Annotated in this window: 54 protein-coding genes and 3 pseudogenes (1 of these 57 running past the window's edge); 36 read left to right on the top strand and 21 right to left on the bottom strand. The window is 59.5% G+C overall.

All coding sequences use genetic code 11. The features are described 5' to 3' along the window. Both E3W21_RS28355 and E3W21_RS28345 read right to left on the bottom strand, forming a co-directional pair. A protein-coding gene (locus E3W21_RS28355) for an aldehyde dehydrogenase (RefSeq protein ID WP_134422914.1) crosses the window boundary here: on the bottom strand, positions 1 to 1,308 show its 5' portion. The gene continues 183 nt to the left of window position 1, outside the view; only the first 1,308 of its 1,491 coding nucleotides appear in the window; its start codon is at positions 1,306 to 1,308; its stop codon lies off the left edge, out of view. Between the two features lie 210 nt (positions 1,309 to 1,518). Beyond that, a complete protein-coding gene (locus tag E3W21_RS28345) occupies positions 1,519 to 2,895 on the bottom strand; it encodes a glutamine synthetase family protein (protein ID WP_056745147.1) in 1,377 nt (458 codons plus the stop codon). 280 nt (positions 2,896 to 3,175) lie between these two features. On the opposite strand from E3W21_RS28345, the gene E3W21_RS28340 reads away from it, so the two are divergent. The 5 genes from E3W21_RS28340 to E3W21_RS28315 all read left to right on the top strand — a co-directional run bounded on the left by E3W21_RS28340 (position 3,176) and on the right by E3W21_RS28315 (position 8,603). Continuing rightward, positions 3,176 to 3,937, top strand: a complete 762-nt coding sequence (locus tag E3W21_RS28340; protein WP_134422912.1) for a gamma-glutamyl-gamma-aminobutyrate hydrolase family protein — start codon at positions 3,176 to 3,178, stop codon at positions 3,935 to 3,937. Positions 3,938 to 4,307: 370 nt separating this feature from the next. After that, positions 4,308 to 5,450, top strand: a complete 1,143-nt coding sequence (locus tag E3W21_RS28330) for an ABC transporter ATP-binding protein (protein ID WP_056745152.1) — start codon at positions 4,308 to 4,310, stop codon at positions 5,448 to 5,450. 29 nt (positions 5,451 to 5,479) lie between these two features. After that, complete coding sequence (locus tag E3W21_RS28325; RefSeq protein ID WP_166793878.1) at positions 5,480 to 6,361, top strand: ABC transporter permease subunit; 882 nt, start codon at positions 5,480 to 5,482, stop codon at positions 6,359 to 6,361. After that, entirely contained in the window at positions 6,358 to 7,242 is an 885-nt protein-coding gene (locus tag E3W21_RS28320) for an ABC transporter permease subunit (RefSeq protein ID WP_134422908.1), read from the top strand. Before E3W21_RS28325 ends, E3W21_RS28320 begins: the two co-directional genes overlap by 4 nt. Before the next feature lie 263 nt (positions 7,243 to 7,505). Next, positions 7,506 to 8,603: a polyamine ABC transporter substrate-binding protein gene (locus E3W21_RS28315; protein ID WP_134422906.1), complete on the top strand. Its 1,098-nt coding sequence runs from the start codon at positions 7,506 to 7,508 to the stop codon at positions 8,601 to 8,603. Between the two features lie 255 nt (positions 8,604 to 8,858). Here E3W21_RS28315 and thpR read toward each other — a convergent pair whose 3' ends face one another. Continuing rightward, positions 8,859 to 9,398, bottom strand: a complete 540-nt coding sequence (thpR, locus tag E3W21_RS28310) for an RNA 2',3'-cyclic phosphodiesterase (protein WP_134422904.1) — start codon at positions 9,396 to 9,398, stop codon at positions 8,859 to 8,861. Positions 9,399 to 9,458: 60 nt separating this feature from the next. On the opposite strand from thpR, the gene E3W21_RS28305 reads away from it, so the two are divergent. Then, entirely contained in the window at positions 9,459 to 9,653 is a 195-nt protein-coding gene (locus tag E3W21_RS28305; RefSeq protein WP_129444967.1) for a hypothetical protein, read from the top strand. A gap of 14 nt (positions 9,654 to 9,667) precedes the next feature. Here the strand turns inward: E3W21_RS28305 and E3W21_RS28300 are convergent, their stop codons facing one another. Continuing rightward, on the bottom strand, positions 9,668 to 10,021 hold the full coding sequence (locus E3W21_RS28300; RefSeq protein ID WP_134422902.1) for a DUF1428 domain-containing protein: 354 nt from the start codon (positions 10,019 to 10,021) through the stop codon (positions 9,668 to 9,670). 16 nt (positions 10,022 to 10,037) lie between these two features. Then, a complete protein-coding gene (locus E3W21_RS28295; RefSeq protein ID WP_134422900.1) occupies positions 10,038 to 11,105 on the bottom strand; it encodes a hypothetical protein in 1,068 nt (355 codons plus the stop codon). A gap of 436 nt (positions 11,106 to 11,541) precedes the next feature. Here E3W21_RS28295 and E3W21_RS28290 point away from each other — a divergent pair, with 436 nt between their 5' ends. Then, on the top strand, positions 11,542 to 11,802 hold the full coding sequence (locus tag E3W21_RS28290) for a hypothetical protein (RefSeq protein WP_046049286.1): 261 nt from the start codon (positions 11,542 to 11,544) through the stop codon (positions 11,800 to 11,802). Here the strand turns inward: E3W21_RS28290 and E3W21_RS28285 are convergent. From E3W21_RS28285 to E3W21_RS28260, 6 genes are all read right to left on the bottom strand, one after another. Beyond that, positions 11,774 to 12,721, bottom strand: a complete 948-nt coding sequence (locus E3W21_RS28285) for an NAD-dependent epimerase/dehydratase family protein (RefSeq protein WP_129444970.1) — start codon at positions 12,719 to 12,721, stop codon at positions 11,774 to 11,776. The genes E3W21_RS28290 and E3W21_RS28285 overlap by 29 nt on opposite strands. Positions 12,722 to 12,724: 3 nt before the next feature. Next, the gene (locus E3W21_RS28280; protein WP_134422898.1) at positions 12,725 to 13,840 is read right to left on the bottom strand and encodes an HlyD family secretion protein; all 1,116 of its coding nucleotides are present in this window, start codon (positions 13,838 to 13,840) and stop codon (positions 12,725 to 12,727) included. A gap of 6 nt (positions 13,841 to 13,846) precedes the next feature. Beyond that, complete coding sequence (locus E3W21_RS28275) at positions 13,847 to 14,695, bottom strand: hypothetical protein (RefSeq protein WP_129444972.1); 849 nt, start codon at positions 14,693 to 14,695, stop codon at positions 13,847 to 13,849. Between the two features lie 2 nt (positions 14,696 to 14,697). Next, a complete protein-coding gene (locus tag E3W21_RS28270) occupies positions 14,698 to 16,026 on the bottom strand; it encodes a glycosyltransferase (RefSeq protein WP_129444973.1) in 1,329 nt (442 codons plus the stop codon). 5 nt (positions 16,027 to 16,031) lie between these two features. Then, a complete protein-coding gene (locus tag E3W21_RS28265; RefSeq protein WP_134422896.1) occupies positions 16,032 to 17,420 on the bottom strand; it encodes a diguanylate cyclase domain-containing protein in 1,389 nt (462 codons plus the stop codon). Between the two features lie 483 nt (positions 17,421 to 17,903). Continuing rightward, a complete protein-coding gene (locus E3W21_RS28260) occupies positions 17,904 to 18,794 on the bottom strand; it encodes a LysR family transcriptional regulator (RefSeq protein WP_134422894.1) in 891 nt (296 codons plus the stop codon). Between the two features lie 134 nt (positions 18,795 to 18,928). Between E3W21_RS28260 and E3W21_RS28255 the strand changes: the two genes are divergently transcribed. Further along, entirely contained in the window at positions 18,929 to 20,356 is a 1,428-nt protein-coding gene (locus tag E3W21_RS28255; RefSeq protein ID WP_134422892.1) for an MFS transporter, read from the top strand. Positions 20,357 to 20,372: 16 nt separating this feature from the next. Here E3W21_RS28255 and E3W21_RS28250 read toward each other — a convergent pair whose 3' ends face one another. The 4 genes from E3W21_RS28250 to E3W21_RS28235 all read right to left on the bottom strand — a co-directional run bounded on the left by E3W21_RS28250 (position 20,373) and on the right by E3W21_RS28235 (position 24,041). Continuing rightward, positions 20,373 to 20,813 (bottom strand): cupin domain-containing protein, encoded by a 441-nt coding sequence (locus E3W21_RS28250; protein WP_129444977.1) that lies wholly within the window; start codon positions 20,811 to 20,813, stop codon positions 20,373 to 20,375. 571 nt (positions 20,814 to 21,384) lie between these two features. Then, a complete protein-coding gene (locus E3W21_RS28245; protein ID WP_134422890.1) occupies positions 21,385 to 22,788 on the bottom strand; it encodes an MFS transporter in 1,404 nt (467 codons plus the stop codon). 533 nt (positions 22,789 to 23,321) lie between these two features. Beyond that, a complete protein-coding gene (locus E3W21_RS28240) occupies positions 23,322 to 23,762 on the bottom strand; it encodes a DUF1801 domain-containing protein (RefSeq protein WP_218570156.1) in 441 nt (146 codons plus the stop codon). A 42-nt stretch (positions 23,763 to 23,804) separates the two neighbouring features. Then, the gene (locus tag E3W21_RS28235; RefSeq protein ID WP_129444980.1) at positions 23,805 to 24,041 is read right to left on the bottom strand and encodes a hypothetical protein; all 237 of its coding nucleotides are present in this window, start codon (positions 24,039 to 24,041) and stop codon (positions 23,805 to 23,807) included. 172 nt (positions 24,042 to 24,213) lie between these two features. On the opposite strand from E3W21_RS28235, the gene E3W21_RS28230 reads away from it, so the two are divergent. Beyond that, entirely contained in the window at positions 24,214 to 25,977 is a 1,764-nt protein-coding gene (locus E3W21_RS28230) for an L-lactate permease (protein WP_134422888.1), read from the top strand. Between the two features lie 30 nt (positions 25,978 to 26,007). Here E3W21_RS28230 and glcC read toward each other — a convergent pair whose 3' ends face one another. Further along, positions 26,008 to 26,775 carry a transcriptional regulator GlcC gene (glcC, locus tag E3W21_RS28225; protein ID WP_123368913.1) on the bottom strand — a complete coding sequence of 256 codons (768 nt, stop codon included), beginning with the start codon at positions 26,773 to 26,775 and terminating at the stop codon, positions 26,008 to 26,010. A 234-nt stretch (positions 26,776 to 27,009) separates the two neighbouring features. On the opposite strand from glcC, the gene glcD reads away from it, so the two are divergent. The 4 genes from glcD to E3W21_RS28205 are packed head-to-tail and all read left to right on the top strand — an operon-like array spanning position 27,010 to position 31,222. Next, positions 27,010 to 28,509 carry a glycolate oxidase subunit GlcD gene (gene glcD, locus E3W21_RS28220; RefSeq protein WP_134422886.1) on the top strand — a complete coding sequence of 500 codons (1,500 nt, stop codon included), beginning with the start codon at positions 27,010 to 27,012 and terminating at the stop codon, positions 28,507 to 28,509. Then, positions 28,509 to 29,579, top strand: coding sequence for a glycolate oxidase subunit GlcE (gene glcE / locus E3W21_RS28215; protein ID WP_134422884.1), 1,071 nt, complete (start codon positions 28,509 to 28,511; stop codon positions 29,577 to 29,579). The genes glcD and glcE overlap by 1 nt, the downstream gene beginning before the upstream one ends. Positions 29,580 to 29,582: 3 nt before the next feature. Further along, entirely contained in the window at positions 29,583 to 30,800 is a 1,218-nt protein-coding gene (glcF, locus tag E3W21_RS28210) for a glycolate oxidase subunit GlcF (RefSeq protein WP_134422882.1), read from the top strand. Positions 30,801 to 30,820: 20 nt separating this feature from the next. Continuing rightward, positions 30,821 to 31,222: a heme-binding protein gene (locus tag E3W21_RS28205; protein ID WP_129444986.1), complete on the top strand. Its 402-nt coding sequence runs from the start codon at positions 30,821 to 30,823 to the stop codon at positions 31,220 to 31,222. A 65-nt stretch (positions 31,223 to 31,287) separates the two neighbouring features. Here E3W21_RS28205 and E3W21_RS28200 read toward each other — a convergent pair whose 3' ends face one another. Continuing rightward, positions 31,288 to 32,811 carry an MFS transporter gene (locus E3W21_RS28200; protein ID WP_256661684.1) on the bottom strand — a complete coding sequence of 508 codons (1,524 nt, stop codon included), beginning with the start codon at positions 32,809 to 32,811 and terminating at the stop codon, positions 31,288 to 31,290. A gap of 408 nt (positions 32,812 to 33,219) precedes the next feature. Between E3W21_RS28200 and yghX the strand changes: the two genes are divergently transcribed. Beyond that, entirely contained in the window at positions 33,220 to 34,107 is an 888-nt protein-coding gene (yghX, locus tag E3W21_RS28195; protein ID WP_134422880.1) for a YghX family hydrolase, read from the top strand. 100 nt (positions 34,108 to 34,207) lie between these two features. Here the strand turns inward: yghX and E3W21_RS28190 are convergent, their stop codons facing one another. Beyond that, on the bottom strand, positions 34,208 to 34,525 hold the full coding sequence (locus E3W21_RS28190; protein ID WP_008157167.1) for a carboxymuconolactone decarboxylase family protein: 318 nt from the start codon (positions 34,523 to 34,525) through the stop codon (positions 34,208 to 34,210). A 212-nt stretch (positions 34,526 to 34,737) separates the two neighbouring features. Here E3W21_RS28190 and E3W21_RS28185 point away from each other — a divergent pair, with 212 nt between their 5' ends. The 4 genes from E3W21_RS28185 (at position 34,738) to E3W21_RS28170 (ending at position 40,397) form a co-directional block, all read left to right on the top strand. Further along, on the top strand, positions 34,738 to 36,111 hold the full coding sequence (locus E3W21_RS28185) for a glutamine synthetase family protein (RefSeq protein WP_134422878.1): 1,374 nt from the start codon (positions 34,738 to 34,740) through the stop codon (positions 36,109 to 36,111). 10 nt (positions 36,112 to 36,121) lie between these two features. Then, a complete protein-coding gene (locus E3W21_RS28180) occupies positions 36,122 to 37,513 on the top strand; it encodes an aldehyde dehydrogenase family protein (RefSeq protein ID WP_134422876.1) in 1,392 nt (463 codons plus the stop codon). Between the two features lie 3 nt (positions 37,514 to 37,516). Beyond that, positions 37,517 to 38,677: an iron-containing alcohol dehydrogenase gene (locus E3W21_RS28175; RefSeq protein WP_134422874.1), complete on the top strand. Its 1,161-nt coding sequence runs from the start codon at positions 37,517 to 37,519 to the stop codon at positions 38,675 to 38,677. Positions 38,678 to 38,831: 154 nt separating this feature from the next. Continuing rightward, positions 38,832 to 40,397, top strand: coding sequence for an amino acid permease (locus tag E3W21_RS28170; RefSeq protein ID WP_134422872.1), 1,566 nt, complete (start codon positions 38,832 to 38,834; stop codon positions 40,395 to 40,397). A 62-nt stretch (positions 40,398 to 40,459) separates the two neighbouring features. On the opposite strand, the gene E3W21_RS28165 is transcribed toward E3W21_RS28170, so the two are convergent. After that, a complete protein-coding gene (locus E3W21_RS28165; RefSeq protein WP_134422870.1) occupies positions 40,460 to 40,819 on the bottom strand; it encodes a DUF6124 family protein in 360 nt (119 codons plus the stop codon). A gap of 10 nt (positions 40,820 to 40,829) precedes the next feature. Here E3W21_RS28165 and E3W21_RS28160 point away from each other — a divergent pair. The 4 genes and pseudogenes from E3W21_RS28160 to E3W21_RS32050 form a co-directional block, all read left to right on the top strand. Next, positions 40,830 to 41,108: pseudogene (locus E3W21_RS28160) on the top strand (methylmalonyl-CoA epimerase); the annotation flags it as partial. A gap of 85 nt (positions 41,109 to 41,193) precedes the next feature. Further along, the gene (locus E3W21_RS28155; RefSeq protein WP_129445197.1) at positions 41,194 to 41,355 is read left to right on the top strand and encodes a DUF2986 domain-containing protein; all 162 of its coding nucleotides are present in this window, start codon (positions 41,194 to 41,196) and stop codon (positions 41,353 to 41,355) included. Between the two features lie 124 nt (positions 41,356 to 41,479). Further along, positions 41,480 to 41,836 carry a DUF6463 family protein gene (locus E3W21_RS28150; RefSeq protein WP_129444995.1) on the top strand — a complete coding sequence of 119 codons (357 nt, stop codon included), beginning with the start codon at positions 41,480 to 41,482 and terminating at the stop codon, positions 41,834 to 41,836. A gap of 11 nt (positions 41,837 to 41,847) precedes the next feature. Continuing rightward, positions 41,848 to 42,195 (top strand): annotated as a pseudogene (locus E3W21_RS32050) (hypothetical protein); the annotation flags it as partial. Between the two features lie 219 nt (positions 42,196 to 42,414). Here the strand turns inward: E3W21_RS32050 and E3W21_RS28140 are convergent. Continuing rightward, positions 42,415 to 42,969: a TetR/AcrR family transcriptional regulator gene (locus E3W21_RS28140; protein ID WP_134422868.1), complete on the bottom strand. Its 555-nt coding sequence runs from the start codon at positions 42,967 to 42,969 to the stop codon at positions 42,415 to 42,417. A 126-nt stretch (positions 42,970 to 43,095) separates the two neighbouring features. Between E3W21_RS28140 and E3W21_RS28135 the strand changes: the two genes are divergently transcribed. Beyond that, positions 43,096 to 43,716 carry a DJ-1/PfpI family protein gene (locus E3W21_RS28135; RefSeq protein WP_134422866.1) on the top strand — a complete coding sequence of 207 codons (621 nt, stop codon included), beginning with the start codon at positions 43,096 to 43,098 and terminating at the stop codon, positions 43,714 to 43,716. A 416-nt stretch (positions 43,717 to 44,132) separates the two neighbouring features. Further along, the gene (locus E3W21_RS28130) at positions 44,133 to 44,663 is read left to right on the top strand and encodes a DUF2867 domain-containing protein (protein ID WP_129444998.1); all 531 of its coding nucleotides are present in this window, start codon (positions 44,133 to 44,135) and stop codon (positions 44,661 to 44,663) included. On the opposite strand, the pseudogene E3W21_RS28125 reads toward E3W21_RS28130, so the two are convergent. Then, positions 44,650 to 44,814, bottom strand: a pseudogene (locus E3W21_RS28125) (transposase domain-containing protein); the annotation flags it as partial. The gene E3W21_RS28130 and the pseudogene E3W21_RS28125 overlap by 14 nt on opposite strands. 163 nt (positions 44,815 to 44,977) lie before the next feature. Here E3W21_RS28125 and E3W21_RS28120 point away from each other — a divergent pair. From E3W21_RS28120 to E3W21_RS28065, 12 genes are all read left to right on the top strand, one after another. After that, a complete protein-coding gene (locus E3W21_RS28120; protein ID WP_256661683.1) occupies positions 44,978 to 46,345 on the top strand; it encodes a M15 family metallopeptidase in 1,368 nt (455 codons plus the stop codon). Between the two features lie 108 nt (positions 46,346 to 46,453). Then, a complete protein-coding gene (locus E3W21_RS28115; protein ID WP_174553771.1) occupies positions 46,454 to 47,125 on the top strand; it encodes a GntR family transcriptional regulator in 672 nt (223 codons plus the stop codon). A 114-nt stretch (positions 47,126 to 47,239) separates the two neighbouring features. Next, the gene (locus E3W21_RS28110) at positions 47,240 to 48,172 is read left to right on the top strand and encodes a 4-hydroxyproline epimerase (RefSeq protein ID WP_134422864.1); all 933 of its coding nucleotides are present in this window, start codon (positions 47,240 to 47,242) and stop codon (positions 48,170 to 48,172) included. Beyond that, the gene (locus tag E3W21_RS28105) at positions 48,169 to 49,284 is read left to right on the top strand and encodes an FAD-binding oxidoreductase (protein ID WP_134422862.1); all 1,116 of its coding nucleotides are present in this window, start codon (positions 48,169 to 48,171) and stop codon (positions 49,282 to 49,284) included. Before E3W21_RS28110 ends, E3W21_RS28105 begins: the two co-directional genes overlap by 4 nt. Then, positions 49,277 to 49,513: a (2Fe-2S)-binding protein gene (locus E3W21_RS28100; RefSeq protein ID WP_033056575.1), complete on the top strand. Its 237-nt coding sequence runs from the start codon at positions 49,277 to 49,279 to the stop codon at positions 49,511 to 49,513. The genes E3W21_RS28105 and E3W21_RS28100 overlap by 8 nt, the downstream gene beginning before the upstream one ends. Next, positions 49,510 to 50,766: an FAD/NAD(P)-binding oxidoreductase gene (locus E3W21_RS28095; protein WP_134422860.1), complete on the top strand. Its 1,257-nt coding sequence runs from the start codon at positions 49,510 to 49,512 to the stop codon at positions 50,764 to 50,766. Before E3W21_RS28100 ends, E3W21_RS28095 begins: the two co-directional genes overlap by 4 nt. Before the next feature lie 74 nt (positions 50,767 to 50,840). Next, positions 50,841 to 51,590, top strand: coding sequence for an AraC family transcriptional regulator (locus E3W21_RS28090; RefSeq protein WP_074877194.1), 750 nt, complete (start codon positions 50,841 to 50,843; stop codon positions 51,588 to 51,590). A gap of 250 nt (positions 51,591 to 51,840) precedes the next feature. Beyond that, on the top strand, positions 51,841 to 52,659 hold the full coding sequence (locus E3W21_RS28085; protein ID WP_134422858.1) for a transporter substrate-binding domain-containing protein: 819 nt from the start codon (positions 51,841 to 51,843) through the stop codon (positions 52,657 to 52,659). Positions 52,660 to 52,669: 10 nt separating this feature from the next. Further along, complete coding sequence (locus E3W21_RS28080; protein ID WP_134422856.1) at positions 52,670 to 54,448, top strand: aconitase X; 1,779 nt, start codon at positions 52,670 to 52,672, stop codon at positions 54,446 to 54,448. After that, entirely contained in the window at positions 54,441 to 55,106 is a 666-nt protein-coding gene (locus E3W21_RS28075) for an amino acid ABC transporter permease (protein ID WP_008157202.1), read from the top strand. The genes E3W21_RS28080 and E3W21_RS28075 overlap by 8 nt, the downstream gene beginning before the upstream one ends. A 10-nt stretch (positions 55,107 to 55,116) precedes the next feature. Next, positions 55,117 to 55,767 carry an amino acid ABC transporter permease gene (locus tag E3W21_RS28070; protein ID WP_008157201.1) on the top strand — a complete coding sequence of 217 codons (651 nt, stop codon included), beginning with the start codon at positions 55,117 to 55,119 and terminating at the stop codon, positions 55,765 to 55,767. Beyond that, positions 55,760 to 56,399, top strand: a 640-nt coding sequence (locus tag E3W21_RS28065; protein ID WP_134423018.1) for an amino acid ABC transporter ATP-binding protein, incomplete at its 3' end; no start/stop codon positions are given. The genes E3W21_RS28070 and E3W21_RS28065, both read left to right, overlap by 8 nt.

Below are 56,399 nucleotides of genomic sequence, written 5' to 3'. Positions count from 1 at the left end.
GTTGCTGGTCCACACGCCTGCCGCCAGGCCGAAGATGCTGTCGTTGGCGATGGCCAGCGCTTCTTCCTCGGTGTCGAAGGTGATCAGCGACAGCACCGGGCCGAAGATTTCTTCGCGGGCGATGGTCATGGCGTTGGTCACGCCGTCGAAGATCGCCGGTTCCACGTACAGGCCACCGGTGGCTTCGAGGGTGCGACTGCCGCCCGCGATCAGTTGCGCGCCCTGGTCTTTACCGACCTGGATGTAGCGCAGCACGTTGTCCAGTTGACGCTGATCGACGACTGCGCCGACGGTGGTTTCTGGATCGAGGGCGTGCCCCGGTTTCCAGGCTTGCAGCGCTTCCACCAGCAGCGGAATGAACTGCTCGCGAATCGAACGCTCCACCAGCAAGCGCGAACCGGCGGTGCAGACTTCGCCCTGGTTGAAGGCAATCGCCCCCGCCGCCGCTTGTGCTGCCGCGCGCAGATCCGGCGCGTCGGCGAACACCACGTTCGGGCTCTTTCCCCCTGCTTCGAGCCAGACGCGTTTCATGTTGCTTTGCCCGGCGTAGATCAGCAGTTGCTTGGCAATCGCGGTCGAGCCGGTGAAGGCCAGCACGTCGACGTCCATGTGCAACGCCAGCGCCTTGCCGACGGTGTGGCCGTAGCCCGGCAGGACGTTAAACACGCCTTTCGGGATGCCCGCTTCCAGCGCCAGTTGGGCGATGCGAATCGCGGTCAGTGGCGACTTTTCCGAAGGCTTGAGGATGAACGAGTTGCCGGCCGCGAGGGCTGGGGCGAACTTCCAGCTGGCCATGATCAACGGGAAGTTCCACGGCACGATGGCGGCGACCACACCGGCAGGTTCGCGGGTGATGAGGCCGAGTTGGTCGTGGGGCGTGGCGGCGACTTCGTCGTAGATCTTGTCGATGGCCTCGGCGCTCCAGCGAATCGCGTTGGCGGTCGCTGGAATGTCGATGTTCATGGAATCGTTGATCGGCTTGCCCATGTCGAGGGTTTCGAGCAGGGCGAGTTCTTCCTGATTGGCCAGGATCAGGTCGGCGAAGCGAATTAAAATGCGCTTGCGTTCTGCGGGTGCCAACCGCGCCCAGATGCCGGACTCGAAGGTGCGGCGTGCAACGGCGACCGCCGCATTGGCGTCGGCTTCGTCGGTGCTGGCGACGTTGGCCAGGAAGCGACCGTCGACCGGGCTCATGCATTCAAAGGTGTCGCCGCTGAGTGCCGGGCAGTATTGGCCGTCGATGAATGCGCGGCCTTCGAGTGTTAAGGACTGGAAGCGTTGCTCCCAGTCGCTGCGAGTGTTTGTCATGGTTGTGACTCGACGCAGAGGAATAAGTGATCGTCAGGCTGATGCCCGTCAGTTGAAACTTGCAATGCAATCCCCTGTGGGAGCGGGCTTGCTCGCGAAGGCGGTGTGTCAGGCGACATCAGTGTTGACTGATCCACCGCTTTCGCGAGCAAGCCCGCTCCTACATTTGATTGTTGGTGTCTGCAGAGAATGCGTACACCACTTGGCTCATCAAACCGTGTGCAAGTACCAGTTGTACTCAAGGTCCGAAATGGAGTTCTCGAACTCAGCCAGCTCGCTTTCCTTGCACGCCACGAACACGTCGATGTACATCGGGTCGATGTAACGGGCCATGACTTCGCTGTCGTCCAGTTCGCGCAGTGCATCGCGCAGGTTGTTCGGCAGGCTCTGCTCGTTCTGCTCGTAGCTGTTGCCTTCAACCGGGGCGCCCGGTTCGATCTCGTTGGTCAGGCCGTGGTGAATACCGGCCAGTACCGACGCCATCAGCAAGTACGGGTTAGCGTCGGCGCCGGCTACACGATGCTCGATGCGCACGGAGTCCGGCGAACCGGTCGGCACACGTACCGCAACGGTACGGTTGTCGATGCCCCAGCTCGGCGAGTTCGGCACGTAGAACTGCGCGCCGAAACGACGGTACGAGTTGACGTTCGGGCAGAGGAACGCCATCTGCGCCGGCAGGGTCTCGAGCACACCGCCGATCGCGTGACGCAGTGCGGCGTTCTGCTCGGGATCCTCGCTGGCAAAGATGTTGTTGCCTTCTTTGTCGAGAATCGAAATGTGCACGTGCAAACCGTTGCCCGCCTGGCCCGGATACGGCTTGGCCATAAACGTGGTGTCCATCTCGTGGTCGTAGGCGATGTTCTTCACCAGACGCTTGAGCAACACCGCGTAGTCGCAGGCCTTGATCGGGTCATTGACGTGATGCAGGTTCACTTCGAACTGCGCCGGGGCGCTTTCCTTGACGATGGCGTCAGCAGGGATGCCCTGCTCTTTCGCGCCTTCGAGGATGTCTTGCAGGCAATCGACGTATTCGTCCAGATCGTCGATCAAATACACCTGAGTCGACATCGGACGTTTGCCCGACACCGGCGAGCGTGGCGATTGCGGACGACCGTTCACGTTGTCCTGGTCGATCAGATAGAACTCGAGTTCGAACGCGGCGCAGATGGTCAGGCCCATTGCATCGAACTTGCTCACGACCTGACGCAGCACTTCGCGAGGGTCAGCGAAGAACGGCTGGCCTTCGAGTTCGTGCATGGTCATTAACAGTTGCGCGGTCGGGCGCTTCTGCCAAGGCTCGATGCTGAGCGTATCCGGGATGGGGAAGCAGATTCGGTCTGAGTCACCGATGTCCAGACCCAGGCCGGTGCTTTCCACCGTAGAACCGTTGATGTCCAGGGCAAACAGCGACGCCGGGAGGTTAATGCCTTTTTCGTAAACCTTATGAAGACTGGTGCGTTCGATGCGCTTGCCGCGCACCACACCGTTCATATCCGCAATCAGAAGGTCGACGTACAAAACCTCAGGATATTTCTTAAGGAATGCGTTTGCTTCGTTGAGTTGAACGGTACGCAGAGGGACCGACATGATGCACCTATTAGCTGTTAATTATTATGTTCACTACCTTGTTGCGAGCCCAGTCAACCCGAACGGCAAAGTGAAGTCAATAGCGAACACCTGGCCTCTCAGCCTTTATTTTTGGGCCTTTCTTGGGCACGAGAGTGCCAGATCAGTCCTGCGCACCGTGTAAATCCTGAAGATCGGACGTGCGGCGTTTAGAATTTTTTACATGAGAGTTGTTAATTAAAATCAACAAGGCTAAGCTCCGGAAAAGCTCGTTCAAGTGTGAAACTTCGAGGTGATAAAAATGGCATTCAAGCCATTGATCGGCGTTACAGCGTGCGTCAAACAGATTGGCCTGCACCCCTACCATGTCAGCGGCGACAAGTACTTGCGTGCTGTCAGCGTCGCGGCTTCGGGGCTGCCGGTCGTCATTCCTTCCTTAGGCGATCTGACCGAAATCGATGCCCTGCTCGCGCAGCTCGACGGTCTGCTGCTGACCGGCTCACCCTCGAATGTGGAACCTTTCCACTATCAAGGCCCCGACAGCGCCCCCGGCACGGATCACGATCCGCAACGGGACGCCACCACCCTCCCCTTATTGCGTGCGGCCATTGCGGCGGGCGTTCCGGTGCTCGGCATCTGCCGGGGCTTTCAGGAAATGAACGTGGCGTTCGGTGGCAGCCTGCATCAGAAGGTCCACGAACTCCCCGGCATGCTGGATCACCGGGAAGCGAATCATCCGGACCTGGCGGTGCAATACGCACCGGCGCATGCGGTCAACGTGCAACCGGGCGGTGTGTTCGAGGCGCTGGATTTGCCGCAAGTGTTCCAGGTCAATTCGATTCACAGTCAGGGCATCGACCGACTGGCTCCCGGACTGCGCGCCGAAGCAATTGCGCCGGACGACTTGATCGAGGCGATTTCGGTTGAACACAGCCCGACCTTCGCCGTCGGTGTGCAGTGGCACCCGGAATGGCAGGTTCTGTCGAACCCTCCTTATTTGAGTATTTTCCAGGCGTTTGGCGACGCGTGCCGGCGACGGGCGGTGTTACGTAACAAGCGCTGACTTAACACTCGATTAATCAATTTACTGCCCCCGTGAGGCTGGCGGGTGTGCCTTTGCGCATCCGTGACTCGCGAAAACAACACACTGCAATAACAACAAGTACTACCAGGCAGCCAGGACGGCGGCGCCGAATAAGCCCAGGCCGGGCGATGCCAGTGAGCCAAACGCAATTCCAGGGTGGGAGCGGGCTTGCTCGCGAAGAGGGAGTGTCAGTCGACATTGATGCTGCCTGATACACCGCTTTCGCGAGCAAGCCCGCTCCCACAGGGGATCACCGTTGAATTGACTGGCGTCGTACAGTTCGGGCTTGTAATCAACTATTAAGTCAGGCCGCGTTGGCCCGACGACTGAAACCTGTTGGGAGTTTCACATGGCAAACGCCTCCAGCATCTACAGGAAGGCTCTTGAAGGTCACCAGTCACCGAAAAAGGTGCTGGTGAAAATCGACCGCGTCACCAAGAAATTCGACGAAACCACCGCGGTGGACGATGTCTCGCTTGAGATCCATCAAGGGGAAATCTTCGCCCTGCTCGGCGGTTCCGGCTCCGGAAAATCGACCCTGCTGCGCATGCTCGCAGGCTTCGAGCGCCCGACCGAAGGACGGATTTTGCTCGACGGTGTCGACATCACCGACATGCCGCCGTACGAACGGCCGATCAATATGATGTTCCAGTCCTACGCGCTGTTCCCGCACATGACGGTGGCGCAGAACATCGCCTTCGGCTTGAAGCAGGATCGTCTGTCCGCCAGCGAAATCGACGCCCGCGTCGAAGAGATGCTGCGCCTGGTGCACATGACCCAGTACGCCAAACGCAAACCCCATCAGTTGTCTGGTGGTCAGCGTCAGCGTGTGGCGCTCGCTCGCTCCCTGGCAAAACGTCCGAAGCTGTTGCTGCTCGACGAACCGATGGGCGCGCTGGATAAAAAGCTGCGTTCGCAGATGCAACTGGAGTTGGTGGAGATCATCGAGCGGGTCGGCGTGACCTGCGTGATGGTGACCCACGACCAGGAAGAGGCCATGACCATGGCCCAGCGCATCGCGATCATGCACCTCGGCTGGATCGCGCAGATCGGTAGCCCGGTGGACATTTATGAGGCGCCGGTCAGCCGCATGGTCTGCGAGTTCATCGGCAACGTGAACGCCTTCGACGGCACGGTTGTGGAAGACCTTGAAGGTCACGCGATCATTCACAGCCCGGACCTGGAGCAGAAGATTTACGTCGGTCACGGCGTCAGTACCTCGGTGCAGGACAAGTCGATCACCTATGCCATCCGCCCGGAAAAACTGCTGGTCAGCACCACCAAACCCGATACCCGTTACAACTGGTCCAGCGGCAAGGTGCATGACATCGCCTACCTCGGCGGCCACTCGGTGTTTTACGTGGAGCTGCCTGGCGGCAAGGTTGTGCAGTCGTTCATGGCCAACGCCGAACGCCGTGGTTCACGTCCGACCTGGGACGATAAAGTCTACGTGTGGTGGGAAGACGACAGCGGCGTGGTACTGCGCTCATGAAAACACTCAATCAGCAGTTTATGTGGCTGATGCCGAGTGGTCGAAAGCTCGTCATCGGGATTCCGTTCCTGTGGCTGTTCCTGTTCTTCATGCTGCCGTTCTTCCTGGTGATGAAGATCAGCTTCTCGGAAGCGGCCCTGGCCATTCCTCCTTACTCAGAAATCTACACCTTCGCCGAGCAGAAATTTCAGCTGCTGCTGAACATCGGCAACTACTCGCTGCTGACCGAAGATGAGTTGTACATCTCGGCCTACTTCGGCTCGTTGAAGGTCGCGTTTTTAAGCACGCTGATGTGCCTGGTGATCGGTTTCCCGATGGCCTACGCGATCACCAAAGCGAGCAAGGAAACGCAAAACGTTCTGCTGCTGTTGATCATGATGCCGACCTGGACCGCGATCCTGATCCGCGTTTATGCGTGGATGGGCATCCTCAGCAACAATGGTTTGCTCAACGCGTTCCTGATGTGGACCGGGCTGACCGACCACCCGATCGAGATCCTCAACACCAACACGGCCGTGTATATCGGCGTGGTTTACGCCTACTTGCCGTTCATGGTGTTGCCGCTGTACGCCAACCTGGTCAAGCACGATCAAAGCCTGCTGGAAGCCGCTTCGGACCTGGGTTCGAGCAACTTCAACAACTTCTGGAAAATCACCGTGCCGCTGGCCAAGAACGGCATCATTGCCGGTTGCATGCTGGTGTTCATTCCGGTGGTCGGTGAGTTCGTGATTCCGGAGCTGTTGGGTGGCCCGGAGACCCTGATGATCGGTCGCGTGCTGTGGCAAGAGTTCTTCAATAACCGCGACTGGCCGGTGGCGTCTGCTCTGGCAGTGGTGATGCTGTTGATCCTGATTGTGCCGATTCTGCTGTTCAACCGCAGCCAGGCCAAAGAGATGGAGGCACGGGGATGAAACGCTTCGGATTTGCAAAGTTCATGCTGATTTTCGGCCTGTCGTTTATCTACCTGCCGATGTTGATTCTGGTGATCTACTCGTTCAACGCCTCGAAACTGGTAACCGTATGGGGCGGCTGGTCGTTCAAGTGGTACGCGGGCCTGCTCGATAACTCGCAACTGATGGGCTCGGTGGTGCGCTCGTTGGAAATCGCCTGCTACACCGCGATTGCTGCGGTGGCGCTGGGGACGTTGGCGGCGTTTGTGCTGACTCGCGTCACTCGCTTCAAAGGCCGCACGCTGTTCGGTGGTTTGGTGACGGCGCCGTTGGTGATGCCGGAAGTGATCACCGGTCTGTCGCTGTTGCTGCTGTTCGTGGCCATGGCACAACTGATTGGCTGGCCGCAGGAACGTGGCATCGTCACCATCTGGATCGCGCACACCACGTTCTGTGCGGCGTATGTGGCGGTGGTGGTCTCGGCGCGTTTGCGTGAGCTGGACCTGTCCATCGAAGAAGCGGCCATGGACCTCGGGGCGAAGCCGTTCAAGGTGTTTTTCCTGATCACCATTCCGATGATCGCGCCGTCACTGGCGGCCGGCGGCATGATGTCATTTGCCCTGTCGCTGGATGACCTGGTACTGGCGAGCTTCGTGTCCGGCCCGGGTTCCACCACCCTGCCGATGGAAGTGTTCTCGGCGGTGCGTCTGGGCGTGAAGCCTGAGATCAACGCCGTGGCCAGCTTGATTCTGTTGGCCGTATCGATCGTGACCTTCATGGTCTGGTTCTTCAGCCGCCGCGCCGAAGCGACCCGTAAACGTGCGATCCAGGAAGCCATGGACCAGACCGCCAGCGAGTCCTGGCAGCAACCTAAAAAGCAAATGGTAGAAGCGACGGCCTAGGCTGTTGAGTTAACTGTGGCGAGGGAGATTCTGTGGCGAGGGGATTTATCGAAACGTCGCACCGCCCCGTTGGGTCGCGAAGCGACCCCAAAACCTGCAACCAAGGTGTATCAGGCACACCGCGTGTGATGGTTTTACGACTGCTTCGCAGCCGAACGGGGATAAATCCCCTCACTACAGGTAAATCCCCTTACTACAGGGTTGTGTGTTCACTGCATTTTTGCTGTGTGATTTTGAATAAAAAGAGAAATGGAGTTGTACCGATGAAAATGTTTGGCAGGACTCTGCTGACACTGTCCTTATTGGGCGCAATGGCCACCGGCGCCCAGGCCAATGACAAGGTACTGCGCGTCTACAACTGGTCGGATTACATCGCCCCGGATACCGTCAAGAAGTTCGAAGACGAGACCGGCATCCGCGTGACCTACGATGTGTTCGACAGCAATGAAACCCTTGAGGCACGGCTGCTCGCCGGTAAATCCGGCTACGACATCGTCGTGCCGTCCAACAGTTTCCTGGCCAAGCAGATCAAGGCTGGCGTCTATCAGGAACTGGATAAGTCGAAGCTGCCGAACTGGAAAAACCTCAACCCGGTCCTGCTGAAAAATGCTTCCGCCAGCGACCCGGATAACGGCCACGCCTTCCCGTACATGTGGGGCTCCATCGGCATCGGCTTCAACCCGGACAAGGTCAAGGAAGTGCTCGGCAGCAACGCGCCGACCAACTCCTGGAACTTGCTGTTCAAACCGGAAAACGCCGCCAAGCTGAAAGCCTGCGGCATCAGTTTCCTTGATTCGCCGACCGAGATGCTCCCGGCCGCCCTGCACTATCTGGGTTACCCGGTGAACTCGCAGAACAAGGAGCAGATTGCCGAAGCTGAAGCGCTGTTCATGAAGATTCGTCCTTCGGTGGCGTACTTCCATTCCTCGAAATACATCTCGGACCTGGCCAACGGCAACATCTGCGTGGCGGTCGGTTACTCCGGTGATGTACTGCAAGCCAAGGCGCGCGCCCAAGAAGCTGGCGATAAGGTGAAGGTCGATTACAGCATTCCCAAGGAAGGCGCGGGCAGTTTCTACGACATGGTCGCTATCCCCCGGGACGCGACAAACGTGGAAAACGCCTACCTGTTCATGAATTTCCTGATGCGCCCGGACATCATCGCCGAGATCACCAACAACATCGGCTACAGCAACGCCAACGCGGCGGCCACGCCTTTGGTGGATGAAGCGATTCGGGATGATCCGGGGTCGTATCCGTCGCAGGCTGTGATGGCGACGCTGTATGCCATTCCGGATATGCCGATTGGCGTTCAGCGGGTGATGACCCGCGGCTGGACGCGGGTGAAGCTCGGTAAATAACCACGAAAATCCGCTTCTGTAGGAGCTGTCGAGTGCAACGAGGCTGCGATCTTTTGATCTTGTTTTTTCCGGATCAAGATCCAAAGATCGCAGCCTCGTTGCACTCGACAGCTCCTACAGGGGGTTGTGGACACCCTGAATTCTGTTTTCCGTTCACGCAGCGCCTTACCACCGCTGCACTCCTATCTGTAGAACGGCCTCACCTGGCTTCCTCGGTTAAGGTGAATTTGGGCGCCCTGCTCGGGCGCCTTTTTTTTATGATGGAACGAGCGGCCATTCGGCCAGCGCTCGGTAGCGGCCCTTATGGGATTCGAACAAGTTGAAGTGATCGGCCCGCAGATAGAACTCGGGCGGCGTTGCGGACTCAGGCACCGGCACTCGGTAATCACGCATCAGCGTCAGATGCGGCCGAAACTCCTTCGGCGAATCCTCAAACCCCAACGGCAGCATTGCCTGCTCAAGCGCATACACCAGCCGCAGCAACTCCGGTGATGCCTGCTCCGGAGCGAGCACCAACACCCCTGCCCTGCGCCAGACATCCAGCCGATCAAGCGCAACCCTCAAAGGCACACCCGGCGTTCGAATATTGGCAGCGGCTGTGCAGATATCGGCGATTTTCGCCACCTCGACAGCGCCCAAAAACATCAACGTCAGATGAAAGTTTTCCACCGGCACCGGGCGTCCGCTCCTGAGCTCAAGTGCGCTGCGCCATTGGGCAATGGCCCGACGTTGCTCGGGTGTGCAGTTCAGGGCAAAAAACAGTCGTTTTAACGGTTCATGGGATTCGTCGCTCATATCTGGCACCTCCTGACATCCAAGTTATAGTTCATGCAAACGATTCAACTGGAGGGGGCCATGCGCGAGATCATCAGCAAGGAACCATGGTGGGCCGTGCCACCGAAACCTGGTCAGGATGAGTCCGAGCTGGAATGGGGCTGGCTGGTTCATTACAACGAAGGTGAGCCGCGCTTCGAGTTCGTCAAAGAGCGGCCGACGGACAGCGAGATTCGTAATCGCAAGAGTTGCAGGATCACCCCGACACCGGAGTGATCCTGTCGTTGGTTTCAGGCTTTTACGATCATTTCGAACCCGCCAAAGATCAGCCTCTGACCATCGAACGGCATCGGGTTGACGTCCTGCTGCATGCGCTGATCGGTCATGAGTTTTTCCATGCCTGCATCGCGGGTGACCTTGTCTGGCCAGATGATCCAGGAAAACACCACGGTTTCGTCTTCCTTGAGTTTTACTGCCATGGGAAACGAGGTCACTTTGCCGTCAGGGACATCGTCACCCCAGCATTCGGCGACGCTGAGGGCGCCGCTTTCCTTGAAAATGACAGCGGCGGTTTCGGCGTGTTTCTTGAATTTTTCGCGGTTGGCGGTGGGTACGGCTGCAATGAAGCCATCAACGTAAGACATGGTCGTTCTCCTTGGGTTATGGGGCGATCTGCTGGTTAGTCGATTCCGCCGGCCCCCAATCGACAGATCCGCTGCCCGAACTGACCGACGGTACTTCGGCGTTCCCCGCCAGATTGCCCTCGATCTGCGCCGCCATGTACAACGTACCGGCCATCACGCCGGTGGTCGGGTTTTGCACCAGTTTCAGCCAGGCCTTGTCGAACGTGTTACCCAGACTGCTGCGAATCAGTGCCTCGCTGTCAGGCCGATCATTGGCCTGGATAATCGCGCGGATCCCCGCCACACCCACAGAAATCAAGCCCCCGGCCAATTTGCCCGCTGCAGCGGCCACAGCACTGACCGCACCTCGCGGGACCATTTCGGCTTCCATCCGTTTACTGGCGCGCTTGGCCACCGGCGCCATGGCGGTGTCTGTCGAAGCCACCCCCTTGTCACCGCCCGCCTTGTGGATCTTCTCGATCAGCGCCGCGTAGGCCGGCAAGGTATTCAGCGGCTGGGTATGCACCACTTGATACAGCGAAGCATCCCGGGCCGGCGGCGGCCCGAGAGCGATCGCCGGGATTTTCTGGATTCGGCCATTGAGCTGGGCCATCGGCACGCCGTGACGCTGGGAGATTTTCTGCAGTTCTTCCTGAAGAATGTCCACGTAGAACGCCGTTGCCAGGCCAAGAATGGCATCGGGATCGATCTCCACTGCGACCGGCGCCAGCACACGCTCTTGGTATTGCTCCAGCAGATAGGCCGCCAGGCGCTTGGCCGAGGCATCCTGCTCGCCCTTGGCGCTGAGGGTGTACCAGCTGACTTTCATCGACAGCCATTCCTGGGTCCAGTAACTGCTGAACCAGGGAATGAAGTTCTCTTCGGTCAGTTGATAGACCCGCGTTCGCCAGTAATCCATGGCACCGCGCGCGTAGATTCTGGTCTGCTCGGTGGCCGATTGCGACGCCGAAACAATCTCCTGGTCCACCATCTGCCAGGTGCTTTGGGAAATGATCACCGGCACCACTTCCACCGGGGCACGCTCAGTCGTGACGCATCCCGCCAACACCACCAACACGGCGACGATCAGCGAACGCAGGTTCAAGATCGCGGTTCCTACAGACTTGCCCGAACGGGATGTCCGGTGTTCAAAGGTCTATTAATTTGAGTATAGGTGTCGGTGTTTGTTCGCTTGGGGTTGAGGGTGTTCTTAAGGGCCTCTTCGCGAGCAAGCCCGCTCCCACATTTGATCTTCAGTGGACACAGTATTTGTGAGCGCCGCGGGCCAAATGTGGGAGCGGGCTTGCTCGCGAAGGGGCCGGATCAGACGGCGAAGATCTCACCATCACTTATGTCGATATTCACCATCGCCACGAATGCCTTCCGCGTAAAAACCGTCAGCGTAGGATCAGCCTTAACCCAACGCAAAACCCCGCATCGGAGGGGCGAATCATGATTATCCATCTCCTGACCTGCCTGGCCCTGATGGCCGTCACACTGAGCGTTTTTTCCTGGTACGTCCTGTCCGAGGAGCACACGTCATGATTCACTCCGTGACCCTGGCGGTAAGCTTTGCGGTGTTCGGCAATAACTACTATTCCCAGTCCTTCGTTTCGCGCAAAACGTTCGAACTGGTGTTCGACAAAAACTTCGAGGCGTTGCTGATGCCGTCCGCCGCCAATCACTTCAACAATGAAGTGATTGGGCTAAATGATCAGTTCCGATTCTTGAGCGATGTGCTGGAGGAGCACCTGCTTGCGACTGAGCTCGCCGCTACCGCCCCCCGGAATCAATACTTCTGAGCAGCTGCCCTAGGCCCTCGGCAAAACAGGTCGGTGATTTCAAGGAAAAACGCTCAAGCAGGCGACTGTTGTCCGCTCGCGAATGTTTGATATCCCCGGAACGTGGCGCGTCGTAATTCAATGTCAGGGACCGTCCCAAAAGCTCGCTTAACGTCGCCGCCAATTCGTTAACGCTAGTGGATCGGTTAAACCCGACATTGACCGGTTCGATAATCGGCTCTGACTCACCGACCGCCTGTACCAGGACCTTTACGAGGTCATCGACGTATACAAAATCCCTTGTTTGCTCCCCATCACCGTAAACCGTGATGGGGAGTTTTTTTTGCGCCCTCTCGCTGAAAATGCTGATGACACCGGAATAAGGCGATGAAGGGTCCTGACGGGGTCCGTAAATATTGAAAAACCGCAGAATGACCGGTTCGAGACCGTGTTGGCGTCGGTAGAAATCGAGGAAATGTTCGCTGGCCAGCTTGTCGGCGGCATACGGGGTCAGCGGATTCTTGGGCGTGTCCTCGGTAATTGCCATGCCCTCGCCATTGTTGCCATAGATCGCCGCACTGGACGCGTAAACCACCCGTCTAACGCCAGCCTCGCGCATGGCTTCGCAGATATTCAGCGTACCGATGAAGTTGCTTTGGTGAGTCGCGATCGGGTCATCGACCGACGCCTGCACCGAGGCCACCGCCGCCAGATGCACCACCGCGCTGCAGTCTTTCATCGCCCGCTCCACCGTCGGCGCGTCGGCGACATCCCCCACCACCAGGGTCAAATGGCAGCGATCAATCGGCAGGTTCGACAGTTTCCCACTGGAAAGATCGTCCAGAACCCGAACGCTATAACCGCTTTCAAGCAGTGCTTCGACCAGGTGCGAACCGATAAAACCGGCACCGCCCGTCACAAGAATTCGATCAGCAGTCATGATTTATTTACTCCCCGGCGCAGTGGTGGGTGTTCGATCCATTGCAATGAAGTCGCCTAATTGCTCGATGAATTCACGGCTGTTACTGAGCATTTGTTGCCAGTCGGTCGGAAAACGAACATTCAACGGCAGTTGATCGATTCTCCAGCGCGGCGACAGGGGGCGATCAAACCGGGCGGCGACCTGCAAACCCATTTCGCTGGCAGCGAACGGCCCACGCAACACCGTCGGCGTGCGACCGGCGCTGTCGACGGCCTGAACAACATGGGCCGCCAACCACTCGCCATCGGGCATGCGCACGCGCAGCGGCTGGCCAATCGCGGCGTAGCTGATGTTCAGCGGTTCCAGATAAATCCACAGCAGGGGCTCTTCCAGCCGCTCAAGGCGCATCAACAACGTTCCGGCGCCGACGTTTTCGCCGGGCGTGACCAACACCTCCGCAATTCGACCGCTCTGGGTAGCCTTGACCGACAACGCGGCGAGTCGCGTTTTCAACCACTGTTGCTCGGCGGTCTGTTGAATAATTTCGCGCTCAACGCTCAGCGGCGACTGACGAGCCAGTTGTTCGCGGCGCTCGAACGCCAACAGGTCGGCTTTAAAAGCGTCGAGTTCGGACTGGGCGGCCAGCACTTCTCCACGAGAGACTGCGCCTGATACAACGAGGTCCTCAAGCACCTGCACGCGCTCCTCCGTCCTGCTCACTCGGGTTCTGAGCAACTGACGCTCCCTGGTGTCCAGTTTGGTGTTGTTGGTGGGCACCGTTTTGGTCGGCATCGCGGCGAGCTGCAATAGCCGCGCACGCCATTCGGGATTGTCGAGACTGACCAACGGCTGATCGATCTGGACCTGCTCCCCGGCCATGACGAACAGCTGATCGACCCGACCGGCATCCCGTGCGCGTACCTCAAGAATCGGCAGGCGCAATTGCGCCGGCGCGTCGATCATCACCAGGCCGTAAGTCAGCCGCGCTCCCAGCCAGATCAAGGGACTCGCGACCAGGAACAGGATCAAATACCAACGCACGCGAAACGCCATGCGTTTGCCCGGTGCGTACAGCACCGTCAAACCCTGTTCCTGGGTGGGGTTCAGTTCTTTGCGACTGTCGAATCGAATCTTCATGACGGCTCACCGTTTTGGAAAGTCTCGCCAGGCTTGCCAGTCAATGCCGGCAATTCCCCGTGGTTGCAGCTGTTCGCGCCAGACATTGGTCTGGTGCTGCAACTGCTCAGTCGACGCGCCGGCCCAGGATTCTGTGGAATCCAGTTGCGGCTCCGTGCTTTGCGCCAGGCGAAACTGCAGATCAGGCCAACGTTGGGCGATCTGCTCTGCCATTCGTGCGCTGTTTTTCGGGTTGCGGGTATAGATCATCAGGCTGACCTGACGCACGCCCGCCTCGGGAAGCGCGCACGGCAGACAGGTTTTTCCGGGTTTTGCCTCTGCAAACCAACGATGATGGCTGGAGATTTCTACCGGCCATGGGCTGGCTGCGGAGGCTGCGCGCAAGGTATCGAGCAAGTCCTTCAAGCGCTGATCCGGGACCGGCACGCCCAGTTGTTCGAGTTCCAGGTCCAGGTGCAGGCTGGTGAATGAAAGCCCCTTCAGCTTCGCCAGTAAATCGGTGAGCTGATGGCGTTCCTGCGGCTCGATCCAGGCCGGATCGCCGAGCAACAGACTGACTTGCACCCCCTTGCCGGCCGCGTCCTGCAGCAATTGTTCCAACCGTTGGCGCGTCTTGGCAAAGTCTTTCAACTGGGCGGACTTGAGGCCAAGGTAGATCTTGTCCATCCCGGCTTTACGCAGTTGCTCGAGCTCCGCCTTGCGCTGATCGGGATCGAGCAACGCTTCGCTGTCCCAGACATAACTGGCCTGGGACCATTGGCTCGACGGCGCCACCGCCGCCTGAGCCGGCAGAGTTTGTGCGGCCAGTATCATCGGCGGCAACGACAACGTCAGAAGCAGAAGTATCGATCGCATAATCAAAACCTCGTGGCTCGTTTAAGCACCCACCACGGCGCCATCGAGCTTTCTTCGTGGCCCCGGCGAAAGATCTCGTTGAGCATGGCCACTGCGCTCCAGCACCGCAGGAGTAGCATGAACAGCGGGAAGAAAGGCACCAACAACCCCAGGACCATGTCCTTTGCAGGTCGGTCGGACACCATCAACAACATGGCGGCGAATAACATCGCGGTGATCGTCAGGTACAGCGCATAGATCAGTACAAACAGAAACAACAGCGTCTTGCCCGGCAGAACAAACAGCGCCAGCAACGTGTAGCTGAAGATGAGAAACGGCAGCACCAGCTGAAAAAAGAAGCCGCTGAGCAGGATCATCAGAAAGGTCGGCCAGCCCAACAAGCTGGGGTTGATGTTGTGGTTGTGTTTTCTGATGTACAGAAAAAACAGGTCGCCATCCCAGCGCAAGCGCTGCATCAGAAACTGACTGAGCGTCGACGGTGCATCGGTGTGTCCAATCGCTTCCGGCTCAAAGGGAATCCTCAAGTCGTGTCGCTTGAAGTAACTTTTGATGCGCAACGTCAGGTCCAGATCCTCCGCGGTGTGCGTGTTCCAGCCTCCGATTTTCACCAGAAAGCTGCGGCGGAATGCCCCGAAGGCCCCCGAAACGTTATTGACCAGGTTCCATTCGGCCAGACCGATTTTCGACATGTGGATGGATAACAGGTATTCCAGCGCCTGCATCGCGGTCACCCACGAAGCCCACACATTGCGCACTCGCAGGCTACCCGCGACCGCTGGCACCGACGGGTCCTCGAAATGGCGCACGATGGAGCTGACCATGTTGTTGTCGAAGGACGTGTCACCATCGAGCGCCATCACGATTTCACCGCTGGCAAGCGACAGGCCGGCGTTCAATGACGACACCCGCCCGCCCCTCTGCCATTTGGCGATCGGGCGCAAATGGCGTCTGGGGTACAACTGCGGATCCACGTTGAAACTGCGCACGGCGCTGAGCGTCGGCTGGTTCATCGTGGCCCCGTCCACCACCGGAATCATCTCGATGTGGCCGGGGTACGTCTGCTCGCACAGGCTTAACAGCGTGGTCTGAACGTCCATCCCTTCGCTGTAGCAGGTAATGATGCAAGAGACCTTGGGCCGATAGACACTGATCTTCGGTACACGGGTACGCCGACGTGCGAACCAGCGCAATACCCCCAGCATCACCATGATCATCAGGGGCAACTCAAAGATCAGAAACAAAGGGAAAAGCATGAAAAACACCCGGCTCAAACCATCCGGCCCCATGAGCCCGCCGAGTGCGCTGAGGAGTTGCTCCAGGAAAGGACTCATGGCGGTCACGCCAACTCACTGGCCAGACGGGCCAGTAGTAGTTCGCCATCTTCCTGTTCGAGCAGATCCTGGGGCGCCGTGATGCTGACGACACGCAAGGAAATGTCGCTGACCTCCGGTGCTGAAAACAACTCGGCGACCCGGCTCAAGCGTTGTTTGACGGTTTCCAGGCCCTTGTCATCGGTATGCGGAAGCATGATCCAGAAGTACTCTTCGGTACTTCGAGAGCAGCGGTCCGTGTCCCTGACGGTTTCTTTCAAACGCTCGGCCACGCTATCGATGAAGGCATGACCGTGATGTTCACCCAGGCGAGTCAACGTACCGGCCAGGTTGACGAAGCGCAGACCGAGCAGTGAGAAGGCAGGCGTCTGGTAGCGGCGTACGACCTGCATCTGCCAGGTCAGCAGGTCATAGAAATCCTTGCCGCCTAACAGATTGAGTCGACCGAAGTGATGGACCGTTTGATCGCTGAACTCCTGGCGGCAGCGGAAACGGCCGGCCTCGGCCAGGCGAAAATCCCTGACCTCGCGTACTCGCAACTTGTCAGGCGTGTGTGACAGGCCGCAGTCCAGGCAGCGCGCCTGCACGTCGGCATCGACAAAAAACGCCTGACATGAGCGACAACGATAGTTTTCCATAGGACGGTCGTAATCACTGCCGATATGGCGCAACCGGTTCAAGCAGTTGGGGCACAACAACACCCCGTCTTTGAGAAAGTTTTCCTGTGGCCCCACATGCCCACAGGTAAAGCAGTGCAATGAAGGCTGCCGTGAAATGTCCAGGGCCTGGCATTCGGCACACACATCAATGTAATTGAGCCGGCCCGAGCCACACTCCGAACACAGGCGAACGCGATCGACCAGGACCCCCTCTTGCAGCCAGTCCTGCTGCACCATCAAGCTGAGCCAGACAAACGAGTTGACCTGCTCGTTATCAGCCAGGGCGTCCAGCAGTGGGTAGCGATAATGCTGAGGCACCTCTGGGTCTCGCAGGGCATAAATGTGCGCGTTGTCGCGCAACCACAACCACGAAAGCACCCGACTTTCGAAACGCTCAGGGGCAGAACCCTGATTGAACAACCTGTAGCGTTCTTGCCACACGCCCCAGAGGGTTCTTATTTCGCTGGAATCGACAGGGCACGCACCATCACCCAAGGCTTCACACCAGCCGTTCTGATCACGGCAACAGTAAATGAGGCTGTAGCGATAAGGGGGAATCGAGCGCAACTTTCGAAGCACCCGCCCTGCGTAAGCGGCTGGCAGGTCCAGCAGCACGACATCGAAGGCGGGGGCAGCCAACAAGCTGGCTATATCGGCAAAGTGTTCAAGCTCTGGACTATTCAAGCTTGGAGCTCTAATACCCAGTATTGCAATTCGTGGAGTTGGAGTCGGCATGACGCACGGCCTCTGCAGACAGACAAGTACGATGAAGACGAGTTAGAAACACTAGCACCGCAACAGAAAAACGTCAGTATTATTATGAAGTTATTTTTTGATATATAGACCGTCAATATTTCGCCATCATCCTTAATTGGATCCCGCCTTGCTCACCGCGTTTCAGCGCAATAAAGCGCCTGATCATCGTAAAAAATAATTACTTATATTTCATCATGTTATACGCACTAAGTAACTCAAGAGTTACAACCACACTCACTACTAGTTAATGGCCACCATTGATAGCGTCGCGCCATTTAATGGCATCAGCAGTTAATTCCCATTTGCGACAAAGGCTTTCAGCTACCGCCTATATATTAATAAGTTCAAAGTATTTTTATACCAAAATTACTCACTTATAGAACCAGAATAGTCATGCAATAGTTACACGAGTGAAACACCCCCTGTTTCAATAATTAACATTAGATCAAATCTGACAATTTTTTACTCAAAACAAACCTCTCGAAGGCAACCCCGCAACCAGCGATGCACAGGGTCGGCATCCAGCCGCGGATGCCAGAGCATGGCGACGGTGAACGCCGGAAGAGACAACGGCAGTGCAAAGCTGTGCATGTCGGCGCGCAGGCTAGCGGTGTGGCGTTCGGGAACGCTGGCGATCAGGTCAGTGGCTCGGGCGAGCGCCAGCGCAGTGGAGAAGCCTGCAACGATTGTTGCTATGTGCCGCTCCAGTTCCAGGAGCTCAAGGGCTTCATCAATGGGTCCCTTGTCGAGCCCCCGCCGAGAGACGCTGATGTGGTTGCCTGCCGCATAACGCGCGGGGGTTATCTCGCCTTCGCTCAGCGGATGCCCCATTCGCACGACGCCAATAAAACGATCCCGAAACAAGCCCTGGGTACGCAACTCCGGGCCAGCGGCTGTCCCCACCACACCCGTTTCCAGATCGACCGTGCCGTCGCGCAGTGACGCGCTGTCTTTGTCGGGTTTGTGCATGAAGCGCAGCCGCACGCCAGGGGCTTGCTCGGCGACGCGGGCAATCAGGTCCGCGCCGAAATTCTCGACAAAACCTTCACTGGTGCGCAGCGTGAACGTGCGGCTCAGCAGTTTGAGGTCGGGTTGCTCGGCAGGCCGAAGGACCGCTTCGGCGTCCTGCACCAGCTGACTGACCCGCTCGCGAAGTTCGAGCGCTCGCGGGGTGGGCACCAGTCCCCGCCCGGCCCTTACCAACAGCGGATCGCCGGTGGTTTCACGCAATCGAGCCAGTGCCCGGCTCATCGCCGACGGGCTCAGTCGCAAGCGTTTGGCGGCGCGCACCACGCTGCCTTCGGCGAGCAACACATCAAGGGTGATCAGCAAGTTGAAATCAGGAGTGGACATGCGGTGCCCCGTGGCAGAGTGATATGGCGTTAAACGCACGTATCAAGTGCAAACGGTGCGCCTTCCGCCATGTTAGGCCGGGGCGTAGATTTCTGATAGCTCCGCTTCGGGAGTGGCCAGAGAAGAGGAACAGCATGAAATCACTCAGTGCAATCGCAGAGCGTGCGCAACAGACACCGTCGGTTCGGTGGGCGCTGGCCAGTCTTTCGTTGTCGATGCTGCTGTCCTCGCTCGGCACCAGCATCGCCAATGTGGGTTTGCCGACCTTGGCCCAGGTGTTCAACGCCTCCTTCCAGCACGTGCAGTGGATCGTCCTCGCCTACCTTCTGGCCGTTACCACCCTTATTGTCAGTGTCGGTCGGCTCGGTGACATCACTGGCCGTCGGCGGCTGCTCTTGGCCGGTATCGGTTTGTTCACCCTGGCGTCGGCCCTGTGCGGCTTTGCGCCCACGCTCTGGCTGCTGATTGGCGCCCGGGCGCTGCAGGGCATCGGTGCGGCAATCATGATGGCGCTGACCATGGCCTTTGTCGGCGAGACGGTGACGAAGGCAAAAACCGGCAGCGCCATGGGCTTGCTCGGGACGATGTCGGCGATTGGCACCGCGATGGGGCCGTCGCTCGGCGGCCTGCTGATTGGCGGGTTTGGCTGGCAGGCGATCTTCCTCATCACCGTACCGCTGGGCTTACTAACGCTGGTGCTCGCGCATCGCTACTTGCCTGCCGATCGCCAGAAGCTCAAGACCGATCGCGCCGGCTTCGACCCGCTGGGCACACTGCTGCTGGCGTTGACGCTCGCCGCTTATGCGCTGGCCATGACCCTTGGGCGAGGCAGTTTCGGTCCGTTCAACATCGCCTTGCTGTTGGCGGCGGGTGTCGGCGTTGGCCTCTTCGTGTTCGCCGAAGCTCGAGTCACCTCACCGTTGATTCGATTGGCGATGTTCCGCGATCCCGTGCTCAGTGGCAGCCTCGCCATGAGCCTGCTGGTCGCGACAGTGATGATGGCGACGCTCGTGGTCGGGCCCTTCTATCTCGCGCATGGGCTGGGGCTCGATGCGGTTCTGGTTGGACTGGTTTTGTCAGTCGGGCCGTTTGTCGCGGCACTGACGGGTGTGCCCGCCGGCCGTATTGCCGACCGCTTTGGCGCCCAACGCATGACCCTCGTCGGCCTCGCGGCAATGGCGACTGGATGCCTCACGCTGTCGGTATTGCCGGAGACGTTCGGCATCGGCGGCTACCTCTTGCCGATGGTCGTGATAACCCTCGGCTATGCCCTGTTCCAGACAGCCAACAACACGGCGGTCATGGCAGATGTTCAGCCGGACCAGCGAGGCGTCATCTCCGGCATGCTCAACCTGTCACGCAATCTGGGGCTCATCACGGGGGCGTCCGCCTTGGGCGCGGTGTTCGCGCTCGCATCGGCCTCGGTCGACATTGCAACGGCGCGACCCGAAGCGGTTGCCAGCGGTATGCGGATCACCTTCGCCGTGGCGCTGGTGCTGATCGCTGTCGCACTGGCCATCGCGCTGGGAAGCCGCGCGTTGGCAGTGCGTCGTGACCGCTGATAACCCGATACCTCGTTTACTTTTCCAGCACGACCAGTGGCGTGTCTTTCTTCACAATGTACGTCGCCAGCTCAGACGCCTTGCTCGCGCCGACGTTCTTCGCGACGTGCGCAGTGCCTGCAGGGATGTACAAGGAATCGCCAGCCTTGAGCGTTACAGGGGGCTGACCTTCGAGTTGATATTCAAACGTGCCCTCAATCACGTGGGCCACTTCCACCCCGGGATGCGAATGTTTGGGGGACACCACACCCGGCTCGAAATCAACGCGGACCTGAATCACCTCACGCCCGGCGACGTCGAGGTCCTGGCGCAGCAGATCGGTGCGGTGAAGGCCCGCCTGCCAGCTTTTTACTGGCGGCGCCTCTTGTGCTTGAGAGAGGCCCGCGAAGGCAGTGAGTGCCGCAGCAACGGCGACGCCGAGCATGCCAGCAAAAATACGGTGGTTGAAACGGGACATGGCATTTCTCCAATCTGTGCGCGGGAATGCGCGCGGAGCTTGCCGCGGATGCGGTGGCTCTATTTGGAGGCCGCCGTGTATCGCGCAAGTGTCGCCAAGGCCCTGGTTTTGTATGCGAAGGTAGCTGCAGGTGCGCGGGATACGTTCCGATACAAACGAATCCCGCGGACACGAAAAAGCCCGCACAAGGCGGACTTTGTAAATCGAGTAGGTGGCCGGCGCTGGTCTCCGGCTTACAAGGTTTATCAGGCCTCCCACAGAACAGTTTTGTGCTGTCCTGCTTCACACGGCATAAGGGCTGGATCTCAGCGCGGAGATCTTTCTAACCGTGTACCCTTCGGAACGCGCCCCACGTTTCCTCGCCATCCGCTTGCGCATCAGTCTGCGTCTTCACCTACAACTTCAAGAATAGTACAAACTCCAAAGCGCAAGGCGGGCTTTTTAGAACGATTTTGTCCTGTCGCAGGCGTGGCAGGATGGAAAAATGCTATCGCCAGTCACCTGGGGTACGCGCCGACAAAAATAGTCGTCGTGTACCCCGCTTTTCGGCTCACTGGGTCGTGCCAGCCGTTTACAGATCGGTGATTTCCTTATGACGTGGCACCAGCGCCTTCATCACGCTCCACGCCACCAGGTAGGCCACCGCACAGATGGCAAACATGATCATGTAGCCGGTATGGATATCGCCGATCAGTTTGTAATGGTCGATCACCCAACCGCCAGTCTTGGTCATCACTACCCCGCCCAAACCGCCGGCCAAACCACCAATGCCGACCACCGACGCGATGGACTTTTGCGGGAACATGTCAGACACGGTGGTGAAGATGTTGCACGACCACGCCTGATGCGCCGATGCGCCCACGCCGATCAGCAGCACCGGCACCCAGAAACTGATGTAACCGAATGGCTGCGCCAGCAACACCAGCAGCGGGAAGAAGGCGATCACCAGCATGGCTTTCATACGACCGTCATACGGCGCGTCGCCGCGTGACATGAAATAGCTCGGGAACCAGCCGCCGCCGATACTGCCGACCATGGTCATGCTGTACAGCACGGCCAGCGGCAACACGATGGCCTGGCCCTTCATGCCGTATTGCGCCGACAGATAGGTCGGAAGCCAGAACAGGAAGAACCACCACACGCCGTCGGTCATGAACTTGCCGAAGGCAAAGGCCCAGGTCTGGCGGTAAGTCAGCAACTTGAACCACGATACTTTTTTGGCCGCAGCACCCGAGTCTGTGCCGGTGAGTGCTTGCGCGCCCTGATCGCTGCGGATATAGGCCAGCTCTTGCACCGACAGGCGTTTTTGCTGCTCCGGTTTTTCGTACAGTGCAATCCACACCGCCACCCAAACGAAGCCCAACGCACCGATCACGATGAACGCCGCTTCCCAGCCCCATATACCGGCGATCAGCGGCACGCAGATCGGTGCCAGGACCGCGCCCACATTGGCGCCGGAGTTGAAGATACCGGTGGCGAAGGAACGCTCCTTCTTCGGGAAATATTCGGCAGTGGCCTTGATCGCGATCGGGAAGTTACCCGCTTCGCCGATCGCCAGTACGGCGCGCGACAGCATGAAACCTGCGATCGAAACCGGGATGACGGCAAGGCCCAAGGCGCTGCTGATGCCGGCAATACCCTCGCCCATCGGCACCGCAAAGGCGTGCATGATCGCGCCGGTCGACCAGATGCCGATCGCTACCACATAGGCGGTCTTGGTGCCGATCTTGTCAACGAAGCGGCCGGCGAACAGCATGGAAATCGCGTACACAAATTGAAAGACGGAGGCGATGTTCGCGTAGTCGGTGTTACTCCAGCCAAATTGCGTCGACAGATCCGGCGCCAACAGACTCAGTACCTGACGGTCCAGGTAATTGACGGTGGTAGCAAAAAACAACAGCGCGCAGATCGTCCAGCGGTACTTGCCGACAGCCTGGCCGATTCGTTGCGGATTGATGGGCTCGTTCAGATTCATGGCATCACTTTATTGTTGGATTATGGTGATGATCTCTCGGTTTCAAGCGAGATCAATTGTGTCGTAGAGCATCGGCAAAACGCGATGAATCCGCGCCACAGCCCGGTTTCAGCTCATTAGCGTGGGCACTGCTCGGACACTGAAATCATAAGAAGCGGTATTCAGAGAGGCGCGCGGGAGGATTGAATTCATGATGGGGCCGACACTCGTTTTTATTTTTAGTGTTTAACAGCCGATGATCGTCTGTCGTCGTACAACCATGCCTTTTATATCGAGTTCACTACTAGGCTGTCAATCTGAAAAATAGCCGTTCGTCTCGACAAAGACCGCCCGTTAACATTGCGATTTCGTACGCGTGCTGCTGGTTGTGGGGCCGTTAGCCTTTTGACGTTTCGGGTGTTAAACACAGGGTATGGGTGATTTGATGATTGAGCCGCGTTGTACGACAACGCGCTTCACACGCCATGACGAGAGACCTCAATTGCGGTCATCTCGTCAGCGTGCTTTTCGACTGGCAGATCGGCGAAGACGAATCAGGATTTCACAGGCGGTTTGGTGCGAGCGGCCGCGCGTGCCGAGGCGTTGAGCGCCACAGCGGCGAGAATGAGCGCCTTCAATGCGCTCTCATCAAGCTTGTCCCCCTCATGCAAATCAATGGCACGTCGGGTGTTGCCTTCAAGACTGGCATTGAAAAGCCCTGAAGGGTCTTCCAGCGAGGCGCCCTTGGCAAACGTCAGCTTCACGACCTGCTTGTAGGTCTCACCGGTGCAGATGATTCCGGCGTGCGACCACACTGGAACCCCCCGCCACTTCCATTCCTCGACCACGTCGGGGTCGACCTGCTGGATGAGCGTTCGGACCCGAGCGAGCGTCTCGCCCCGCCAATCTCCCAGGTCTTTGATTCTCGCGTCTATCAGCTGAGAGGCCGAAGGTCCTCCCTCTTCTTCCTTAGCACCGACCTGCTCTTTCTTCATGGTGGTTGTCGCCTTTTTCATGAGGGTGTCCAAAGCGTGGCCTTACAGGGTTCTTTGACCGTTTCCGACGTCCCTTGCGTTTTTGATTCCCCAGTCAAAGGCGTCTTCCATATCCAGCAGATGCGGGGATGGCTTGTTGTCTTCCTCTATGACCGTGCCGTCCGGCCGGTAAACGCCGATGAACATCTTCAGCGAGCCGTCCCTCAATATCTCGGCTTTGACCTCGATCTTGCATCCGTTCGACAGCGTTTCCTTGTGGTGCATATGGCGTTCAGTCATGGCTGCATTTCTCCCGTCGTTGAAGTCCGAGTAGCGCATTTACCCATTGGCCATGTTAGCTCAGTGCGGCCCACTGAAAGGCCTGCCAGGACAGCGGCGTAATGCCACCTATACTAGAAGCCACCGTCCCCACGGGGTCTGCACTCCCAACAATAAAAAGCAGAGGTGGAACATGGTCTGGCAGCAAGTCTACGATCCGTTCGGCAATCCGATACTTTCAACCATCATGGCAGCAGTGCCGGTCGTGGTGATGCTGGCAGCCCTGGCGTTTTTCCATATCAAGGCGCATCTGGCCGCATTGCTGGCCCTGACCTCCGCGCTGGTGATCGCGATCTTCGCGTTCGGCATGCCGGCGAACATGGCCGGCTCGGCCGCACTTTACGGCGCCGCCAACGGCTTGCTGCCCATTGGCTGGATTGTGCTCAACATCATTTTCCTGCATCGGCTGACCACCGAGAACGGCTCGTTCAAAGTGCTGCAGGATTCCCTGGCGCGCATCACCGACGATCGACGCCTGCAATTGCTGCTGATTGCCTTCTGCTTCGGTGCTTTCTTCGAAGGAGCCGCAGGCTTCGGTACGCCGGTGGCGGTGACCGGGGCGATTCTGATCGGGTTGGGCTTCTCGCCACTGGCCGCGTCTGGCCTGGCGTTGATCGCCAACACCGCGCCCGTGGCGTTCGGTGCGCTGGGCACGCCGATCATCACCCTGGCCAAGGTGACCGGGCTGGATGAAATGGAGCTGTCGATGATGGTTGGCCGGCAACTGCCGTTCTTCTCGGTGATCGTGCCGTTCTGGTTGATCTGGGCCTTCGCCGGCTGGCGCAAGATGCTGGAAATCTGGCCGCCGATTCTGGTGGCCGGGGTCAGTTTCGCCGTGCCGCAGTTCCTGGTGTCCAACTACCACGGACCGATGCTGGTGGACGTGATCGCCGCGCTGATTTCCATGGCCTGCCTGACCGGTTTCCTCAGGGTCTGGAAACCGGCCACCGTGCATACCTCCGCCGCGCTGTCCGGGCGCGTCGACAACTCCAAAATAGCCGAAGAGCATGACGAAAAACCCGTCGCCAGCGCGGCCTTTGCCAGCGATGCCAAGCCTGCTGTGATGCGCGCGTGGATGCCGTGGATCATCCTCACCGTGTTCGTGTTCGCCTGGGGAACCCAGGGCTTCAAAAACATGTTCGATACCCGCCCGGCGATTGATCCGGCCACCCACTCGGCCAAGCTCGACCCTCAAGGCAAACCGATGCGCGAAGCGAACCCGATCTTCGCTCCGATCGTGACTTTCACCACGATCCACCAGCAGATCGAGAAGGTCCCGCCCGTGGTGCCCGCACCTAAAACCGAGGACGCAGTCTACAAGTTCACCTGGTTCACCAGCACCGGTAGCGGCATCCTGCTGTCGGCGATCCTCGGCGGGTTGCTGATGGGTTATTCCATTCCGCAACTGATCCACCAGTACCTGCGAACGCTGTGGGTGGTGCGCTATTCACTGATCACCATTACCGCCATGCTCGCCCTCGGTTTCCTCACTCGTTATTCGGGTCTGGACGCGACCATGGGCCTGGCCTTCGCCGCGACGGGCATTTTCTACCCCATGTTCGGCACCCTGCTCGGCTGGCTCGGCGTGGCGTTGACCGGCTCGGATACGGCGTCAAACGTGCTGTTCGGCGGCTTGCAACGGGTTACTGCCGAGCAATTGGGCCTCAGCCCGGTGTTGATGGCGGCCGCCAACAGTTCCGGCGGGGTCATGGGCAAGATGGTCGACGCCCAGTCGATCGTGGTGGCCTCGACCGCCACGCGCTGGTACGGGCATGAAGGGGAAATCCTGCGTTATGTGTTTTTCCACTCGATCATCCTGGCCATCCTGGTCGGTGGCTTGGTGACGTTGCAGGCGTATGTGGCGCCGTTCAGCCATATGGTGGTGGGCGGGCATTGATTGACGTAGCCCGGGCTCACCGCCCGGGCATTACGCCCACCCCTCAAGTCGCAGCGTGGCCCGAACCAAACGTTGTTCCTCGCTTTCGATTTCCTTGAGGTTCTCGCAGATGCTCTGGATGTGCGCGATGGCCGCCTTGCGTGCCTGCTCCGGCATACGGCCGGTGACGGCGTTGTAGAGCCGCGCATGTTGACGGTCGATCTGACGTTTTTGCGGCTCGCGGTGGTAGAGGTTATTGACCGAGGCAAACACCGTGTTGAGCAGTAAGTCCGTCAGCGAGCGCAAGGTCTGAACCAGCACCGGGTTGTGCGAAGCCTCGCAAATCGCCAGGTGAAACGCATGATCGAGCCGGGCGTGTTCGGACGCCTCCAGCGAACGGCTATGGGCATTGAGCAACGCCTCGTAGCTGCGGGTGATGAGGACAAAGTCGGCGTCGGTTCCGCGCAACGCCGCCAGACGTGCGGACTCGCCTTCGAGCAGACTGCGAACCTCGAACAAATCGTAGAGCGTGCGGGGTTGTGAGCTGAACAAGTGCATCAACGGTGACGCGGCACCGTGACCCGAAAGGTCGGCTACAAATGAACCTTTACCCTGCTCTGTCTTGATAATCCCGCGAGCACGCAACAGCTTCAGGCCCTCGCGAAGTGCCGTGCGGGAAACGCCGAGTTTTTCGGTCAGACGACGCTCCGACGGCAATAGCTGCCCAGTCTTGAGTACCCCGTCCACGATCAGCCGTTCTATGCGTTCACAGACCACGTCTGCGACTTGTGGATTACGGCTCGTTTCTGCCCTTTCCATCGACTCTCCAACTGGTATGACCAGTCTCACTGCCAAAACTACAAATGTTCAAACTCAAACATAAGCTTATGTTTTAAAAACGTTTTTTTTAACTAATAAAAAGCCATCGAATAAAAAACTGGTTCGACCAGCCAAACAACACATAGACAGTAGAACGCCTCAGGCCAATGATGCAAGTCAGTGGTAAACGGACACAGACCTCCTATAAAAACAACTGAGGGTCGTCAACCGACTATGAACATTCTTTACGATGAACGCGTCGACGGCGTCCTGCCTGATGTCGACAGAGCTGCCTTGCTGCAAGCCCTGCACACACAGTGGCCGGATCTGGAAGTCCTGCATCAACAGGAAGAGCTCAAACCGTACGAATGCGACGGACTTTCTGCTTACCGCACCACGCCCATGCTGGTGGTGCTGCCGCGCCACATCGACGAGGTGCAAGGCGTGCTTCGACTCTGCCATGAGCGGCAGGTCGCGGTGGTCGCCCGCGGCGCCGGCACCGGTTTGTCTGGCGGTGCATTGCCGCTGGAAAAAGGCGTGCTGCTGGTGATGGCGCGTTTCAACTCTATACTGCACATCGACCCCGCCGCCCGCACCGCTCGGGTTCAGCCGGGGGTGCGCAACCTGGCGATTTCCCAGGCTGCAGCGCCGTTTGGCTTGTACTACGCGCCGGACCCTTCCTCGCAGATCGCGTGTTCAATCGGCGGTAATGTGGCGGAAAACGCCGGTGGCGTGCATTGCCTGAAGTACGGGCTGACCGTGCACAACCTGCTCAAGGTCGACATCCTCACCGTCGATGGCGAACACCTAAGCTTGGGTTCTCAGGCGCTCGACTCTCCGGGCTTCGATCTGCTGGCGTTGTTCACCGGTTCCGAAGGCATGCTCGGTGTCATCACCGAGGTCACGGTCAAACTGCTGCCCAAACCCCAGACCGCCAGAGTGCTGCTGGCGGCGTTCGATTCCGTCGAAAAGGCGGGCCGCGCGGTGGGTGACATTATTGCCGCCGGCATCATCCCGGGCGGTCTGGAGATGATGGACAACCTGGCCATTCGCGCCGCCGAAGACTTCATCCACGCTGGTTATCCGGTCGACGCCGAAGCCATTCTGCTGTGCGAGCTCGATGGCGTTGAAGCCGACGTTCACGATGACTGCGACCGCGTGCGCCAAGTGCTGGAACAGGCCGGCGCCACCGAAGTGCGCCAGGCCCGCGATGAAGCCGAACGCGTACGTTTTTGGGCCGGGCGCAAGAATGCCTTTCCGGCGGTGGGCCGTCTTTCACCGGACTATTACTGCATGGACGGGACGATCCCGCGCCGCGAGCTGCCCGGTGTGCTGCACGCGATTGCCGCGTTGTCGGCCGAGTACGACCTGCGGGTGGCCAACGTTTTCCACGCCGGTGACGGCAACATGCACCCGCTGATTCTGTTCGATGCCAACCAACCGGGTGAGCTCGATCGCGCCGAAGCCCTGGGCGGCAAGATCCTCGAATTGTGCGTGAAGGTCGGTGGCAGCATTACCGGTGAACACGGCGTGGGCCGGGAGAAAATCAATCAGATGTGTGCGCAGTTCAATAGCGATGAGTTGACCGTGTTCCATGCCGTCAAAGCCGCTTTCGATCCGAGTGGCTTGCTCAACCCCGGCAAGAACATTCCCACCCTGCACCGCTGCGCCGAGTTCGGCGCCATGCACGTTCACATGGGTCAGCTGCCCTTCCCTGAACTGGAGCGTTTCTGATGCGCAGCGAACACGATATCGACGACAGCGCCTCGCTGCTGGAACAGGTCAACCAGGCGCTGCAAAACGCTACGCCGTTGCGCATTCAAGGCTCCAACAGCAAGGCGTTTCTTGGGCGCATTGTGGCGGGCGAAGTGCTCGACACGCGCAGCCACCGAGGCATCGTCAGCTACGACCCGACGGAGCTGGTGATCACCGCCCGCTGCGGCACCCCGTTGGCAGAACTGGCTGAAGTGTTGGACGCGGCGCAGCAGATGTTGCCCTGCGAACCGCCCTCCTTCGGCGACGGCGCGACGGTCGGCGGCATGATCGCCAGCGGGCTGTCGGGACCACGGCGTCCCTGGTCCGGATCCGTCAGGGACTTCGTCCTCGGCACACGCGTTATCACCGGTCATGGCAAGCATTTACGCTTCGGTGGCGAAGTCATGAAAAACGTCGCCGGCTACGATCTGTCGCGCTTGATGGCCGGCAGCTACGGCTCGCTCGGCGTGGTCACCGAAGTCTCGCTCAAGGTCCTGCCCAAGCCGCGTCAAACCTTAAGCATCAGCCTGGACATGGACATGGACAGCGATCGCGCCTTGCTGCGCCTCGCCGAATGGGGGCAACAGCCGCTGCCGATCAGCGCTGCGTGCCACGATGGGCAGCGCCTGCACCTGCGGCTTGAGGGTGGCGAAGGTTCGGTGGCGGCGGCTCATGACCGACTCGGCGGCGAGTTGCTGGACGCTTCGTATTGGGATGATCTCAACGAACATCGATTGAGCTTCTTCGATGAGGACCAGGCACTTTGGCGCCTGTCCGTCCCTCACAACACGCCTCGGCTTTCCCTGCCTGGCCGTCAGTTGCTCGATTGGGGTGGTGCACAGCGCTGGCTCAAATCTGACGCAGAGGCAGCGTTCATTCGCTCGATCGTGGAAGAAGTCGGCGGGCATGTGACCTGCTACAGCCATGGCCTGATCGACAGCCCGTTCCAACCGTTGCCTGACGCATTGATGCGCTACCACCGGAACTTGAAGCAACAACTCGATCCCCGGGGCATCTTCAACCCCGGGCGCCTGTACGCGGAGCTTTGACCCATGCAGACCACCTTGAGCGAACAGGCCCGCCAACTGCCCCGCGCCGAAGAAGCCGAAAGCATCCTGCGTACGTGCGTGCACTGCGGTTTCTGCAATGCCACCTGCCCGACCTATCAATTGCTGGGCGATGAACTGGATGGACCGCGGGGCCGCATCTACCTGATCAAGCAGGTTCTGGAGGGCAACGAAGTCACGCAGAAGACCCAACAGCACCTGGATCGCTGCCTGTCTTGTCGTAATTGCGAAACCACTTGCCCTTCCGGTGTCGACTACCACAACTTGCTGGACATCGGCCGGGCGGTGGTCGATGCGGCGGTGCCGCGCCCACTCGGTCAGCGCTTGTTACGCGAAGGACTGCGCAGCGTCGTACCCAATCCGGCGCTGTTCAAAGGGCTGGTCAGCAGTGGCCAGGTGTTCAGGGCGCTGCTGCCCAACACCTTGCAGATAAAGTTGCCTCGCCGCGTCTATCCGGCCAAGCCGCGCCCGGTCACTCGCCACGCCCGGCAGGTGCTGATGCTCGAAGGCTGCGTGCAACCGAGCCTGTCGCCCAATACCAACGCGGCCGCCGCGCGAGTACTGGATCGCCTGGGGATCAGCGTCACCGCGACCCGCGAGGCCGGTTGCTGCGGCGCCGTGGATTATCACCTCGACGCTCAGGCGGCCGGTCTGGATCGCGCCCGCCGCAATATCGATGCGTGGTGGCCGAGCATTGAAAACGGTGCCGAGGCCATCGTGCAAACCGCCAGCGGTTGCGGTGCCTTCATCAAAGATTATGGTCACCTGCTCAGCACCGACCCGGCCTATGCCGAGAAGGCGAAAAAGGTCAGTGCGCTGGCCAAGGATCTGGTCGAAGTGCTGCGCGACGAGCCGCTGGAAAAGCTCGGTATCCACAGTGCCCAACGCCTGGCCTTTCATTGCCCCTGCACCTTGCAGCACGCGCAGAAACTGGGTGGTGCGGTGGAAGCGATTCTGATGAGTCTGGGCTTCAACCTCACGCCTGTTGCCGACAGTCACCTGTGTTGCGGCTCGGCGGGCACCTATTCGCTGACCCAACCCGAACTGTCCCGGCAACTGCGCGACAACAAGCTCAATGCGCTGGAAAGCGGACATCCCGAAGTCATTGTCACGGCCAATATCGGCTGTCAGTCCCACCTCGACGGTGCGGGCCGAACCCCTGTCAGGCACTGGATCGAACTGGTCGAAGCCGCCTTGCCCTAACCGAGTACTGGAGAATCCCCATGAAAAGCAAAGCCGTATTGAGCCAGACCGAAGTCAGCCAAATCCTTGCATCTGCACGCACCGAAGCGCAGAACAACCAATGGGCCGTGACCATCGTGATTGTCGATGACGGCGGCCATCCACTGGCCCTCGAACGCCTCGATGGTTGCGCTCCGATTGGCGCCTACATCGCCACCGAAAAGGCCCGCACCTCAGCCCTCGGTCGGCGCGAATCCAAAGGTTATGAAGAGATGGTCAATGGCGGACGCCACGCCTTTTTGTCCGCGCCATTGCTGACATCCCTTGAGGGCGGCGTGCCGATCATCGTCGACGGTCAGGTGATCGGCGCGGTCGGGGTGTCCGGTGTCAAAGCCGAGCAGGACGCGCAGGTGGCCAAGGCCGGGGCGCAATGCCTGAACTGAATTGATTTGAGCTGAGCACTGAAACAGTCGGGCCATGTGGCAAACGGCCCGACGTTCGTTTTCGATCACTGCCCTTCAGCAAGCTTCGTCTTCGGTATCCGCAGAGCGCGCCAGGCAATTAAAATCGCCATGAGTGCCAAGCCGAACATCACCCACGAAACCAGATTAATTCCACCCTCGAAGGCACTTCCCGCCTGCGTCATCAGCGCTTGTGCTTGATCTTGCGACAACTGCACCGCTACATGATTAGCACCCGATAGCGTCTCACTCGCCAGCATCGTCTGCACCTCGCTCAAAAAGCCCGGCAGCTGCAATGCACCGCGATAGTAGGCAGTGACGAGACCACCGAGCACCGTCGTCCCCAAAACCACACCCACTTCATAGGCCGTTTCACTAATGGCCGACGCCGCACCCGCCTTTTCCGGCGGTGCAGCCGACAAAATCACATCGTTGGATACCGTCGCGATCGCGCCCACGCCAATGTTCAGCAAGGCAAAAGCCACCACCAGAACGATCAGACTGCTACCAATGCTGGCGACCAACAAAAACGCCGCCCCAGCAAACGCCATCAGAATCGGTACCAGCACATGCACCTGTACTCGCCTCGCTACAGGCACGACTGCCATTCCCACTACGATCGCCATGATCTGACCAGGTACTAACGCAAAGCTGGCATTCAACGGTGACATCTGAAGAACGATCTGTAAGAACTGAGTGGTGAAGAACACAAAGCCGACGAGGAATGCGAGGCTCATCAGATTGATGAGTACGGAGCCGCTAAAGGTGCCACTTCGGAACAAACTCAGATCCATCAGCGGCACAGGCAGACGTAACTGCCGATGCACAAACATCCACCCAGCAACCATGCCGATTACAAATGCTGTCAGCGCCATCCAGTCGAGACCATTACTGGCGCTGTGTTTAACGCCGTAAACGATGGCACTGAGGGCAACCATCGATTGCAGGATACTTAGCGGATCCAATGGCCCTGAACAGTCTTTCTCGGACTCGGGCAACAACACTGGTCCCAATACCAACAACGGCACCAATACGGGTATCGCCAATAGGAAAATCGCCCCCCAGCTGAAAAACTCCAGCAAAACCCCACCGACCAATGGGCCGAGCGCCGATCCTACCGTCAGAGTTGTTGCCCAGATCGCGACAGCTACTCTGCGCTCCTCTCGGTCCAGAAACACCGAACGTATCAATGCCAAAGTAGAAGGCATCAACATCGCACCGAAAATCCCCATGCAGGCTCGCCCGGCAATCAGTTGCATGGCCGTTTGGGAATAGGCGGTCAGCACCGACACAATGACAAAACCCAAAGACCCGGCCAGTAACAACTTTCGATGACCGATTCGATCCCCCAGACTTCCCATCGACACCAGTAATCCCGCCAATACCAGCGAATAGGCATCGATCATCCATAACTGCTGACTAGCACTCGGACTCAGGGCCTCGGCAATCTTTGGTAACGCGAATCCAAGCACCGTATTGTCTACGGTCACCAGTAGTACTGGCAGCATCAGCACGCTTAGGGCTGACCATCGTTTTGCTCTGTGTTGCGCTGTCTCATTCATTAACACCATTGATCCAAGCTCCTTATTACCTCAAAAAATCACGGGACATTTTTCAATGCTTCCGTGAAACGAACCCTGCGCACTTCCATGGCGAGGGTGTAAGAATGCAACTTGCAACGTAAGAAAAATTAACTTTTCTCGCGGGAAAGCAGAACACTTCTATAATTTCGTTACATAACAACTCAATCGACGATTTGTTTCATATTGTTTGATGGCACTGATGGGCTGAAAGCCCTTTTCCGTCTGCCCCACCCCAAAAGCAAGCGCCCCAAACAATCCCTGGCGTTTGCTTGAGTCACCCTCTTCGCGTTTTCACCCCGTCTGCGAGGCCTCTTTTTTGAACGGCTACGCTCGATAGGTACCGCTCACACTGTCCAACCGACAGAGCAATCGACCCGCCCAAGAGGAAGCGCACAGATGACCCGTCTCACTGCGAAAGACTTTGCCCCGGAACTGCTCGAACTGTACGACTACTACGCCCACGGCAAGATCAACCGGCGAGAGTTTCTGGATCGAGCGGCGTTGTTCACCTTGGGCGGTTTGACCGCCAGCGCCCTCCTCGCCGCCCTGAGTCCGAATTATGCACTCGCCGAGCAGGTTGAGTTTACCGACCCGGACATTGTTGCCGAATACATCACCTACCCCTCACCCAAAGGCAACGGGCAGGTCCGTGGCTATCTGGTGCGCCCGGCGAAAGCCACCGGCAAGGTGTCGGCGGTGGTGGTCGTGCATGAAAATCGCGGGCTCAACCCTTACATCGAAGATGTCGCGCGGCGTGTGGCCAAGGCGGGATTCATCGCCCTCGCCCCTGATGGCCTGACGTCGGTAGGCGGTTATCCCGGCAACGATGACAAAGGCCGGGAGCTGCAGGCGACCGTCGACCCGGAAAAGCTCATGAATGACTTTTTCGCCGCCATCGAGTGGCTGATGAAGCATGACGCGACCACCGGAAAAGTCGGCATCACCGGGTTCTGTTACGGCGGTGGCGTCGTCAATGCCGCGGCCGTGGCTTATCCGGAACTGGGGGCTGCCGTGTCCTTTTATGGCCGCCAGCCAGAAGCCAACGATGTCGCCCGAATCAAGGCGCCGGTGATGCTTCACTACGGTGAACTGGATACGCGCATCAACGAAGGCTGGCCCGCCTATGAGAAGGCACTGAAAGCCGCGGGCAAGACGTATGAAGCCTACATCTACCCCGGCGCCAACCATGGTTTTCATAACGACTCCACGCCTCGATACGATGACGCCGCGGCCAGGCTGGCCTGGGACCGGACGCTCGGATGGTTTCGGCGGTATCTGGCTTAGTGGTGAAGCTGAAGTCTGCTTTGACACTGTTGCCAGATTCCGCATGAATGGAGGGTTTCGAACAGCTGACGAGTCAGTTGCTCAAACGCGGCTCAATAGGTCATGTCTCAATCACATCATCCGCCCAGCTGATGGCCGCAACGACGGTGGGAAAACCGATCGTGCTGGTCAGTGAGATCAGCGTGTGACGGATCTGTTCTGGTGTAGCGCCCGCCTCCAGTGCCCGTCGGGTATGACTGTGCACCGCGCCCTCAGAGCGGATGGCCGCCGCGGCACCGAGCTGGATCAGCTGGACAACGATCTCTTCCAGTGGGCCGGTATGACGCACCGCCGTACCCAAGGCCTCCACGGCAGCCAAGTAATCCGGGTACTGCTGTTCGAGACGTTGGTAGGTGTTGTGCGCTTTCTTCTTTGTCATGTTTGTTTCCTCGCGTTGGAGGGCGATTAGTTCTCGCCTTTGCGCCCGAGTCATCAGGCTGCGATTTCCGAAACTTGCACACTGCAGCAGTAGGCTACGCTTACAGCAGCTCATTGCACACGATGCTCGCGTCTGCAGGTTTTGGTTTGTTCTGGAGAGCGTCTGCAACAGCTATTTCAGACAGGCCCAAACAATTCACGCAGGACTACGTGATGACCGAGCCCCTCCTCAGTTTTGATCAACTCAAGCGTGCCGCCGCCTCCGGCGAGATCGATACCGTTCTTGTTTGCATGGTCGACATGCAAGGCCGACTGGTCGGCAAACGATTCCAGGTCGAGTTTTTCATCGACAGCGGTCATGAAGAAACCCATTGCTGCAATTACCTGCTGGCCGACGACATCGACATGGAGCCGGTGCCGGGTTACGCCGCGGCCAGCTGGAGCAAAGGCTATGGCGACTTCGTGCTCAAACCCGACATGGCCACATTGCGAAAGGTGCCCTGGCTGGAGTGCACGGCGCTGGTGCTCTGCGATGTGCTCGATCATCACCATCGGCGCGACCTGCCGCACAGCCCGCGGGCGATTCTGAAAAAGCAGGTCGAGCGACTGCGCGAGCGCGGCTACACCGGCATGTTCGCTTCGGAACTGGAGTTCTATCTGTTCGACGAGAGCTACGAGGCCATCCACGAGCGCAACTACCACAAGCCGAAGACGGCCGGTCACTACATCGAGGACTACAACATCCTGCAGACCACCCGCGAAGAGCCGGTGCTGCGGGCGATTCGCAAGCATCTGCAGGCATCCGGCATCCCCGTGGAAAATTCCAAGGGTGAATGGGGGCCGGGCCAGGAAGAAATCAACATCCGTTATGCCGATGCGCTGACCATGGCCGACCACCACGTCATCATCAAGCACGCCTGCAAAGAGATCGCGCAACTACAGGGCAAGGCGATCACGTTCATGGCCAAGTGGCGCTACGACGCCGCCGGCTCCAGCAGCCACATTCACAATTCGCTGTGGGACAAGAACGGTAAAAAGCCGCTGTTCTTTGACGCCAAGGCTGAGTTCGGCATGTCGAAACTGATGCGTTCCTGGGTGGCCGGGCAGCTCAAATACGCCAACGACATCACCTGTTTTCTCGCGCCCTACATCAATTCGTATAAGCGCTTTCAGGCCGGCACTTTTGCACCGACCCGGGCGGTGTGGAGTCGGGACAATCGCACTGCGGGCTTTCGTTTGTGCGCAGAAGGCAGCAAAGCCATACGCATCGAATGTCGCATCGGCGGCGCCGACCTCAACCCATATCTGGCCTTCGCCGCCTTGATCGCGGCGGGACTGGCCGGCATCGACGAGAAGCTCAGCCTCGCGCCGCCTTTCGAGGGCGATGCCTACGTCGACGAACACTTGCCTGAAGTATCGAAGACTCTGCGTGAAGCTTGCGCCGCACTCCAGGGCTCGACCATGTTGCGCGAGGCGTTCGGCGATGAAGTGATCGACCACTACGTGCACACCGCCGAATGGGAGCAGAAAGAGTACGACCGGCGGATCACCGACTGGGAACTGCAGCGCGGGTTTGAGCGCTATTGAGACCGCCATCATGACTTCAACGATTCAACTCATCTCACCGGTCGATGGCCGGGTCTATGCCGAACGCCGCTGCGCCGATGCGGCGCAAATCGACCAGGCGCTGGCGGCTGCCGAAGCTGCCCAGGCGCAATGGAAACGCCGGCCACTGAGCGAACGCGCCGCCTTTTGCAGCGCCGCGGTGGACGCAATGTTGGCCATGAAGGCTGACATCGTGCCGGAACTGGCCTGGCAGATGGGCCGACCGGTGCGCTTTGGCGCTGGCGAACTGCGCGGTTTCGAAGAGCGTGCCCGCCATATGATCGCCATTGCGCCTGACGTCCTGGCAGCGCTTGAGCCCACGCCCGTCGCCGGTTTTCGACGCTGTATCAAACGCGAGCCGCTGGGTACGGTGCTGGTTGTCGCCCCCTGGAATTACCCCTACCTGACGGCGGTCAATACGATTATCCCGGCGCTGATGGCCGGCAACAGCGTCATCCTCAAACACGCGTCGCAAACGCTGCTGGTGGGCGAACGGTTCGCCGAGGCCTTTCGCCGCGCCCATCTGCCCGAAGGGCTATTCCAGAACCTGCTGCTCAGTCATGTTTATACCGGAGCGATCATTGCCTCTGGACGCGTGCAGCAAGTGAACTTCACCGGCTCGGTCGAAGCCGGCAAGACCATGGAACACGCGGCCGTCGGAAGGTTCCTCGGCGTGGGCCTCGAGCTCGGTGGCAAAGACCCGGCCTACGTACGGGCAGACGCCAACCTCGAACACGCGGTGGAAAACCTGGTGGACGGCAGCTTCTTCAACTCCGGGCAAAGCTGTTGCGCGGTCGAGCGTATTTATGTCGATGAAAAAATATACCCGGCGTTTGTCGAACGCTTCGTCGCGCTGACTCGCCAATACGTGCTGGGCAACCCGCTGGACGAAGCCACCACACTGGGTCCGCTGGTCACACCGAACGCCGCTGATTTCGTTCGTGGGCAGATCGCCGATGCACTGACCCAAGGCGCTCGGGCACTGATCAATCCAAAAGATTTTCCTGCCGACGCGCCGGGCAGCGCCTACCTCGCGCCGCAAGTATTAGTCGACGTCACCCATCAAATGTCGGTGATGCGCGAGGAAAGCTTTGGTCCCGTGGTCGGCATCATGCCGGTGGCCAACGACGACGAAGCCATCGCCTTGATGAACGACAGTGAGTTCGGGCTCAGCGCCTCCATCTGGACGCAAGACCTTGCCGCCGCAGAACGCTTGGGCAACGAGATCGACACCGGCACCGTGTTCATGAACCGCTGCGATTACCTGGACCCGGCCCTGGCCTGGACCGGGGTGAAGAACAGCGGGCGCGGCGTCACGCTGTCGCGCCTGGGTTATGAAAATCTGACCCGCGCGAAATCCTTCCATTTGCGCCACGAGATCTGAGCCATGAGCCTGACCGCGAACTGGAACTACCCCACAAGCATCCGCTTCGGTGTCGGCCGCATCGCCGAGCTTGCCGAGATCTGCCGCAGCCAAGGAATCCAGCGACCATTGCTGGTCACCGACAGTGGCCTGGCGCGTGCCCCGATCACCTCGGCAGCAGTGGACGCCTTGCGCGCCGCCGGCCTTGGCGTCGCGCTGTTTTGCGACCTTAAACCCAATCCGGTCGAGGCCAACCTGGCGGGCGGGCTCGACGCCTGGCGCGCCGGTAAACACGATGGCGTGGTCGCCTTCGGCGGCGGCAGCGGCCTGGACATGGGCAAGCTCATCGCCTTCATGAGCGGCCAGACCCGCCCGGTGTGGGATTTCGAAGACATTGGCGACTACTGGACCCGCGCCGACGAAGGCAGCATCGCCCCGATCATTGCGGTGCCGACCACGGCGGGTACAGGCTCCGAGGTGGGCCGTGCCGCGGTGATCATCGATGAGCGTACGCACACCAAACGCATCATCTTCCACCCGAAGATGATGCCGCGCGTGGTCATCAGCGACCCGGCCCTCACCGTCGGCATGCCGGCCAAGGTTACCGCTGGCACCGGCATGGATGCGTTTGCGCATTGTCTGGAATCGTATTGCGCCCCCGGTTTTCATCCCATGGCCGAAGGGATTGCGGTGGAAGGCATGCGCCTGGTCGCCAATGCCCTGGTGCGAGCCGTACACACACCCTCGGACCTGGAGGCGCGAGCGGAAATGCTCGCGGCGGCCGCGATGGGCGCTACCGCTTTCCAGAAAGGCCTGGGAGGGATGCACGCCCTCTCACATCCGGTGGGCGCCCTGTACGACACCCATCACGGCATGACCAACGCCACGTTCATGCCCTATGTCCTGAAATTCAATCGCCCGGCCATCGAGGAACGCATCACCCGCCTCGCGGCTTATTTGCGTCTACCCTCCCCCGGCTTCGACAGCTTTCTGGCCTTCGTCCTCAAGTTGCGCAAGGACATCGGCGTGCCCCATACGCTGGTTGAGCTAGGGGTGGATGACCGGCAGGCCGACCTGATCGCGGACATGGCGATTGTCGACCCTTGCGCCGGCGGCAACCCGTTGCCATTGACCCGAAATGGCGCGGCAGAAATTTTCGAAGCGGCGTACCACGGCCGTCTGTAGAGCAGTTGTCTGTCCATGGCCAAGGTGCGAACTCGCAGCATGGACGGGATTTATCCGCAAGAAACAGGAGCAGTACGACAAGGGGTTGAAGGCCAGCCCATCCGGCCACGTAAAACCCGGATGGATGCGTATCAAAACCTAAGGGGCACACAACATGAATCCAGCAAGCCAGCCCGGCACGAGCGCGCCGCAAGACGATGACGTCAAGGTGCTGCACAGCATGGGCTATGCCCAGCAGCTCTCACGACGCATGGGCGTTTTCTCCAACTTTGCCATTTCCTTTTCGATCATCTGCATCCTCTCGGGTGGTATCAACTCACTCGCCCAGGGCACCTCGGGTGCAGGCGGTGCGTCAATCGGCATCGGCTGGCCGATCGGTTGCCTGATCTCCGGAGTTTTCGCCATGGCCATGGCGCAGATTTCCTCGGCCTACCCTACCGCTGGCGGCCTCTATCATTGGGGCTCGATTCTCGGTAATCGCTTCACCGGATGGCTGACCGCGTGGTTCAACCTGCTGGGGCTGGTCACCGTGCTCGGTGCGATCAACGTCGGCACCTATTACTTCTTTTTCGGCGCCTTCGGACCGGCCCTGGGCATGGAGGACACCACCACGGTGAGGGTGATTTTCCTGGCGATCCTGACCGGTCTCCAGGCCTTGTGTAACCACCTGGGTATCGGCCTGACCGCGAAGCTCACCGACTTCTCGGGGTATCTGATCTTCGCCACGGCGCTCGCGCTGACCATCGTCTGCCTGATCTCTGCACCCAGCTATGAGCTCACCCGGTTATGGACCTTCAGCAACTATTCCGGCGAGGCTGGCGGCAGCGTTTGGCCACAGGTGTCGAACGGCTGGATTTTCATGCTCGGCCTGCTGTTGCCGATCTATACCATCACCGGCTATGACGCCTCTGCGCACACCTCGGAAGAGACCCGAAATGCCGCCATGTCGGTGCCACGCGGCATGGTCATGTCGGTGGTCTGGTCGCTGCTGTTCGGCTGGGTCATGCTCAGTTCGTTTGTGCTGATGCTGCCAAGCATGGACGAGGCGGCGAAGCATGGCTGGACCGTGTTTTTCTGGGCCATGGACACCCAGGTCAATCCGACTGTGAAGTTGGCGCTTTACGTGGCCATTTTCATCTCGCAATTTCTTTGCGGGTTGGCGACCGTGACCTCGGTCTCACGCATGATCTTCGCGTTTTCCCGTGACGGCGGCCTGCCCTTCTCCAAAGCACTGGCCTCGGTCTCGCCGACCCTACGCAGCCCGGTGGCGGCGATCTGGACCGGTGCCACGCTCGCGGTGTTGTTCGTCTGGGGATCGTCGGTGATCTCGGTCGGTGAAACGCCGGTCTATACCATCGTGGTGTCCTGCACGGTGATCTTCCTGTTCTTCTCCTTCGTCATTCCCATCATTCTGGGCCTGTTTACCTTCGGGACGTCGAAGTGGCCAACCATGGGACCGTGGAACATGGGGCGCTTCTGGTACTCAGTGTTCGCCCTCCTCTCGATCCTCTCGATGGTGATTATTTTCGTCATCGGCATCCAGCCACCGAACGAATGGGCGCTGTACATCACCATCGGCTTTCTGGTGTTGACGGCTATTGTCTGGTTCGGTTTTGAAGCCCGTCGCTTCCAGGGTCCGCCGATTGGCGACATGATCGTCAAGCGTCAGGCTGAAATTGCGGCGGCTGAAGAGGCGTTGAATAAACGGGCTGGAAGTTGATTGCTGCAGTCATGAGCAAACGGTGGCGAGGGAGCCAGCTCCCTTGCCACAGCGAGCCGCGCCTACGCAGGTAGATCGATTTTATCCAGCAACCGGTTCGCCGTGATCTCCGCCACCATGATGCTGTTTGAAATGCCCAACAGGGCATAGCGCGACCCACCGTCCAGATGATCCACCAGCTGATGGATCATCACATCGACCGAAGCCGCCGTCTCGACCAAATAAACGGCCAGGGTTTCGGTAGTAGCCCTTGGGTCCACGGAAAACAGAGTGCGGTGGGTACGCCCGGTGGCTTTGATGTCGGCAGTCGACGGGAAGTGAAAGTCGAGGGCCCGTTCGGCGGCCTCGTTGAGTTTGTTCGAATCGGGTTCGTACGGGGACACCGGATCGGTGTCCGGTGGATTGGGCGTTACTTTGAACATAGATGCTTCCCCGTTGGCGGGGAACCTGAAGGAGCTATTGGACTCCTCGGGCGAGGGGATGATTTATCGCCACTGCTACTCGACACCGGACATCGAGAAAGCCTATGACGAACTGATGGTCGCCGGTGTTCAGCCAGAAGACGAAAACGGAGAGCCATTGGCCCGCGCGAACCTGCAATCCCCGTCCGGGACACGCATCATCTGGTTGCCCAAGCGCTTTGGGCAGTTCTCTATCGAAATCCTGGAAGACAAGGCGCTGGAGGCATTTGTCGAGGCTGCGTTTGCCTGAGTGTTGCTGCGGTGAATGTATGCTTTGGGCTGAAGTAGGTGCTGCTGGTACCATCATCCAAGAACTGACAAGCCGAGCAGAAAACATGAATCGTCGTAAAAAAATACAGCAGTTATTGAAGGCTCACGCAAAAAAGGCCAGCGCCAAATTGGCACCGTCAAGCAAGTCTAAATACATTAGTAAAGCTGACCGATTGAAACTAGCAGCTGAACCCAGTGCAGACTCGATCATTTCCCCTGAGAGCTGATCTACGCACTCAATGTCGCTCTCCTCGGTTGCTGGACGCTGCGCGATAAAGCTGGGACCGGGCCGCGCGCCCTTAAACAAACGTTAGGCACTTATCCAACCTTACCGTACGGAGCATATAAGACATGTCAAACATCGTCGCATGGACCCTGTTCGCCCTGGGCGTCCTCCATATTCCATTCGGTATTATCAAGTTCAAAACAGCATTCGCCGCCGCCGTAGGCTCTGGCTTCGTTGACCAATTCAAAGCGCACGAAGATCGGCGCACTGCTCTCTGGTTTACCATGCTGGGGCCGCTTTTTATGCTCGCAGGGCAGACAGCGATTCACGCCGTAGCCGTTGGCGATCTCGCGCTACTTAAAATGGTTGGCATCTATGTGCTTATGATCTCGATCATTTGCGTCATTGCAGTTCCAAAATCGGGGTTCTGGGCAACGCTGCTGGTTTCTCCGCTGATCATCGCGGCAGGGTATGGCTGGTAGGCCTAAAAACGCGCATAGAGTTGGACGCCACAAGAGAAACGATCGCACAAGGACGTATTGGCTTTGCTGACTGTTACATTGTTGGCCGCATGGATCCTCAACTCGCGCGAGAACGAGCCAAAGCAGACACCACCCGCCGACGGAGTAGATTCGAACTACACGTGCGCCTCCAACAAGCTCTGCGGACCTGGTACTCAGCTATGGATGAAGTGCTTCCCGGCAGAGTTCGATTCAGTTTTCCTTCAGAAATGCCGACCTTGAAAAGCCTTGATGGAAGCTATGCGGTAGCGGCCTTTGATCAAATGATCGCATCGCTTCCACGACCTACTCACACCCCAGAACCTCCTGACCGCAGATGAAGTGAAATCCCATTGCCGCCGTGGAATGACCGTAAGCGTACGGGGAATACGCCTTGTGCAGGGTATGCGTGTGGTGAAGGCCGTACTCAAATTAGTGCCGTGGGCCAGTGACATGGACGTTAGCCCTAGGAGACCAATGGCGTGCACTAGAGCTGGAGATTGGTAGATCGCGTTAGCTCGGCGGCTTGCCTTATTCAGTTACCCAATTTAGCTCATGACTTAGGTCCGCCACGGTGGAAGAGCCTCTTCGAAAAGTGAAAAGGCTCGATGCAGGAAACTGTTGAAGCGAGCGGCATCACGCCGCAGCCCTGCCTGTTGACCACCAATCAGGCACAGATGGGCCACCTTACCAATCACTTCTGCTTCGCCTGGCATATGGACCAAGCGGCGGCACGTCCGTATCGCGAAGTCCAGTCGTCTTGTGTCAACACGCTGCTGAAACTCGCCTACCAACGGATCGTGCAGCGACCAGGCTCGGATGGAAACTTCCCGCCCAGGTTGTTTCTCAGCGGCAATACTCAAGTAGCGTTTCAAGGTTTCGCCCGCGCTACGACCCTGCGCCGCATAAGCGAGCATGCGCTCCGTGTAGTCTTCTTCCCAAGCGGCCAGCAAGGTGCGGACAAAGTCTTCGCGATTGCGGAAATGGTGATAGAACGATCCGCGGGTCACATTCAATCGGCGCGATAGACTCTCGGCCGAAACGCCAATATGCCCTATTTGATCGAGAGCCTCAAAACCAGCCGCGATCCAATGGTTACGAGTTAGTTTTCTCACCAGTTATTTCGCTCCATATTTAGCGCCATACAGACTGTGTATGGTGCGCAACCGATTGATACGCTGCGAACACCAGCAAAGATGGCCGTTGCGTTTTGCACGCCAGCACTTTTCATGGAGCTCGCCTTGAAGAAAATCGTTCTGGTTGCTTTCGACCAATTCACTGATATCGACCTATTCCTGATGTGGGACATTTTAGGCCGCAACACTGAGGACTGGCACGTCCGAATATTGGGTTCTAGCTCTATCGTGCGATCGGCGCACGGCCTGCCTGTTTCGGTGCACGGTCCGCTTTCCGAGGCCAATAGTGCCGACGCGGTATTGTTCGTCAGCGGCAAGGAAGGGATACCCGCTGCACTTGCCGCCCCAGATTTCCTGCCGTCGTTTGAACTTGACTCCAGACGCCAGCGAATCGGCTCCATATGCGCCGGAGCTTTCATTCTCGAACGGCTTGGGCTGCTCAGCGGCCAAGCAACTACACACCCGGATGCACGATCAAGCTTGCAAGCTCTGGGACTTGAGCCCATGGACCAGCCTCTTGTATGCCAGGGGAACGTTGCAACCGCTGGCGGATGCCTTGCGGCGCTCTATTTGGTGGGATGGTTGGTTGAATCCTGGTTCGATGTCGACAAGCGCCGTGCGACGTTGCTCCCTGTTCTGCCAGCTGGGCAGCAAGAGCTCTATGATGCCTTGATCGGGCTCAGTATCCGACAAGGAGAAGTTGGCGCCTCAACAACATCCAGTTAATCCATGCTCGCTCAGCGAGGCTCTGGACCTCATCAAGGCGTGGACATTGGTTATCCGGACGGCATCGCCATGACCCATGCGAGCTCCGCTCCTGGTGCGCTACTGCGCCTGGAACCTGAAGTTGCCGTGAACCCCACACTTGAATACGTACCTGATAGCCTAAGTAGGCACGCCGCAATATGGAAAAAGAGCCGCTTGTACAGCGAGATTCCTCCACTATGCAGATACCTCGTGTGCTTGGGAATGAGCAGTGAGCGCGGTTGTCCCTGTCCGGCTTGAAAGTCGGTAACCGTCACTTCTAAGCTAGACAAGCACTTACAGGGCGACAAGGAGCGTTATACGACAAAACCATCGCAACAAGAAACGCGACATGGCATGTCGTCTAATTAGTAGTTAGAACTCAGGAGAGATCCCCGATGCCCCGAGAATTTGAGCTCATTATGTCCGTGCCAGTCCCCTCGAGGTCCGGCATCACCCACCTTTACAAGTCGATGCACCTAGCGGACGCTTTTGCGATTCGGCTCCCTGCGGGCACATCTAGCAATCCAGATTTGCTAGCTCGATTCATCCTTTCCCACCAGCCATCCTGGATCGGATGGCTCTTGAAAGTCCGAGACACTATCGTTGCCTGTTTTGGTCTCAAGACAGCCAAACATTTGGCATCACTCGCTAATCGGATTGGAGCCTTCAAGGTCTACAGCACGAACCAGACTGAAATCGTGTTGGGAGAGGACGACAAGCACCTCGACTTCCGGATATCGATCCTATGTTCTGGAGAGGCAGAGCCAGAAGGCAGTCGCCAACTCGTTTTTTCAACCGTGGTCCAGTGCCACAACCGTCTAGGCCGGGCCTACATCTTCGTTATTGCCCCATTTCATCGCTTGGTTGTTAAGGCCAACCTCCTCCGTGCAGCGCGCGTCGGTTGGCCTCTGGCTACCTGCCCCTAAGGTCCGGCACCCACTGATGCGGTAGCAGTTGCCCGATCTCACTCGCCCGCTGTGTCGGCAGCCGTGTCAGCACATCTTTTAGATAGGCATACGGATCATGCCCTGTAAGCCGTGCCGACTGGATCAAACTCATAATCGCAGCCGCACGTTTTATGATCTGGTTTAGAAACCAGAATCTTTGGAGGCATCGCATGCGCCCTTTGTGCCCAATCAAACTTCCGTCCTTCTCGACGCCATTTCCAGTCCGTCTGCCAAACAGGCTCACGCGGACCTGTCTGCGATGGATTTTATGCCTGAGCATTGTCGTGCCCGGCATGGCCGCTTCAGAGACACGCCCCGAGAACATGGTGTATCTGCGTACGATTGATCCGGGCATCGAGCAAGACATTCGTTATGCCAGCGCTCACAACTTCACCGGGCACCCACTCGACGGTTACGACGCGGCACAGTGTCTGTTATCGCTGGACGCCGCCAAGGCCCTCGCTCGGGTACAAACAGCGTTGCGTGCACAAGGCTACGGTTTGAAGGTGTTTGACTGTTATCGCCCCAGCCGTGCCGTTGCCGATATGGGGCGTTTCGCTTTGGTGCCGGGTGACCCACGCAAGGCCGAGTTCTATCCGCGCGTGGACAAGCAGAACTTCTGGCGCCTGGGTTACGTGGCACGGGTGTCCAACCACTCCAAAGGCTCAACCGTGGATCTGACACTGACCGGTCCCGATGCCCTGCCCGTCGATAGCTGGACGCCTTCAGCCGGGCAAGTCGATTGCACGGCCGCCTATGGCCAGCGTTGGCGCGACGGCGCGCTCGACATGGGTACCGGTTTCGATTGCTTTGATGAGCGAGCGCATACCGACAACCCGACGATCAGCGCTGCCGCCAGGGACAATCGCCAGAAGCTCAGCAGGGCCATGGAAAAAGAAGGGTTTACCGGGTACTCGAAGGAATGGTGGCACTTCACCTACAGCGGCGAAGGTTCGCCGAAGAACGTCATGGACTTCCCCATCACGCCGCTCGGTACACGCGACGCTCTCGACACCGCCAATCAGCTCATTGTGGTCACCACAAAAAACTGGACTGACATCCAGGGGACTGCCCAGCGTTATGAACGGCAGGGCAACACCTTTCGAAAATACGAAGGATCGTTTCCGGTGGTGGTCGGCAAGAGCGGGCTGGCGTGGGGCAAGGGTCTGAGCAGCGTTGAGCAACGCGAAGGTCCGGTCAAAAGTGAAGGCGATGGAAAAGCGCCTGCCGGGGTATTCAAACTGGGAACGGCTTTTGGCTACGACAGTACGGCTGACACCAAACTGCCTTACCTTCCACTGACCTCGACCATCGAATGCGTGGATGACAGCCACTCCGCAGGCTATAACGAGCTGGTCGATGGAGCGACTGTTTCGAAAGACTGGAACAGCTCCGAACGTATGCGTCGCGATGACGACATGTATCGAAAAGGCATTTTCATCGAGCACAATACGCCGGCGTCCCCCGCCTTGGGCTCGTGCATTTTCTTCCACATCTGGCGTGGTCCCACCTCGCCGACGCTGGGCTGCACCGCCATGGATCCAGCGGATATTTCTCGCTTGTTCCATTGGCTGGATCCACGCCAGTCCCCTCTGCTGGTTCAAATGCCTGAGGCGCAATACGAACACTTTCGCGAACGCTGGAACCTGCCCGAACGTTGATAGCGTCAGCATTGGCAGACGGTGTCTGGAAGTCCTGGCCATCGCCGAAGGAACACCCAGTGCAAATTCGTATACCCTATCTGCAATTCATTCCGAACGATCACGACCGTGGCCCTGACAAAACTCAACGCTCCCGACCTTGGCAATTCGCCTTCGACGTCGGAAATCATCACCCGTCATCTGCGTGACGCCATCGTCGCCGGGCATTTCGCCGAGGACGAGCCGATTCGCCAGGACGACATCGCCCGCCAGTTCAACGTCAGCAAGATTCCGGTGCGCGAAGCCCTCAAGCGCCTGGAGGCCGAAGGCCTGGTGATGTTCCAGCGCAATCGCGGGGCGATGGTCACCCGGGTTTCCGATGCAGAACTGGCGCAGATGTTCGAAGTGCGCATGCTGCTCGAAGACAAGGTGCTGCGCCTGGCCATTCCGAACATGACCGAAGAAACCTTCGCCCGTGCCGAGCGTATCTGCCAGGAGTTCATCGGCGAAGATGATGTGGGGCGCTGGGCCGAGCTCAACTGGGAACTGCACGCTTGCCTCTACGAGCCGGCGCAACGTCCGTTTCTGGTCGGTCTGATCCGCTCGGTCAACGACAAGCTGGAGCGCTACCTGCGCATGCAGATGAGCCTGTCGGCCGGTAAGGAACGCGCCGATCACGAACACCGGGAAATCCTTGCGGCCTGCCGCGCCGGTGACGTGGACCTGGCGGTGAAGTTGCTCGACGAGCACATTGCCGGCGTCTGCAAGACCCTGTTCGAGCACCTGCCTCACCACCACTGACAGCTCGCCGCACTGTGCCGATTTCGTCATCGACACTGAATAAAACCATCAAGCCGGCAAGCCCCCGCACAGGCCACTCTTTCGTTCACTTATCTGAACGGACGTGGCCATCCCATGAAACGCATCACCGTGATCGACTCCCACACCGGCGGCGAACCGACCCGCCTGGTGACCGCCGGTTTTCCTGACCTGGGCAGCGGCAGCATGGCCGAACGTCGACAGCGGCTGGCCGAACAGCATGATCAATGGCGCGCTGCCTGCGTGCTCGAACCACGGGGCAGTGACGTGCTGGTCGGCGCCCTGCTCTGTGAGCCGGTGGACCCGAGCGCCTGTGCCGGCGTGATTTTCTTCAACAACAGCGGTTACCTCGGCATGTGTGGCCACGGCACCATCGGCCTGGTGGCCTCACTCGCGCATCTGGGCAAGATCGGCCCCGGGGTGCACAGCATCGAAACCCCGGTGGGCACGGTGCAGGCGACGCTGCACGACGACCATTCGGTGAGCGTGCGCAATGTGCCGGCGTACCGTTACCGCAAAGCGCTGGCGCTGCCGGTGCCGGGGATCGGTCAAGTGACCGGCGATGTTGCCTGGGGTGGAAACTGGTTTTTCCTGATTGCCGAGCACGGTCTGCGCATTGCCGGCGATAACCTCGATGCGCTGACCGCCTACACCTTCGCCGTGCAGCAAGCACTGGAGACTCAGGGTATTCGCGGCGAAGACGGCGGCTTGATCGACCATGTCGAGCTGTTCGCCGATGACGAGCAGGCCGACAGCCGCAACTTCGTCCTCTGTCCCGGCAAGGCCTACGACCGCTCGCCCTGCGGTACCGGCACCAGTGCCAAACTGGCGTGCCTGGCGGCCGACGACAAATTGCAGCCGGGACAGATCTGGCGTCAGGCCAGTGTCATCGGCAGCGAGTTCGAAGGTTCCTACGAACTTCAGGGTGAGCGCATCGTGCCGACCATTCGCGGTCGCGCCTTTATCAGCGCCGAAGCCAGCCTGATCATCGAACAGGACGACCCGTTCGCCTGGGGCATTCGCCCGTGAACGAGGGCCGGGTGGCCGATGTGATCGTGATTGGCGCCGGCATCATCGGCGCCGCTTGTGCCCAGGCGCTGGCAGGTCGCGGCTTGCGCGTGCTGGTGCTGGACGCCGGCCTGCCCGGCGCTACGGCGGCGGGCATGGGCCACTTGCTGGTCCTCGACGACAACCCGGCCGAACTGGCCCTCAGTCAATATTCTTTGCAACGCTGGCGCGAACTCGCGCCGACCTTGCCCGACGGCTGCGCCTACCGTTGCAATGGCACCCTCTGGCTGGCCGCCAATGCTGAAGAAATGGCCGTCGCCCACAGCAAATACCTGAATTTGCATGCCCAAGGCGTGGCCTGCGAATTGATCTCCAGCAATGCCTTGCACCAGCGCGAACCGGAACTGCGCGAGGGCCTGGAAGGCGGCCTGTTGATCAATGGCGACGGCATTCTTTATGCTCCGGCGACCGCCAACTGGATGCTCGACACACCGAACATCAGCCAACGCCGGACGCGGGTCAGCGAAGTCGATGGCAACCGCGTGCGACTCGACGACGGCCACTGGCTGGGCGCCGACGCAGTGATTCTGGCCAACGGCGTCCAGGCCAACGAGCTCTGCCCGGAGTTGCCGATCGAACCAAAGAAAGGCCACTTGCTGATCACCGACCGCTACCCCGGCAAGGTCACCCACACCCTGGTGGAACTCGGTTACGTCACCAGTGCCCACAACGCCAGCGGCCCCTCGACGGCGTGCAATATCCAGCCTCGGCCGACCGGGCAATTGTTCATCGGCGCCTCGCGACAATTCGGCACCACCGACCCTCAAGTCGAAGGCTGGATGCTGGCGAAAATGCTCAGACGTGCCACCGACTACATGCCGGGGCTGGCTCAGCTCAACGGCATCCGCGCCTGGACCGGTTTTCGCGCTGCCAGCCCCGACGGCTTGCCACTGGTGGGTCAGCATCCACAACGCAAAGGTTTATGGCTGGCGGTCGGTCACGAGGGCCTCGGCGTGACGACCGCCCCGGGCACCGCCGACCTGCTGGTCGCGCAGCTGTTCGACGAAACGCCGCCACTGGCCGCGCACCCGTATCTGCCGCAACGTTTTCTCGGAGAACCCGTTTATGCCTGAATTGATGCTAGACGGACGTGCCCTGCGGGTTGCCGAAGGCACCAGTGTCGCGGCTGCCCTGGCCTTGGGCGGCGATGGCTGCACGCGCACATCGGTCAGTGGCCAACGCCGCGCCCCGCTGTGCGGCATGGGCATTTGCCAGGAATGCCGGGTGACCATCGACGGTCGCCGGCGCCTGGCCTGCCAAACGCTATGCCGTGACGGCATGCACGTGGAGACGCAAGCATGAGCGAATACGCCGACCTGCTGATCATCGGTGCCGGTCCCGCCGGCATGGCCGCCGCGCTCGCTGCGGCGCCAAGCGGTGCGCGCATCGTCCTGCTCGACGACAACCCGCTCCCGGGCGGGCAAATCTGGCGTGACGGGCCTCAGGCCAACCTGCCGAACCTGGCGCGTCAAATGCGCGAACGACTGGAGGCGTGCAGCAACATCCACCGCCACTCCGTCACTCGGGTGATTGCCTGCGCCGGGCCGAAACAACTGCTGGTCGAAGACGCCGATCGAGGCTGGTTGATCGGTTACGACAAACTGATTCTGTGTACCGGCGCCCGCGAGTTGCTGCTGCCCTTCCCCGGCTGGACGCTGCCCGGCGTGACTGGCGCGGGTGGCCTCCAGGCATTGATCAAGGGCGGCCTGCCGGTGCAGGACGAACGCGTTGTGATTGTCGGCAGTGGACCGTTATTGCTGGCCAGCGCCGCCACCGCGAAACACAACGGCGCCCAGGTGCTGCGCATCGCCGAGCAGGCCAGCGCGGTCGCGGTCGCCGGTTTCGCCGCACAACTGCCACGCTGGCCCAACAAGCTGATGCAGTCGGTCACGTTGTTCGACCGCCATTACCGTACCGGCACCCATGTACTGGCCGCCCTGGGCAATGAGCGGCTGGAAGGTGTGCGCCTGCAACAGCAAGGGAAAATCGTCGAGCTGGAATGTGATCGCCTGGCTTGCGGTTTCGGTCTGATTCCCAATACCCAACTCGGCCAGGCTCTCGGCTGCGAACTTGAAGATCAGGCGATCGCCGTCGATACCTGGCAGACCACTCGCCGCGCCGATCACTATGCGGCAGGTGAATGCACCGGTTTCGGTGGCAGTGAACTGGCATTGGTCGAAGGCGCCATCGCTGGACACGCCGCGGTCGGTGACCTTGATTCGGCCCGAGCATTGTGGCCGCGCCGCGCGCGTTGGCAGGGTTTCGCCAACGCCCTCAACAAAGCATTCGCTCTCGATCCGCAACTCAAGTCGCTGGCACAACCCGACACCTTGGTGTGCCGTTGCGAAGATGTGCCTTACGCGGCACTGGCCGGGCACGCTGACTGGCGCGAGGCCAAACTGGCCAGCCGCTGCGGCATGGGCGCCTGCCAGGGCCGGGTGTGTGGCGGCGCATTGCAGCACCTGTTCGGCTGGCAACCTTCGGCACCACGGCCGCCGTTCAGTCCGGCGCGGATCGAGACCTTGCTGTGCCTGGACGACACCCCGCATGCCTGAATGCCGGCCCGGGGCTTTCGGGTCCGTCGCCGAGTCTTTATGATCCGGGGCATTGCCTCCAGACGCCCAGCGCCATGTATGCCTCGCTCACTACCTTCAAACCCTGCGACCTGCCCACTCTGCTGAGCAGTCTGCAGCCGATCGCGGCGCTGCTCGACACTCTGTCGGACGTGGTGTTTTTCATCAAGGACAGCGAGGCTCGCTACGCCTTCGTCAACCAGACCCTGGCCCGGCGCTGCGGCTTCAAACACAGTGACGAACTGCTCGGGCGCACCGCTGACATGGTCTTTCCCGAGCGCTTCGGCCCGCTGTACACCGAGCAGGATCGGCGGGTGCTGTCCACCGGCCGCGAACTGGCCGACCAACTCGAACTGCACCTGTATTACGGTAACCAGCCAGTCTGGTGCCTGACCCACAAACTCGCGCTGCGCGACCTGCAAGGTCAGATCGTCGGCCTGGCCGGCATCTCCCGCGACCTGCAAGCGCCACAGTCCAGCCATCCGGCGTTCCAGAAACTCGCGGCGGTGGACGCGCATATCCGCAGCCATTTCGCCCGGCCAATCAGCCTCGCCGAACTGACCGCGATCGCCGGGTTTTCCGTGGCGCAACTGGAGCGCCACTGCAAACGGGTGTTCCAGCTCACCCCACGGCAGATGATTCACAAGGCACGCCTGGAAGAAGGCTCCCGACTGTTGCTGCACACCGACCTGCCCATCACCGAGATCGCCCTGCGCTGCGGTTACACCGATCACAGTGCCTTCAGCCGGCAGTTCCGTGCCTTGACCAGTCTGGCGCCGAGTCAGTATCGCGAAAGCCGTCGCTGAACCCGGGCGAGTGTTCCTTTAAGGGGCGCCCGGCGTCCCCACTGCTCCCTTCTGTAACACCGCCTGATACGGCCCATCGAGGCGTTCTTCTCCTACGCCCTACTCCCACAATCTTGTAAGACCTTTAACTCAAGGCTTGGCGATTAATTCTCGCCTCTGTTCGGAAACAGGCACGCTCATTGCTAATCACATATCGTATACGAAATTCACAATACGATATCCAACAGCACTTTCCGACAACGAGGCCTCTATGAAAAACCCCGCATTTGCCGTAGCCCTCAGCGCTGTTCTCACTACTTCCTTTATCGCCACCGCCCAGGCTGACAAGCTCGACGACATTATTGGCTCGGGCAAGCTGCGCTGCGCCGTGACCCTGGACTTCCCGCCCATGGGTTTTCGCGATGAAGGTAACAACCCCGCCGGTTTCGACGTGGACTACTGCCGCGACCTGGCGAAGATCCTTGGGGTCGACGCCGAAGTGGTTGAAACGCCCTTCCCCGATCGAATTCCGGCGCTGGTCTCCGGGCGTGCCGACGTGATCGTTGCGTCCACGTCCGATACCCTCGAACGGGCCAAAACCGTCGGCCTCACCGTGCCGTACTTCGCCTTCCAAATGGTGGTGCTGACCCGCGACAACACCGGCATCAACAGCTTCGCCGATATCAAGGGCAAAGCCCTGGGCAACACCAGTGGCACCTATGAAGCCATCGCCCTGGAAAAAGACGTGAAGAGCTGGGGCACCGGCACCTTCCGCGCCTATCAGTCGCAGAACGACACGCTGCTGGCGGTCGCCCAGGGTCACATCGACGCTACCGTGGTCACCAACACCGTGGCCGCCGCCACGATCAAGTCGGGCAAATACAAGAACCTGAAAATCGCCGGTAACGCGCCGTACACCATCGACTACGTGTCCCTGGGCGCCAAGCGCAACGAGTATGGCCTGCTCAACTACCTCAACCTGTTCGTCAATCAGCAAGTGCGCAGCGGTCGTTACAACGAGCTGTTCACCAAATGGGTCGGCACCGAGATTTCACCCACCGACCTGACCGTGCCCAAGGTCTATTACTGAGGTGTCCGGCATGCCTAGGCCAACCTCTCTGACCGGTCGCAGCCTGGTCGCCGGTGCCGCACAAGGCGCCTTGCTGTTTGCCGATGTCGGGCTGAGTTTCTGGGGCGGGGTCGATCCATATAGTGGAGAGATCATCGACCGTCACCACCCGCTCAGCGGCGAACATCTGGCCGGCCGGGTGCTGGCGATTCCCAGCGGCCGCGGCTCGTGCACCGGCAGCAGCGTGCTGATGGAACTGATCAGCAACGGTCATGCGCCCGCCGCACTGGTGCTGGCCGAACCCGATGAGATCCTGACCCTGGGCGTGCTCGTGGCACAGACCATTTTCGAGCGTTCCCTGCCGGTGCTGTGCATCGGCCGGCAGGCCTTCGCCGCCTTGCGCGGAAAGGCCTTTGCTCGGGTCGAAGCATCAACGGTGACCCTGTTCGAACACCTGCCGGGCGATGCCTGGCAGGCACTCGACAGTCCGTTGCCGACAGCAGAAAAAAACACCTCTATCGAACTCACCGAACACGATCAGGCGCTCCTCGACGGCGAGCATGGCAAGGCCGCCCAAGTGGCCATGCAGATCGTCCTGCGCATGGCTGAACTGCAAGGTGCCCGCCACCTGGTGGATGTCACCCAGGCACACATCGACGGCTGCATTTATACCGGACCTGCGAGCCTGCGCTTCGCCGAACAGTTAGTGCAGTGGGGAGCAAAAGTACGGGTGTCGACCACCCTCAATTCGATTTCCGTCGACCAGCGCCGTTGGCGCGAGTTGGGCATTGATCCGGCTCTCGGCGTGCCGGCCAGCGCCCTGGGCGATGCGTACATGGCGATGGGCGCACAGCTGAGTTTTACCTGCGCGCCCTACCTGCTCGACAGCGCGCCGAAGGCCGGCGAGCAAATCGTCTGGGCCGAATCCAACGCCGTGGTGTATGCCAACAGCGTGCTCGGCGCACGCACCCTGAAATACCCGGACTACCTGGATATCTGCATCGCCCTGACCGGCCGCGCGCCCCTGATCGGCTGCCATCTGGACGCGCAACGTAAAGCGAGACTGCAAATCGAATTGCCGGTTTTGCGCGAGTTGGACGATGCTTTCTACCCCTTGCTCGGTTACTACATCGGTGCCCTGGCCGGCAGCCGGATTCCGCTGGTGCTGGGGCTGGAACAGAGCAAGCCGAGCCTGGATGACCTGAAAGCCTTCGGCGCCGCTTTCGCTACTACCTCCGCGGCGCCGCTGTTCCATATCGCCGGAGTGACCCCGGAAGCACTCGACCCGACGCAGGTGCTGGAGGCGGATGCCCATGTGCCGGTGGAAAAAATCCGCCTGAAGGATTTGCTGCTCAGCTGGCGCGAACTCAACAGTGCCCGCGACAACCGGGTGGATGTGGTCTCGCTGGGCAACCCGCATTTCTCCCTCAGCGAATTCGCGCATCTGGCGCGGCTGTGTCGGGGTCGGCACAAGCACCCCGAGGTTGTGCTCGCCATTACTTGCGGTCGTGCGGTGCTGGAGCAGGCCCGCGAGGCCGGGCATATCGCGGTGATCGAAGCCTTCGGCGCCACCCTGGTCACCGATACCTGCTGGTGCATGCTCGGTGAGCCGGTGATCCCGCCTGCCGCCAAAACCTTGATGACTAACTCGGGCAAGTACGCCCATTACGCACCCGGCCTGGTGGGCCGCAAGGTGCACTTCGCCAATCTCGCCGAATGTGTCGACGCCGCCTGCAGCGCCACGGCCAGCGGTCGTTTGCCGGCCTGGCTGCAATCGGCCGCCTCACTGGAGAGCCCCGCGCATGTTTGATTACACCTTCCAATGGCGCGCGACCCTGCGCGCCCTGCCGGACATGCTCGCCGGCGCCTGGGTCACCTTCGAGACCGCCGCGCTGTCGATGATTTTCGGCGTGCTGATCGCCCTGGCCCTGACGGTGATGCGCGAAACCAAACAGCCCTTGTTGCGCGGCATCGGCAACGGCTGGGTGTCGATCGCCCGCAACACCCCGTCGCTGTTCCAGATCTATGTCCTCTACTTCGGCCTCGGCTCGCTCGACTTGCATGTCAGCTCATGGTTTGCGCTGCTGGCCGGGATCACCTTCAACAACGCCGGCTACCTGGCAGAAAACTTTCGCGGTGGCCTCAAGGCTGTGCCGGGCACGCAAGTTCGCGCCGCACGCTCGCTGGGCATGAGTGCCTTTCAGGCTTACCGGATGATCATCGTCCCGCAGCTGCTGCGGATCGTGTTCTACCCGTTGAGTAACCAGATGGTCTGGGCGGTATTGATGACGTCGCTAGGGGTGATCGTCGGGCTGAACAATGACCTCACCGGCGTGACTCAGGATTACAACGTCAAGACGTTCCGCACCTTCGAATATTTCGCCATCGCCGCGGCGCTGTATTACCTGATCGCCAAGGCGATCGTCGCCGTCGCCCGGCTGATGGCCTGGCGACTGTTCCGTTACTGAGGAGGTGACCATGTTGACCACCAGTTTTTCCTGGAATGACCTGTTGTTCTTGCTTGATGGCGCCTGGGTCACTCTGAAACTCACGTTTTGGTCGATCATCCTCGGCTCCTTCGCCGGGCTGCTGTTCGGTTTGCTGCGGGCGCTGTTGCCGCGCGCCAGCCTGCCACTGGCCTGGGTGCTGGACGTGTTTCGCAGCGTGCCGTTGCTGATCCAGTTTGTGTTGTTCAACTCGCTGAAAAGCATCGTCGGCTTGAACATCAGCGCCTTCAGCGTTGGTTGCATTGTGCTCGGGGTCTACGCCGCCGCGTACTTCACCGAAATCGTGCGCAGCGGCGTGCTTTCGGTGCCGTTCACCGTGCGCCGTGCCAGTCGTTCACTGGGCCTGAGTTTCCTCCAGGACCTGCGCTGGATCGTCCTGCCGATGGCCACGCGGGTGGCCTTTCCCGGCTGGTTGAACCTGGTCCTCAGCGTGATGAAAGACACCGCGCTGGTGATGTGGATCGGCATCGTCGAACTGCTGCGCGCCTCGCAAACCATCGTGACCCGCATTCAGGAACCGCTGCTGGTGCTGTGCATCGCGGGCCTCATCTACTACGTCATGAGCCTGGTGGTCGCTCGCCTCGGCGCTCGTCTGGAAAGAAGGTGGCAAGAAAATGATTGAGATCGACAACGTACACAAATCCTTCGGCAACCTCGAAGTGGTCAAGGGCGTCAACCTGACGGTGAACAAGGGCGAGGTGGTGTCGATCATCGGCGGCTCCGGCTCAGGCAAATCGACCCTGCTGATGTGCATCAACGGCCTGGAGCCTATCCAGAAAGGCAACATCCGGGTCGACGGTGTCGAGGTCCATCACAGCGCCACCGACCTCAACCGCCTGCGGCAGAAGATCGGCATCGTCTTCCAGCAATGGAACGCGTTCCCGCACCTGACCGTGCTGGAAAACGTGATGCTGGCGCCGCGCAAAGTGCTGGGCAAGAGCAAGGCTGAAGCCGAGGAACTCGCGGTTAAACAACTGACCCATGTCGGTCTGGGCGACAAGCTCAAGGCCTTTCCCGGCAAGCTCTCCGGCGGCCAGCAGCAGCGCATGGCGATCGCGCGCGCCTTGGCCATGTCGCCGGACTACATGCTGTTCGACGAAGCCACTTCGGCCCTCGATCCACAGCTGGTGGGCGAGGTGCTGGACACCATGCGCATGCTTGCCGAAGACGGCATGACCATGGTCCTGGTGACTCATGAAATCCGCTTCGCCCGGGATGTGTCTGATCGTGTGGCGTTTTTTCGCAATGGGCTGG

The sequence above is a fragment of the Pseudomonas sp. F01002 genome, from assembly GCF_004402115.1.
Lineage (GTDB): Bacteria > Pseudomonadota > Gammaproteobacteria > Pseudomonadales > Pseudomonadaceae > Aquipseudomonas > Aquipseudomonas frigoris.
Note: the sequence above shows the minus strand (reverse complement) of the source record. Positions and strands in the feature narration are given on the sequence as shown.

Excerpts from the sequence above, each read along its gene's own strand:
- E3W21_RS28345 (WP_056745147.1), bottom strand. The coding sequence starts at position 2,895 with ATGTCGGTCCCTCTGCGTACCGTTCAACTCAACGAAGCAAACGCATTC.
- E3W21_RS28340 (WP_134422912.1), top strand. The coding sequence starts at position 3,176 with ATGGCATTCAAGCCATTGATCGGCGTTACAGCGTGCGTCAAACAGATT.
- E3W21_RS28330 (WP_056745152.1), top strand. The coding sequence starts at position 4,308 with ATGGCAAACGCCTCCAGCATCTACAGGAAGGCTCTTGAAGGTCACCAG.
- E3W21_RS28325 (WP_166793878.1), top strand. The coding sequence starts at position 5,480 with ATGCCGAGTGGTCGAAAGCTCGTCATCGGGATTCCGTTCCTGTGGCTG.
- E3W21_RS28320 (WP_134422908.1), top strand. The coding sequence starts at position 6,358 with ATGAAACGCTTCGGATTTGCAAAGTTCATGCTGATTTTCGGCCTGTCG.
- E3W21_RS28315 (WP_134422906.1), top strand. The coding sequence starts at position 7,506 with ATGAAAATGTTTGGCAGGACTCTGCTGACACTGTCCTTATTGGGCGCA.
- thpR (WP_134422904.1), bottom strand. The coding sequence starts at position 9,398 with ATGAGCGACGAATCCCATGAACCGTTAAAACGACTGTTTTTTGCCCTG.
- E3W21_RS28305 (WP_129444967.1), top strand. The coding sequence starts at position 9,459 with ATGCGCGAGATCATCAGCAAGGAACCATGGTGGGCCGTGCCACCGAAA.
- E3W21_RS28300 (WP_134422902.1), bottom strand. The coding sequence starts at position 10,021 with ATGTCTTACGTTGATGGCTTCATTGCAGCCGTACCCACCGCCAACCGC.
- E3W21_RS28290 (WP_046049286.1), top strand. The coding sequence starts at position 11,542 with ATGATTCACTCCGTGACCCTGGCGGTAAGCTTTGCGGTGTTCGGCAAT.
- E3W21_RS28285 (WP_129444970.1), bottom strand. The coding sequence starts at position 12,721 with ATGACTGCTGATCGAATTCTTGTGACGGGCGGTGCCGGTTTTATCGGT.
- E3W21_RS28280 (WP_134422898.1), bottom strand. The coding sequence starts at position 13,840 with ATGAAGATTCGATTCGACAGTCGCAAAGAACTGAACCCCACCCAGGAA.
- E3W21_RS28275 (WP_129444972.1), bottom strand. The coding sequence starts at position 14,695 with ATGCGATCGATACTTCTGCTTCTGACGTTGTCGTTGCCGCCGATGATA.
- E3W21_RS28270 (WP_129444973.1), bottom strand. The coding sequence starts at position 16,026 with ATGAGTCCTTTCCTGGAGCAACTCCTCAGCGCACTCGGCGGGCTCATG.
- E3W21_RS28265 (WP_134422896.1), bottom strand. The coding sequence starts at position 17,420 with ATGCCGACTCCAACTCCACGAATTGCAATACTGGGTATTAGAGCTCCA.
- E3W21_RS28260 (WP_134422894.1), bottom strand. The coding sequence starts at position 18,794 with ATGTCCACTCCTGATTTCAACTTGCTGATCACCCTTGATGTGTTGCTC.
- E3W21_RS28255 (WP_134422892.1), top strand. The coding sequence starts at position 18,929 with ATGAAATCACTCAGTGCAATCGCAGAGCGTGCGCAACAGACACCGTCG.
- E3W21_RS28250 (WP_129444977.1), bottom strand. The coding sequence starts at position 20,813 with ATGTCCCGTTTCAACCACCGTATTTTTGCTGGCATGCTCGGCGTCGCC.
- E3W21_RS28245 (WP_134422890.1), bottom strand. The coding sequence starts at position 22,788 with ATGAATCTGAACGAGCCCATCAATCCGCAACGAATCGGCCAGGCTGTC.
- E3W21_RS28240 (WP_218570156.1), bottom strand. The coding sequence starts at position 23,762 with ATGAAGAAAGAGCAGGTCGGTGCTAAGGAAGAAGAGGGAGGACCTTCG.
- E3W21_RS28235 (WP_129444980.1), bottom strand. The coding sequence starts at position 24,041 with ATGACTGAACGCCATATGCACCACAAGGAAACGCTGTCGAACGGATGC.
- E3W21_RS28230 (WP_134422888.1), top strand. The coding sequence starts at position 24,214 with ATGGTCTGGCAGCAAGTCTACGATCCGTTCGGCAATCCGATACTTTCA.
- glcC (WP_123368913.1), bottom strand. The coding sequence starts at position 26,775 with ATGGAAAGGGCAGAAACGAGCCGTAATCCACAAGTCGCAGACGTGGTC.
- glcD (WP_134422886.1), top strand. The coding sequence starts at position 27,010 with ATGAACATTCTTTACGATGAACGCGTCGACGGCGTCCTGCCTGATGTC.
- glcE (WP_134422884.1), top strand. The coding sequence starts at position 28,509 with ATGCGCAGCGAACACGATATCGACGACAGCGCCTCGCTGCTGGAACAG.
- glcF (WP_134422882.1), top strand. The coding sequence starts at position 29,583 with ATGCAGACCACCTTGAGCGAACAGGCCCGCCAACTGCCCCGCGCCGAA.
- E3W21_RS28205 (WP_129444986.1), top strand. The coding sequence starts at position 30,821 with ATGAAAAGCAAAGCCGTATTGAGCCAGACCGAAGTCAGCCAAATCCTT.
- E3W21_RS28200 (WP_256661684.1), bottom strand. The coding sequence starts at position 32,811 with ATGGTGTTAATGAATGAGACAGCGCAACACAGAGCAAAACGATGGTCA.
- yghX (WP_134422880.1), top strand. The coding sequence starts at position 33,220 with ATGACCCGTCTCACTGCGAAAGACTTTGCCCCGGAACTGCTCGAACTG.
- E3W21_RS28190 (WP_008157167.1), bottom strand. The coding sequence starts at position 34,525 with ATGACAAAGAAGAAAGCGCACAACACCTACCAACGTCTCGAACAGCAG.
- E3W21_RS28185 (WP_134422878.1), top strand. The coding sequence starts at position 34,738 with ATGACCGAGCCCCTCCTCAGTTTTGATCAACTCAAGCGTGCCGCCGCC.
- E3W21_RS28180 (WP_134422876.1), top strand. The coding sequence starts at position 36,122 with ATGACTTCAACGATTCAACTCATCTCACCGGTCGATGGCCGGGTCTAT.
- E3W21_RS28175 (WP_134422874.1), top strand. The coding sequence starts at position 37,517 with ATGAGCCTGACCGCGAACTGGAACTACCCCACAAGCATCCGCTTCGGT.
- E3W21_RS28170 (WP_134422872.1), top strand. The coding sequence starts at position 38,832 with ATGAATCCAGCAAGCCAGCCCGGCACGAGCGCGCCGCAAGACGATGAC.
- E3W21_RS28165 (WP_134422870.1), bottom strand. The coding sequence starts at position 40,819 with ATGTTCAAAGTAACGCCCAATCCACCGGACACCGATCCGGTGTCCCCG.
- E3W21_RS28155 (WP_129445197.1), top strand. The coding sequence starts at position 41,194 with ATGAATCGTCGTAAAAAAATACAGCAGTTATTGAAGGCTCACGCAAAA.
- E3W21_RS28150 (WP_129444995.1), top strand. The coding sequence starts at position 41,480 with ATGTCAAACATCGTCGCATGGACCCTGTTCGCCCTGGGCGTCCTCCAT.
- E3W21_RS28130 (WP_129444998.1), top strand. The coding sequence starts at position 44,133 with ATGCCCCGAGAATTTGAGCTCATTATGTCCGTGCCAGTCCCCTCGAGG.
- E3W21_RS28120 (WP_256661683.1), top strand. The coding sequence starts at position 44,978 with ATGGCCGCTTCAGAGACACGCCCCGAGAACATGGTGTATCTGCGTACG.
- E3W21_RS28110 (WP_134422864.1), top strand. The coding sequence starts at position 47,240 with ATGAAACGCATCACCGTGATCGACTCCCACACCGGCGGCGAACCGACC.
- E3W21_RS28100 (WP_033056575.1), top strand. The coding sequence starts at position 49,277 with ATGCCTGAATTGATGCTAGACGGACGTGCCCTGCGGGTTGCCGAAGGC.
- E3W21_RS28095 (WP_134422860.1), top strand. The coding sequence starts at position 49,510 with ATGAGCGAATACGCCGACCTGCTGATCATCGGTGCCGGTCCCGCCGGC.
- E3W21_RS28090 (WP_074877194.1), top strand. The coding sequence starts at position 50,841 with ATGTATGCCTCGCTCACTACCTTCAAACCCTGCGACCTGCCCACTCTG.
- E3W21_RS28085 (WP_134422858.1), top strand. The coding sequence starts at position 51,841 with ATGAAAAACCCCGCATTTGCCGTAGCCCTCAGCGCTGTTCTCACTACT.
- E3W21_RS28080 (WP_134422856.1), top strand. The coding sequence starts at position 52,670 with ATGCCTAGGCCAACCTCTCTGACCGGTCGCAGCCTGGTCGCCGGTGCC.
- E3W21_RS28075 (WP_008157202.1), top strand. The coding sequence starts at position 54,441 with ATGTTTGATTACACCTTCCAATGGCGCGCGACCCTGCGCGCCCTGCCG.
- E3W21_RS28070 (WP_008157201.1), top strand. The coding sequence starts at position 55,117 with ATGTTGACCACCAGTTTTTCCTGGAATGACCTGTTGTTCTTGCTTGAT.